A 57,671-nucleotide genomic window follows, 5' to 3' on the forward strand; every position below is an offset into this window, starting at 1 on the left:
GGTGGCGTAATCGGAGAGGAACAGGCGCAGGTCGGCGGGTTGGCCGCCTTCCAGAGGCTCGTAGCGCAGCAGTACCTCAAACTGTTCGGAAAGGGCCGCCACGGAAAAAGACGTGGCCCCGGCTGCAGTTGGGGCTTTGGCCGCGTCGCCGTGGTCTTCGCCCCCGTGGGCATAGGCCGTGCCGGTCAGCAGCAGGCTCAGCAGCAAAAAGAGTAGCTGTTTCATGTTATTCGCCCCGCAGGTAGTTGAGTTCGATGAGGGCCTGGCGGTAGTCACGGATGGTCGTCAGGTAGGTGTTCTGGATGGCAAAAGCCTGGTTCAGACTCAGGATCAGCTGCAGGTAGCTGGCTTCTCCGGCCTGAAACAGGCGCTGCGACTGGCTGATGATGGCCCGCGACTGAGGCAGGCCGGTTTGCTCGTAGTAAGCCAGAGAGGCCGAGAACTTGCGCGTGTCGGCCAGGGCCTGCTGGTACTGGCTGCTGAGCTCCAGGCGCTGGGTCTGCAGCTGGTAGCTGGCCGCCTGGGAGCGGGCCGTAGCCGCCTGTAGCTGGGCGCGGTAGGTCCAGAACCATACGGGCACCGACACCCCAAACTGAAAGCGGTAGCGGAGCGCCGAGTTTTCAAACGCCTGGTTCTGGTAGCCCAGCGTGAGGGCCGGGGTGCGCCGGGCCCGCACCAGGCTAATGCCCGACTGGCTCAGGGCCACGTTCTGGGTGGCGGCGGCCAGGGTAGGGCTGCGCACCAGGGCGGCACTGTCTTCGGTGGGCAGGCCGCCGAGCAGGGCCGTGCCGGTTTGGGCCAGCTCCGGTCCACTACGGCCCAGGTCGGTGCTGGTGGCCAGGGCCGCGGTGGGGCGGCCCAGCAGTAGCCCCAGCCGGCGCTGAGCGGCCTGTTGGTCGGCGGTGGCCTGTTGCAGCAGCACGGTTACCTGCCGGGCTTCGGCGTCGGTGCTGATGCGCTGCAGGGAGGTGACTTCGCCGGCCGTAAACAGCCGTTCCGTAGCCAGGCGTAATGCCCGAAACAGGCTGTCCTGGTAGGTGAGCTGGCGCACCTGGGCCTCGGCAAACTGCAGCGCCAGGTAAGCCAGGCGGGTATCGCGCAGTACCGTGGCCCGGCTCACGTCCTGGTTGCGCTCGGCCAGCGTTACGCCGGCCTCGGCCACCTGCCGCTGCCGCCGGTACACGTTGGGCAAATCGATGGTTTGCACCACGCCCGGGGCCCACATTTCGCCCGTAGGGGCCGAGAACAGAAAGTCCGGGTTGGCGGGGGCAAAGGAACCCCGCTTCAGGGCGCGCTGCTCCTCAATCTCCTGGGCCGACTGCCGCAGCCGGGGGTGGCGGCGCAGGGTCTGGGCCTCGGCGCTGTCCAGGCTGATAACGGTTTGGGCCCGCGCCCCAACCAGGCCCGGCCCTACCAGCAGCCCTACCACCGCCAGCCACCGGCGCAGCCCATAGGGTATTCTCAACGACTTCATACAATCAGGATAAAAACCAGCCCAGGGGCCGCCCGCCGCGGCAAGCGGCCCGGCCAGAGCAAAACCGGCTGCCCGCCAGGGCAACCTCCGCCTCCTACTTTTTCACGAGGGCCATGCCGCAGGTGGGGCAGCTGCCGGGCTTGGTGCTGGCGCTGCCGGCGCAGCCCATTGGGCAGGCGTAGCTCACGGCTTTTGCCTTGGCGGCGGTACTGGCCAGCTTATCGAAGCGGGCGTTAATAGTTTCGCTGCCCCGACGCAGGGTGATAATGGCCGTGGTGGGGGTAGCGCCGGCCGGCAGGGTACCACGCAGCTGGTCGGCGGCCGGCGTGAGAGCCACGGAGGTAGTTTTGCCGCCCTGCTGCACCATAGCCGTGCCCGTTAGGCCCGTGGTGGGCTGGGTTTTCTCCTGGCCATCGAGCAGGTACACGGTCATCTGGCCGGCTTTAACCACCAGCTCCACATGGTACTTGCCCGCCGTGCGCACAATGCCTCCGTGCGGGGCCGAGTGAGCATGGGTTTCGCCGGCGGCATTGTGGCCGTGACCGGCCGCGCCGGGCTTGTGCGTGTGCTGGGCCGAGAGGGTCAGCGGTGCGGCCAGCATTAGGGCGGCCGCAAACAGGTGCATCAGTTTCATAAAAAAGAGGTAAAAAAGGGAGATTGAACGGGAACCAGAGGCTACTTAGCCGCCGGGCTACATCTTATCGGCGTTCTGCTGGTGCCACTCCTTGAACTGCTGGATTTCCTTCTGCTGAGCGTTGATAATCATCTGCGCCATTTCCTTGAGCTTGGTGTCCTTGCCGTGGGCCAGTTCGGCCCGGGCCATATCCACGGCGCTTTGGTGGTGCAGGGTCATGAGCATATTGAAGTTCATGTCTGGGTTGGCTACGGGCTGGGGCATGTTCTGCATCATCACGTCCATGGAAGCCTTCATCTTGCTGGTGAAGGGGTCAGCAGGGTTGTTGGGCTGGTAGTTGGTGGGGGCGTTATCGAGGCGGGTGGCCGCAGCTTCCAGCGCCGTTATTTCCTGCTGCTGGTCGGCTTTAATTTTTTCGGCCATGCGGCGCATGGTAGCGTCTTTGCCGTCGCGCAGCTCCAGGTCGGCCATTACCACCGCGCCTTTGTGGTGCTCCAGCATGTGGTAGGCAAAGTCGTGGTCGGTGTTGCCCTTGGGCTTGGTGGCGTGCATCTTCTGCATCATCTCGTTCATGGCCACCAGCTGGGGGGAGCCGCCGGCCGCCGCGCTGTCGTGGCCCATGGCCGCGTGGTCCATGCCGGCCATGTCGTGGGCCTCCGCAGCGGCGCCGGTTTCAGTCGTCGTGGCCGACGACCCGGTGGTTTTATCGGGGGTGCAGCTGGTGGTCAGAAGGGTACCTGCACAAAAGGCGGCGAGGAAAAAAGCAGACTGTTTCATGGGTTGAGTGGTAAATGGCTGGTTGTTTGTGGATGGTTGCCACCTGCACGTTGTTAGTTGTTAGTCAGATTTTTAACAAGAACCCGACAACTGACAACGAGCAACTGACAACTCAGATGAAAATGAGCACTAGGCCTTCACGTTGATGGTGAAGTCGCCGGTGTGGATTTTGCCCGCGTGGTTAAACTGCAGGAACACGCGGTAGAGGCCGGGCTTCTCGAAGTTGGTATTGAAGCCGATGTTGGGGCCTTTGTCGGCCTGCTCGTTGGGGTGCACGTGCAGGTAGTTCTCGGTATCCTCGCTAATGACCACCACGTGGCCCAGGGCCCCGAGGTAATTGGCCAGGTCCGTCACGGGCTGTCCGTCTTTACTGATGTTGATTTTCATGCCCAGCAGCTGGCCCACTTTCAGCTCCTTGTCAAAGGAAAGGGTGGCCTGGTAGCCGTCCTGCTGCCACTGCATGTCGTCGTTTTTGAACTTGACCGGAGCATAAGCCGGGCCCGCCACCGTGAGCGGCTGGCGGCCCAGCTGGTGGCCCGAGCCGGTGGGCGTATAGTCCTGAAATAGCACGTAGTCGCCGCCCTTCGGGAAGGTGTACTGCACTTTGTAGTCGCCCTGGGCAGTATACTCGGGGTGCTCGTGATAGAACTGGCCCAGGTCTTTGCTGACGATGATGAGGTGAATCTTCTTCTCGTGCACTACGGCCAGGGGCACGGGGGCTGCTTCGTTACCGGTTTCCACGGGCATGAAGGCTAGGGTGACGGGCTGCCCGGCTGTTACCTGCGCGGGTGTGGGCACCAGCTTCATCTGGTAGGTTTTGCCGTTGCTCACCTGGTCATTGTGCTCCAGGTTCATGCCGCACTTGGGGCACTTCTGGCCCTCTTTGGTGCTGGTTACCTCTGGGTGCATGGGGCAGGCATAGGTGTGGCCGCCGCTGTGGTCGGCGGTGCCTTCGGCCGGGCCGTTGGTGGGAGTGGTAACGGCAGAGGTGGCACTGCTGGAAGCTGAATCGGAGGAGCAGTTGGCCGTGGTGAGCAGGCTGGCCACGGCCAGCAGAGAAAGTGGTAGGCGGTACATAACAGGAAAATGGGGGGGGGTGAATACAGAGCAGCCCGGCAAAAAGCCGTTCAAAGCTGCGCCCCGGAAACCGGGGCCTGGCTCCAGGGCCATTGCTACCCGGCCTCCGTGTCAGCACGGAGGCCGGCCGCAAAGCCGGGCCGATGCAAAGGGCGTGAGCAGCCCGGCTCAGAAGCGGAGTTCACCGGAACCGGAAATCAGGAGGAAAGCGTGGGCGCAAAACAGCGCGGCAGGACACACCATAGCAAAGGCCCGCCCCGGACATAGCACAGCTATGCCAGGACGAGCCTTGGGCGCGTCAATAACTCAGACCGTCAGGGACTGAATAAAAATCCGGATGTCGGGGATTTTGGGCGGCAGATGCTCCCGGGGCACCAATACTACCGCGTGAGTACGGTCCCAGTGGCCGGCGGCCGGCCGGAACAGGAAGTCGTGGCGGGCGGGCAGAAGAGCCGGGGCGGCGGAAAGCAGGTGTTTTTCGCCGGGTGCCGTAAGCGACTTAAGCACAGCCACCGAGCTGTCTTTGCAGCAGGAATCCTGGCCCGATGACTTAGACGTATGATGGCCGTGGGTGCCCTGGGCTTTGGCCGATTTCTGCTGGGCCGGTGCCTTTGCGTGGCCGTGGCAGCCCGGATGAGCGGGTTTCGGGGCCAGCGCCTGCGCAGTGGGCGCAGTGGGCCCTGGCTTGAGCGTAGCGCACCAGCACTGGCCCACCAACACGTTGACGAAGACGAGCAGGAAGCTCGTCGACAGCAAACGGCGTAAGGGAAACAGGCTACGGAACATAACAGGCGCTAAGCAACTGCAAAACTACGCTTCTGCTCAGAAAGTGCAGAGCATAAGTACTACTATTAATCAGCAGAAAGGGTTTCACCCTGGGGCGCACCTGTCACCGGCTCGTCGTCAGAATACTATTTACCACTTTGCCAGGGGTGATTTTCACATTTCCCCGTCTAGGCAAGCGCAGGCACACAGCCCCAAATTATGCAAGTGCGCCGCCCAAGTTTTGTAGCTGCGCGGCAGGAGGCTCCGGTACAAATTATGCAGGTTTTCGGGAAGGATTTCGTACCAACCCTGCCCGGTGGATGCCGTTCCTTTGCAAGTAGGTTGTGAGACCCGGCTGCCGGTTGCGGCTGGCCGGATGCCCCCGCCCCCTCCCGTATATGGAACCAACCACCAAAACCGAAACCCTCGATATTGAAGGCATGACTTGCGCCTCCTGCGCCGCCTTCGTTGAGAAGTCCCTGACGCGCACGCCCGGCGTACAGCGGGCCATGGTCAACTTCGCCACTGAAAAGGCCACCATCGACTACCTCCCGGCCCAGGCCAGCCCCGCCACCCTCCGGCAGGCCGTGGTGGCGGCCGGCTACGGCGTAAGTGAGCGGGCCCCCGATACCAGCGCCGCCGACCGGCAGGCTGAAATAGACGAGCAGAAAGCCCGGGCCTACCAGAAACTCAAGCACCGCTTCTGGGTAGCGGCCGGGCTGGCCGCCGTCATCATGCCCCTGAGCATGCTCATGCTGTGGCCAGCTCTGCTGCAGCGCGTGAATATGCACTGGCTTAACTATGGCCTGCTCCTGCTTACCCTGCCGGTGCTGCTGTATAGCGGGCGGGAGTTTTATACCTCGGCCTGGAACGGCTTCCGGCACCGGGCGGCCAATATGGATACGCTGATAGCCGTGGGCACTGGGGCGGCCTTTCTCTACAGCCTGGCGGCTACCGTGGTGCCGGGCTGGTTTATGCGCCGGGGCATCATGCCCGAGGTGTACTATGATACCACGGCCACCATCATTGCCCTGATTCTACTGGGCAAGGTGCTGGAGCTACGGGCCAAAACCCAAACTTCGGCCGCCATCAAAGCCCTGATGGGCCTGCAGGCCAAAACGGCCCGGGTGGTGCGTCCCGATGGTCAGGAAGTAGACGTGCCCATTGAACACGTGCAACTCCACGACCTCATTGTGGTCCGCCCTGGTGAGAAAGTCGCCACCGACGGCCTCATCGAGGAAGGCCATTCGGCCGTGGACGAAGCTATGCTCACCGGGGAAAGCCTGCCCGTCGAAAAGAAAGCCGGCGACCCGGTGTTTGGGGCCACGCTCAATAAAACGGGCTCCTTCCGCTTCCGCGTGACCAAGGTAGGGGCCGATACCCTGCTTTCCCAGATTGTGAAGCTGGTGGAAGACGCCCAGGGCAGCCGCGCCCCCATTCAGCGCCTGGCCGATAAGGTCAGCGCCATCTTCGTGCCTAACGTGGTGGTCATTGCCATTCTCACGTTCGTGCTCTGGTTTGATCTGGCTCCGGTGGAAAGCCGCTTGCCGCTGGCGTTGGTCAACTTCGTGGCCGTGCTCATCATTGCCTGCCCCTGCGCGCTGGGCCTGGCTACGCCCACGGCCATCATGGTCAGCACCGGCAAAGGGGCCGAGCACGGCGTGCTGATTCGCAACGCCGAGGCACTGGAAAAAGCCTACCAGGTAACCACCGTGCTACTCGACAAAACCGGCACCATCACCCGCGGCGAGCCTACCGTCACGGATTTTGTGCCGGCGGCCGGGCAAGAGGTGGGCTGGCTGCTGCAGCTGGTAGCGGCAGTGGAGCGGCAGAGTGAGCACCCGCTAGCCGAGGCCGTGGTGCGCTACGCCGATTCTCAGCATACTGCCCTGATTCCGGCCACGGGTTTTCAGGCCATTGAAGGCAAGGGCGCGCAGGCCGTGGTAAACAGCCAGCCCGTGCTTATCGGCAACTTCCGCCTGCTCGAAGAAGCGGGCATCGGGCTGCCCCCAGCCCTGCGCCAGCATGCCGATGAGCTACTAGTTCAGGCCAAAACGGTGCTCTACGTGGCCGTGGCCGGCCAGGCGGCCGGTGTTATCGGGGTAGCCGATACCGTGCGCGAAACGTCGGCGGCGGCCATTAAGCGGCTGCAAAGCATGGGACTGGAAGTGGTGATGATGACCGGCGACAACCCCCAAACGGCCGCCCAGGTGGCCGGGCAGGTAGGCATCAGGCGCTACTTTGCCGAGGTGCTGCCCAGTGGCAAGGCCGGCAAGGTACAAGAGCTGCAGGCCGAAGGCCGCGTGGTGGCCATGGTCGGCGACGGTATCAACGATGCACCTGCCCTGGCCCAGGCCGACATTGGTTTGGCCATGGGCGGCGGCACCGACGTGGCCATGGAGGCAGCTGGCATCACCCTCATGCGCTCCGACCTGCGGGGCGTGGTGACGGCCATCGACCTCTCGCGCCAGACCATTCGTACCATTCGGCAAAATCTGTTTTTCGCCTTCATCTACAATGTTCTGGGCATCCCCATTGCGGCGGGCCTGCTGTATCCGGTCTTCGGTATCCTGCTTTCGCCCATGCTGGCGGCCGGCGCTATGGCCCTGAGTTCCGTTTCGGTACTTACCAACTCGCTGCGCCTGCGCAGCTTCTCCCCGCTTCAAAACTAGCCCCATGGATACCACCGAAATCATCGTGACCCTGGCCGGGCTGGCCCTGGCTGGGTTTGTAGTCTGGTACTTTTTCTTTTCCGCCCGCCAAACGGTCAGCGCCGTATCGTCGTCCGGCGGCATCCAGCAGGTGGACGTCACCGTCAAAGGTGGCTACTCCCCAGACGTAATTGAGGTGGAGCGTGGCCGGCCCGTGCAGCTGAGCTTCTACCGCGACGAGGATAACTCCTGCTCCGAGGAACTCCTGCTGCCCGACTTCAGCATCCGCCGCGACCTACCGGCCTTTAAAACCACGCTGGTAGAGCTGCTGCCTCAACAGTCCGGTACGTTTCCGTTTACCTGCGGCATGGGTATGCTGCGCGGCAGTCTGGTGGTAAAGTAAACACTTCATACTGGTTATGCGCCTCCCTCATTCGCCCTGGCCCATCCTAACGGTGGGTTACCCACCTCATAAACAAAAAACCTTCTCCACATTAAAGTAGAAAATGTTTGTACCAGAGACGGGACTTGAACCCGTACTTCCTTTCGGAAACGGCATTTTAAGTGCCGCGTGTATACCAATTTCACCACTCTGGCGGGTACTATTTTGCAACTGCTTTGTTTCTCCCCCGATAGGTTGCGGTTAAAGCATGGCAATTTGGGCAAAGTAAGCGCAAATTCTCGATTCTGTTGTCATCATGTACTCCATTGATGTGGTCTAATTCTAGCGGAATCAGTTGTTGACACCATTGAGTTAGCAGGCACGATGAGCACTTGCGTTCCAATAGACCGGCATTCAGCAACCTGTTTTTGAGCTTGAATGATTGATAGACAGAGCCTTTTACCAACAAGTCCGACAGGATAACTGCGGGCCGCAGTGGTTTATACCGCTCACCCTGATTCCACGCCTTCCCAGTGAAGTGCTCAATCCCTAACCCCAGCCGTTTGATACGGTCATGCACGGTTTTGTAGTTTCCACCAGCCGGTACCAGTCCTAGCCGCCCCAACACTTGGGCTACTGACAGACACCCGGCCACAATAGTGGCAAATTCTGCATCCGTAATTTTAGCCTTCATATTCTCTTACTCCTAGCGGGCCACTATAAGTGCTCTCGACTAAATGGGTCGCATGACAACTAGACTGGTGTAAAACAAAAAAAGGATGCTTCCGAAGAAACATCCTTTTTGAGCGGGAGACGAGGTTCGAACTCGCGACCTCGACCTTGGCAAGGTCGCGCTCTACCAACTGAGCTACTCTCGCTTTCGATCTTGGCGCCGTAATGGCGTTTTGATGTGACAAAGGTAGTACAGGAATCCTTGAAGTCAAGTGCCCACCTTAAAAAAAGAAGCTCAAGGTACGCCCGAAATACTCTGTCGGCTGATTTTCAGGCAGAAAAATTTCAATAAAAATATCCCGTTTCCTGTTCGCAGGAGGCTTCTGGTCACAGCTAGCCTCTTTTGGCACTGGCGTGTTCCCATACAAGTTAGAGGTAAACCGCGGCCGATAGCATAAGTATTACGCAGGCCAAGATAAACGGAGATTTCTACTTGCTACCCGCGGCCAGCTTTAGCTCGTTTAGTTTCAGCAGGGCCTCAATAGGCGTGAGCGTATTCACATCGAGGCGGTCCAGCAGCTCCCGGATTTTCTCCAGGGCTGGGTCGGTGGGCTCAAACATGCTCAGCTGCAGGCTGGGTCGGGGGGCCGAGTGCACTGCCGCTGCAGGCTGCGCCTTCGGGCCCTTAAGGCCTGTATCGGTACGGGTAGCGGAGGCGTGCCCGTTTAGCGGCACGACTTTGCCCCCGGCCTCATCTCCCAGCCCCGCCAGCACATCGTCGAACTCGGTGGTAGCGTCAGGATCCGCGCCGGCGGAAGTGCGCTCCTGCTCCAGGTGGTGCATAATTTCGTTGGCCCGCAGCACCACCGAAGCGGGCATGCCGGCCATACGGGCCACGTGAATGCCGAAGCTGTGCTCGGAGCCCCCCTCCCGCAGCTTGCGCAGGAACAGGATGCGCCCGTCGGCCTCTTTCACGGCTACGTTGTAATTGCGCACCCGCGGGCAGTCGTCGGCCAGCTGGTTGAGCTCGTGGTAGTGGGTGGCGAAAAGGGTTTTGGCGCGGGCTTTGGGCGAGTTGTGCAGGTGCTCCACAATGGCCCAGGCAATGCTGATGCCGTCGTAGGTGCTGGTGCCGCGCCCGATTTCATCCATCAATACCAGGCTCCGGTCGGAGAGGTTGTTGAGGATGGAGGCGGTTTCGGTCATCTCAACCATGAAGGTACTCTCGCCCTTGCTTAGGTTGTCGGAGGCGCCCACCCGGGTAAAAATCTTGTCGATGACGCCCACGTGGGCCGCGTCGGCGGGCACGAAGGAGCCAATCTGGGCCAGCAGCACAATCAGGGCCGTTTGCCGCAGCAGGGCCGATTTACCGGCCATGTTGGGGCCGGTAATCACCACAATCTGCTGCTCGTCCTGGTTGAGGCAGATGTCGTTGGGGATGTACTGCTCGCCGGGGGGCAGCTGGCGCTCAATTACGGGGTGGCGGCCAGCCTTGATGTCAAGATTAGTCGAATCGTCCACCACCGGCTTCACGTAGCGGTGCTGGCGGGCGGTGGCGGCGAAGGAAGCCAGGCAGTCGGCTACGCCAATGGCGCGGGCGTTCTGCTGAATCTGGGCCACGTACTCGGCGGCAAACAGCACCAGGTCGTTGTAGATTTTCTGCTCGATGACGAACAGCCGCTCCTCGGCGTGCAGGATCTTCTCCTCGTACACCTTCAGCTCCTCCGTGATGTAGCGCTCCGCGTTTACCAGCGTCTGCTTCCGGATCCAGGTGGTGGGCACCTTGTCCTTGTGGGCGTTGGTGACTTCGAGGTAGTAGCCGAACACCTTGTTATAGGCCACTTTCAGCGACGAAATACCAGTTTCCTGGATGGCCCGCTGCTGCAGCTGAAACAGGTAGTCCTTGCCCGAGAAGGCCATCTGGCGCAGCTCGTCCAACTCCCGGTCCACGCCGTCGTTCAACACCCCGCCCTGGTTAGTGAGAATGGGCGCATCGGGGCGGATTTTGGTCTGGATTTCCTCGCGCAGGGCGGCGCAGGGGTTGAGTTGGTCGGCCAGCTTTTGCAAGGCGCGCACGCCGGAAGCGGCCAGCTGCTCCCGAATGGGCCCAATAGCCTCCAGCGCCCGGGCCAGCTGCAGCAGCTCGCGGGGGTTGATGCGGCGCACGGCCACCTTGGAAATCAGCCGCTCCAGGTCGCCAATCTGGCGCAGGTGCTGCAGCAGGTTTTCCAGCAGCTCGGGAGTTTGCAGCAGAGCTTCCACCGTATCGAGGCGGCGCTGAATCTGAGCGGGCTCCTTCAGGGGCAGCACCACCCACTTGCGCAGCAGGCGGGCTCCCATGGGCGTCACCGTCTGATCCAGAATATCAATCAGAGGCACGCCGCCGGGGTGCTGGGGCTGCACCAGCTCCAGGTTGCGCACCGTAAACCGGTCGAGCCACACGTATTTGTCCTCCTCCAGCCGCCCGATGCTGCCGATGTGGCCCACGTCGGTGTGCTTGGTTTCGGCCAGGTAGTGCAGAATGCAGCCGGCGGCCGTAATACCCTCGCGCAGCCCGTCAATCCCGAAGCCTTTGAGGGACGTGGTGTTGAAGTGGCGGGTGAGCAGGTCGTAGCCGTAATCAAAGCCGAACACCCATTCTTCCAGGGCGAAGTGGCAGTAGTCGGGCCCGAAGTTCTCCTCGAAGTCGCGGCGGCTTTTCTTGCAGAACAGCACCTCGGCCGGCTGGAAGTTCTGGAGTAGCTTGCCCAGGTACTCCAGGGTGCCCTGGGCCACCAGAAACTCGCCGGTGCTGATGTCCAGAAACGAAATGCCGGCTTCCTGCTTACCCAGGTGCACGGCGCAGAGGTAGTTATTGCTCTTGCGCTCCAGCACGTTGTCGTGCAGGCTCACGCCGGGCGTCACCAGCTCGGTTACGCCCCGCTTCACCAGGCCCTTGGCCTGCTTGGGGTCTTCGAGCTGGTCGCAGATGGCCACGCGCTGCCCGGCCCGCACCAGCTTGGGCAGGTAGTTATCGAGGGCGTGGTGGGGGAAGCCGGCCAGCGGGGTTTCAGAGGCAGTACCCGCGCCGCGCTTGGTGAGGGTAATATCCAGAATGCGGGAGGCCGTGACGGCATCCTCCCCGAAGGTTTCGTAGAAGTCGCCCACCCGGAACAGCAGCACGGCCCCGGGGTACGTCTGCTTCAGCTGGTAATACTGCTGCATCAGGGGCGTATCGGCTACGGGCGCGGGGCCCAGGGAGCCATGCGTGCGGACGGGCTTTTTGGTGGAGTCGGCGGATTTGATTTTCACGGGGAAGTGTAGCGTAAGCTTTAGCTTGCGCCGTCAGAACGAATACAACTGCGTTTTAGCTCCGTTCCGGTCCACTTCACCGCCGGCACAGGCTAAAGCTTATGCTACAGTTTCATGCGCAAACTTTCGATGGAAGAGCTGAACCGGCTGACGGTGGCAGACTTCAAAAATACGCGAAAATTCCCCCTCACCCTAGTGCTCGACAACGTGCGGAGCCTGCACAACGTGGGGGCCGCCTTCCGCACCTGCGACGCCTTTGCGGTGGAAAAAGTGTGGCTCTGCGGCATTACGGGCCGCCCGCCCCAGCGCGAAATCACCAAAACGGCCCTGGGTTCCACTGAGTCGGTGGCTTGGGAATATGCGCCTACTACCCTGGAGGCGCTGCAGCAGCTGAAAGCGGCCGGCTACCAGTTGGTGGCCGTGGAGCAGACCACCGGCAGCGTGCCCCTGCCCGAGTTCCAGGTAGCGCCCGACCAGCCCTACGCCCTGGTGATGGGCAACGAGGTGTTTGGGGTGGATGATGAGGTGCTGGCCCTGTGCGACGCGGCCGTGGAAATTCCGCAGTTTGGCACCAAGCACAGCCTGAACGTGAGCGTGGCGGCCGGGGTGGTGCTGTGGGAATTTATCAGTAAAATAACCAGCAGCAGCCAGCTACATGATTGACATAAAATGAAAAGCTGACAATCTTTTCCGGGCTGCGGCAGAAATTTCTGTAAAAAATCAGCCATATGTTGCGTAAATTTGAAACGGGCTGCCCATTGTGCAGCCCGTTTTTATAGTTGACCCCTCCGTTTCACACCTCTACCCACGGTTAATGAAATCAACCTTTACCCTCCCCTGTGCCCGGGTGCTGGGAGTAGCGGCCTTCCTGGCCCTGCCCGCACTAGCGGCGGCACAAAATGCGCCGCTGGAGCAGGCGCTGAACGCCCTCAAAGCCCGCCAGGCCAGCCTGGGTCTGCTGGCTACCGACTTAGCTGATGCGGCCGTAACCAGCCAGTACACGGATAAGCACAACGGTATTACGCACGTGTACCTGCGCCAGCGCGTGCAGGGGGTGGAAGTGTACGGGGCCGTAGCCGATGTACATTTTAACCAGGCCGGCAAAGTGGCCAGCCTGCACAGCAGCTTCCTGACCAACGCGGCTGCGCAGGCGCGCAATGCTACTCCCTCCCTGACGGCAGTACAGGCCGTAGCAGCAGCGGCGAAGGCCCTGGGGCTGCCGGCTCCCAGCAACCTGGAAGTACGGAAAGCGGGCACCCCGGCTTCGGGTATGGAATTCAACGAAGGCGGTATTTCGCTGGACAAGATTCCGGTGAAGCTGATGTACCAGCCCCTGGCCGATGGCTCGTTGCGGCTGGCCTGGGATGTTACGCTGGCCCCCCTCAACGGGGAGCACTACTGGAACGCCCGCGTAGACGCAGCTACTGGTGCGCTGCTGGATAAAACCGACTACACCATTTCCGACAGCTTCAGCCCCTCGGCCCTGACCCGGCCTATTGCCCAGGCAGTGGCGGCCAATGCCCGGGGCGCGGCTCCGGTAGCTGCCCCCACCGCGGGTAAGCCCACGGCGGCCAACACCTACAATGTGTGGCCCATCACCACCGAAAGCCCCTCGCATGGTCCTCGTCAGCTGGTAGCCAACCCGGCCGATGCCACGGCCTCACCGTTCGGCTGGCACGACATTGATGGCGTGACCGGGGCGGAGTACACTATTACGCGCGGCAACAACGTGCACGCCTACGATGACCGCTCCAACCGGAACGTGTACATCTCCAACAGCAGCGTGAGCCCCAACGGCGGTGCCAACCTGGAATTCAACTTTCCTTTTGACAACGCCCTGGCCGCTTCGGCCACCAACAACCTGAACGCAGCCGTCGTGAACCTGTTCTACTGGAACAACATGATGCACGACGTGATGGCCCGCAAAGGCTTCGACGAAGTAAGCGGTAACTTCCAGTACAAGAACTACGGTGGTCAGGCCCTGGGCTTCGACCCCGTACAGGCAGAGGCCCAGGATGGCGCAGCCGCCACACCCGCCAAGCTGAACAACGCCAACTTCTCTACCCCCGTAGATGGTGCGCGCCCCCGTATGCAGATGTACCTGTGGGATGCCAAGGAGCAGTCGTTCGCCATTACGGCCCCCGCTTCGCTGGCAGGCAGCATTACCGCCCAGGAAGGTGCCAACGGCCGTACCCTGGCTCAGGTAGGCCCTATTACCGGCAACATTGTGCTGGCAAATGACGGCTCGGCCAACCCTGCCCGGGGTTGCAACCCTTTGGTGAATGCTACTGCCATCAGCGGCAACATTGCTTTGGTGCAGCGCGGTAAGTGCAACTTCTCCTCCAAAATCAAGAATGCCCAGAATGCCGGTGCCCGCATGGTAATTGTGATGGACAGCATTCCGAACAACCCGCTGGTAACCATGGCCGGTACCGACCCGGATTCGATTGGTATCCGTATTCCGTCCATCTTCATCAGCAAGGCTGATGGAGACCGTATCCGGACGGCACTGGCGGCCGGCCAGACGGTTACCTTTGCGGCCAGCAGCAGCCTGTACTACCGCGACGGGGACTTCGATAATGGCATTGTGGCCCACGAGTACGGCCACGGCATCTCCAACCGCCTCACGGGTGGCCCCGGCAACTCCAGCTGCCTGAGCAGCGCCGAGCAGATGGGCGAAGGCTGGAGCGACTTCTTTGCCCTCTGGATGACGACCAAGCCCGGCGACGTAGGGGCTACGCCCCGCGGTGTTGGAACTTATGCTGTATTTGAAGCTCCCACCGGCGACGGTATTCGCCGTAAGCCCTATACCACGAACTTCGCCCTCAACAACCACACTTACGCCTTCATTGGTACGGGCTCGGGCCAGTACAGCGAAGTGCACGATATTGGCGAAATATGGGCCGCAGTGCTCTGGGACCTGAACTGGGCTCTGATTGATAAGTACGGCTACAACGCCGACCTGAAAGCGGCTACCGGCGGCAACAACGTGGCCCTGCAGCTGGTACTGGATGGCTGCAAGCTGCAGAAGTGCAACCCTGGTTTCATTGATGGCCGCAACGCCATTCTGCAGGCTGATTCCATTAACAACCGCGCTGCCAACTCGGCCGTTATCTGGCGCGTGTTTGCCCGCCGGGGCATGGGCTTCAGTGCCCGCCAAGGCAGCGCCAACAGCCTCACCGACCAAATAGCAGCCTATGACCTGCCAGCCGTGCTGAGCAGCACCAAGCAGCTCAGCGAAAAGCTGCTGGAAGTGTACCCGAACCCGGCCAACGGCCAGGTGCTGGTTCGCACGCAGGTAGGTAGCTCGGCCCCGGTACAGGTGGAACTGGTGTCGTTGCTGGGTCAGCGGGTGAGCACCCAACAGGTGCCGGCTGCCCGCCTACAGCAGGAAGGCGTAGTGCTGAACACCAGCAAGGTGGCCGGGGGCGTGTACCTCGTGCGCCTGACTACCTCGGAAGGCATTATCACCAAAAAAGTGGTTGTGCAGCACTAAGCGGCTGTTAGCCCAAGCACCAACAGAAACCCCCGCCCGGCATTACGCCGGACGGGGGTTTCTGTTGGTGCTTGGGCCAGCGGTTGGCGGGGCGCAAGGATATCGGCTGGAGGCGGGCTGAATTAGATATTTCACGCAACCGGCCAGGCACCGTCCGGCGGCGCGGGCCCGTACTCGTATACAACCTCCGACTACTTACCTGTTTCCTCATGGATGTTACCCGCTCCGATGCAGCCTTACTGGCCCTGCGGCCTGCCCTACCCGTTTCCGTAACCGCTGACGATACGCCGGTTGCCCGTTTCCTGCACATCACCCTACGCCCGCTCCTGAAGCTGCAAAACCAGCTGCTGCTTGCGGTGGTAGCCGATTTTGTGCGTGACCATCATGTGCCGCTAGGTGCTGCGGGCAGTACCGAGCGGCAGCGGCTGCTGGCGGAACTGCTGAGCCGCAACACCAAGCTGCGCTACCTGGTGGTAGGGCTGGTGCTGGGCCAGTTTACGGAACCCGAGCTACACCTCTACCAGCAACACCGCCCCGAGCTGAACCGCCGCATACTGGAGCTGGCCAGCCGCCGCGTGCAGGACCAGGCCGCCACGGTAGCCGAGCTGAGTGGTACGCCTTAAGCCCCACCCCAGTGCCCACCCGGCACCTCCGGCTGGCGCCACGTTGGGGTCAGGAGGCAATAAGCAGCAAGGCCCGCAACGATGGTTGCGGGCCTTGCTGCTTATTGGCGGCTGGAGTTGCCGCGGCTTAGTCGTACTGGGAGTCGCGTAGGTGTACGGGCGCGGTCTTCTTGCGCAGGCGCATATTCAGCACTTCCACAATCAAGGAGAAGAACATGGCGAAGTAGATGTAACCCTTCTCGATTTCCTTGTGGAAAGCCTCCATCACCAGCATTACCCCAATCATAATCAGGAAGGACAGGGCCAGCATCTTGATGGTGGGGTTCTTGTTGACGAAATCGGCTACTACACCGGAGAAAACCAGCATCACGCCCATCGACAGCACCACGGCCAGAATCATAATCAGCACGTTATCCACCAGGCCCACGGCCGTCAGGATGGAGTCGAAGCTGAACACAATGTCGATAAGGATAATCTGGAAGATGATGCTACCCATGGAGGCGCCGCCTTTACCACCAGCCTCGTGCTCCTCTTCACCTTGCAGCTTGGTATGAATTTCGGTAGTGCTTTTGCCAATCAGGAACAGGCCGCCCGCCAGCAGAATCAGGTCCCGGCCGGTTACGCCGAAGTCATGGTCGGCCCAGGGAATATCCAGGTGAAACAGCGGCGCCTTCAACCCCACAATCCAGCTAATGCTGAGCAGCAGCCCGATGCGGCACAACAGCGCCAGCACTAAGCCTATGCTGCGCCCCCGCTTCTGCAGCTGCGGCGGCAGCCGGTTTACAATAATGGAAATGAAGATGATATTGTCGATGCCCAACACGATTTCCATGAACGTGAGCGTCAGCAGGCTCACCCAGGTTTGCGGGTTGGAAAAAACGGAAAGGTCGAACACGGCGGTTGGAATGTGGTGAAGGTGTCAGAATGCGGACAATGCAGAAAAGGAAAGGATAAGCCAGGCCCCGGCCATTTGCATCTTTTCCTGCATTTTCCACATTTATGATTTCATGTTCACGAACTGCAGGGGCTGGCCGATGCTGGCCTGGCGCACGGCCGCAATGGCCGCCTGCAGGTCGTCAATCTTCTTGGCCGTTACCCGAATCTGGTCGTCCTGCATCTGGGCCTCCACCTTCACTTTCGCGTCCTTAATGGCCTTGATAACTTTGCGGCCGACTTCCTTATCCACGCCGGCCCGCACTTTCACTACCTTCTTTACCAGGGCTCCGCTGGGCTGCTCCTCGGCCGAAAAATCCAGGGCCGTACCGTCAATGCCCTGCTTCACGATGCGGCCCAGCAGGATGTTTTCCAGGGCCTGCACCCGCATGGAGTTTTCGGAAGTGAGCAGGATGGTGTTGGCTTTTTTGTCCAGCTCAATGCCGCCTTTGGTGTCGCGCAGGTCGTAGCGGGTCTGTAGTTCTTTTTTGGCCGTATTTACCGCATTTTCCAGGGTTTGCGGATCTACTTTGCTCACAATGTCGAAAGATGCCATGGGAAAGAGAGAAAAATCAGGGGTCGAAATCAGGCTGTTTGGGGCGCCAAAGATAAGGAGGGGAAGATACGGGGAGCCGCCCGCGCCGGAATTGTACGTTACTTACCGGTTTTCCGCCGTACTACCTCTTACCTCCTGCTTCCATGCCCATCGGTAGCCCCCAAACACCCCCCGAGTGGGACGCCTACTACCACCTGCGCTACACCGTGCTACGCCAGCCCTGGCAGCAGCCGCCCGGCTCGGAGCGCGCCCCCGACGATGCGGCCCCCACCACCACGCACGCCCTGTTGCTGGCTCCCGAGGGCTATGCTTTGGGCGTGGGCCGGCTGCATCCTTCCGGGCCGGGCCAGGGGCAGCTGCGGTTTATGGCGGTACATCCGGCGTGGCAGGGCCGGGGCGTGGGCCGGCAGGTACTGGAATACCTGGAGGCGGCGGCCTGGCAGCAGGGTCTTACCGAGCTGCTGCTCCACGCCCGCCAAGCGGCCGTACCGTTCTATGCGCGGCTGGGCTACACGGTGGTGGCACCTTCGCACACGCTGTTTGGCAGCATTCCGCATTTTCTGATGCGCAAGGAGCTTACGTGAGGCGCTGGCTGCCGGTACCGCGCCCACCCACACCCAATGGGCCCGTACCAGGCACCGGTTTTTTGCTGAAAGTAGCTACTTTTCCGGCCCGTCTGCCGCCTTGTCTCTTCCCCCCTCGTTCATGGAACAACTACCCGATGCCGCTACCCTGGTGGCTATTTATAACACCATCAACCATTACGGCCGGGCCAACGGCATGGAGCTGCTGCTCACCCGGCCCGGCGACGTGCGCTACACCATGACCATCCGCGACGAGCACCTCTCCTCCCCCGGCACCTGCCACGGTGGGGTGCTGGCCGGCCTCATGGATTCCACCCTGGGCGCGGCGGCACTGTCCCTGGCGTTTACGGCAGGGGAACTGGTATCTACCGTGGAGTTCAAGATTAACTACCTGCATCCGGTACGCCTGCACGACCACCTGGTGGCACACGGCGTAGTGGAGCACAGCGGCAAAACCCTGGTAGTAAGCAGCGCAGTCATTACCTGCCCCACCCGCGACAATCTGGTAGTGGCCCGGGGCATGGGGACTTTTAACCGCTACCCCGCTACCAAACGGGACTTTCACGACCTGCTGTTCCCTGGGGAGGAGAGTAGCGAGTAAGGGGTAACGGTTACCCGCTACTCCCCCATAAAAAAGCCGCCGGGTGGCCCGCAGTAGCGGGCTCCCGGCGGCTTTGCAACTACCGAACCTGGGGTATGAAAGGGTTACAGTCGTTCGGGCGAGTCAGCCGATTCGTGCTCGTGCTGGTCGTACTCGTCGTTCTCGTCCATTTCGGGCGCTTCTACCTTGCGCACGTTGCGGGCACAGTCTTCGTCGCGGTGGTTGCGGCCCACGGTGAATTCCACCCAGTCGCCTTCCCGCAGCTCATTGAAGTCTCCTTCCGCCATATCGGCGTAGCTGAAGAACAGGTTGTTGGGGGGCATCACCACAAAGCCAAAGCCATTTTTCAGGTTCTTGATGGTGCTGATGCCTACCGTGCCCACCGGACCGGCAGCCGTAGGGCCGGTGGGGCGTACGGGCTTCACGGTGGGATAGGCAGCAGGCTCGGGCGTATTCACGAACATGGTTTCAATCAGCTCGTCGCCGCTGCTCAGGCCCTGATCAATGATGTCGTGCATCTGTACCGGGTAGGTGGCCTGATCCAGAAGCTGCTGCGAGGCACGGGTAACGCGGTTCTCGCCTTTGAAGTCCGTGTATTTGAAGTCCCAGTTCAGCAGCATCACGCGGGTGCCTACCGTATTGAGTTTCTTGATGAGGGGGGCATAATCAGAGTCGCCGGCAATGAGCACCACCACATCAAAGCTTTTGTGGATGGCCAGTTCCAGGGCTTCCAGGGACAGCCACACATCAATGCCTTTTTCCTGCAAACGACCATCACGGGTTTTCAGGGGCATGTAGTGGGTCTGGATACCCATATTCATCAGAATATCGTCGAGCAGCCGGTCGTGAAACAGACGGTCCTTGTCGCGGGCTTCCGTAGCGGAGAGGCGGCCCCGGAAGAAGTGCGCATCGATAATCTGGCTCAGACGTACGTCTACGTCTTCTTCTTCAGCTACCTGATGGCGGATAAATTCATGGAGGCCTTCCAGGCTTATACGGGCCTTACGATCATGCTGGAAGTAGTAGTAATCACTGATTTTCAGGAAATAATTGCCGTCGTAGAAGACGCCGATCCTGATCAGGGGGCTATTCATCTGGTTCATACAAGAAACGGTTTGAGCGCAAAAAGGTGTGTGTGAGTAAGAGCGGGTATGTTGGTTCGGTATGGCCCAATAGGTAGCTGGGGCCGGTCAAAGATACTAGTTGTTAAACTTACGGTATTGTTATAATCCATTGAACCGATTAATTTATCACATGATCATGTGATACCTCGACCAACGACACTACCGAAAGCAGGTTTCTGGGGCGCAAAAAGCACGTACTGCATGAGTAGTACGTGAAGCCCGAAGCCTTACCACTCAAAATGAGCGCACTGCCTGTCTTTTCTCCTGTTTTTATAAAGTAATTCTTCATCACAATATTAAATGATATCTATCTTTTATACGAATTTACAGAGTGCAAACTGCATGGGATTAGTATAAAAAATATTGAAAAGGAGAACAGAAGCCGATTCGGGTTTTAACTGTCGAGCTTCCCCATTAAGTCCAAAAACTGGAACGCTACTCCACGTAGGTAGCTCATCAAATGTATCAGAAAACCGCTCTGCCAAATGGGATATTCGGCCGACCTGAGGTTTTATTGGCTTAAATCCTTCCAACCACAGACCAACAGACGCTTTTCTTTACCGAAGACTGCATAGCAAATATACGAATTGCTGTCTTTTTAGAATTAGTCTAAAACTTCATTCTGCCAAGTAAGGCTCCCAGTATCAGCAGGGCATACCCAATACAGATGCCCACTTCGAGCAGGTTACCGCTGCGGGAGCCGGTCCGGATCAATGGAATTTTCAGACATGCGTCGCTAAGGGGGCGAAACCATTTTACGCCGGCTTTGGTGAGCGTATCGGCTAACAGGTGGGAGAGGTAGCCTCCCCCGGCAAATAGCGCTACCCCATGCCAGCCCAGGCTCTGGTTGGCCAGATGACCGATATAGGTCCAGAGGCCGGCGGCCCAGAGTGTATGCGTCCAGGAGCGGTGGGCGGTAAAAGGGGCCACGGCCACAAAGCAGCCCAGCATACTCAGCCACACATACCCCGTGTACAGGCCCGCCACTACCGTGCAAAGCCCCGTGAACAATAAGGCCAGCTTGCGGGTAGAATCGCCCTGCATGGCCGCCCCGATTAGCCCAAATGCCAGGGCTGCCGTGAAACCCATGCGCCGGTCGGGGCCGGGGGGGAGTTGAAAGTGGGTGTAGAGGGCCAGAACAGCGGCCACCACGATAAATGCCCAGCGCACGTAATTCTGGGCAAAGCCCAGGCGCTTGCTGAGGCGAGAGCCTGGGTGGTCCAGGTCGGGGGCCAGGGCGGAAAAACCCGCCAGGGCAATACCAGCCGGGGAAAACGGGACGCCCGGCACCAGGCCGGCCACGGCTACGCCGGTAATCAGGCCAATGGCCAAATGAGAAGAACCGCGCACTGACGACAGAGGTAAAAGCAGAAACAGCGAAGATACCAACGGCGGCAGCAATACCGGGCAGGTGGCCGGGAAATTCCCGGCTGCGGCAGAAAGCCCGGACAGCAAGGTACCCAGCCGTTGGTGTAACACAGCCGGACCGGTAGAACCCGGAGCAGAAGGTTACTGCCTTACGGGGTAGTCACCTGGCTTACCACTTACCGGAACTGCCTTTCAGGTTGCCCCGGATGTCGCGCACCTGGTTTTCAAGCAGGGCCAGGCCGCGGTGGAAAGCATCCATTGCCTCGGCCTTTTCGTGGTCGGGCAGGGGGCCATGCTGCTGCACCTGCTCCCGTACGTGGCGCAGGTGGTTGAGCAGGTCGTCCCACTCATCGGGGGCAGAATTCGTCGCGGAAGTAGTCATTGAGGGGGGCAAAGCCGGAAAAGACAGGAACTAGCGCGGGTGGGGAATGGGAAGATACGGCAGTAATGCCGAAAAGTGTCGGAAACTTTAACGGTGCGGGAGCGGTATTGAAAACCGAGAGGCGGCAGCTACACCCGCAGATACCGCAGATTTGTTCTGAACACAGCTGATGACAGAGAGTAGGCAGGGCCGCTTGGTCCTGTTAGCTACCCATCCCGCTGTTTTATTTCAGCCTTTTCCGCGTTTATCAGCACGAATCCGTGGCATCCGCGGCTTCATCTGCTGCCTCTCGGTTTCAGCCTCGCCCGACCGGATATTCATTCGGCCGGGCTTCTACCTTTGCCTCCTCCTCTAGCTGCTATTTGTTTTGAAGGTTTCTGATTTACTGAAGCTCTACGCCCTCGACCCCACCGGCATGACGCTGGGTGCCCGCCTGAATCCGGCTACCCGCCACTCGCTGAAGCCCGCCGACAAAACCGAAGCGCCCGTGCGCCTGCACCTGAAGGGACTGGTGGGCTCCCAGGACGCCGTGCTGGCCGCCGCCGTACACCAGGAGTACCCCGACCAGCACCACCTGTTCGTCTTGCACGACCGGGACGAGGCCGCCTACTTCCTGGCCGACCTGCAGCACCTACTGCCCGAAGAGGAGCCGCTGCTGTTCCCGACCTCCTACAAGCGCCCCTACAGCTTCGATGAGACGGAAAACGCCAATGTGCTGATGCGGGCCGAGGTGTTGAACAAGCTGAACTCGCACCGTGGCCCCAAAACCACCGCCGAGCAGGCTGCCGACGACGCAGCCGACTCCACCGGAACCAAGGACAAAAAGCGCGGCAAGGCCAGCGCCAAGGAAACGGCCGGCGTGCTCATCGTCACCTACCCCGAGGCCCTGTTCGAGAAGGTAATCAACAAGAAAAGCCTGGTGGCCAACACGTTTCTGGTGAAAGTGGGCGACAGGCTGGACGTGAACTTCGTGAGCGACATGCTGGCGGAGTACGACTTCGAGCGGAGCGACTTTGTGTACGAGGCCGGGCAGTTTGCCGTGCGCGGGGGCATTGTGGATATTTTCAGCTACGCCAACGAGCTGCCCTACCGCATCGAGCTGTTCGGGGATGAGGTGGAGACGATTCGCACGTTTGACCCCGAAAGCCAGCTTTCCGTGGAGAAGCGGCAGCAGGTGAGCATCATTCCGAACGTGCAGACCAAGCTGCTGCAGGAGACGCGGGAGGCGTTTCTGGAGTTTATTCCTAAGAATACCGCCATCTGGGCCAAGGACGTGCGCCAGACCCTGGACGTAGTGGACGAGTACTTCGACAAGGCCGAGGCAGGCTTCCAGGAGCTGCTGGCCGTGGCGGGCGGCACCCAGGTGGTGAGCAAGCCGGCCGAGTTGTTTGAGTCGGCCAAGACGCTGCGCAAGCTGCTGGAGGGCTTTGCCGTGGTGGAGTTCGGCAAACGGTTCCACTTCAAGACCGGCGCGGAGGAGTTCCAGTTCAGCGCCAAGCCCCAGCCCAGCTTCGGCAAGGACTTCAACCGCATTGTGAAGAACCTGCACGACAACCAGAGCAAGGGCTACACCAACATCATTGCCGCCGAGCAGGTCCGCCAGGCCGACCGCCTGCGCACCATCTTCGACGAGCTGGACAACAACGTGCAGTTTCAGCACCTGCTGCTGGGGCTGCGCGAGGGGTTCATCGACGAAACGCTGCGGCTGGTCGTCTACACCGACCACCAGCTGTTTGAGCGGTTCTACCGGGCCCAGGAGACGCGCAAGTTCTCCAAGAAAAAGGCCCTTACGCTAAAGGAATTGAGGACGCTTGTTCCGGGCGACTACGTGGTGCACCAGGACTACGGCATTGCTCGCTTCGCCGGCCTCACGCAGGTGGAAATCAACGACCGGCTGCAGGAGGCCATCCGGCTGGTGTACCGCGACGACGACGTGCTGACCGTCAGCATCCACGCCCTGCACAAGATTGCCAAGTACAGCGGCGCCGAAGGCACGCCGCCCACCATGAGCAAGCTGGGCTCGCCGGAGTGGGAAAACAAGAAGAAATCGGTTAAGAAGAAGGTGAAGGACATTGCGGCCGAGCTGATCCGGCTGTATGCCAAGCGCAAAACCGCGCCCGGCCACGCCTTCGCCCACGACTCCTTTATGCAGGCCGAGCTGGAATCGAGCTTTATCTACGAGGACACCCCCGACCAGGCCAAGGCCACCGAGGACGTGAAGCGCGACATGGAAGTGCCCCACCCCATGGACCGCCTCGTGTGCGGCGACGTGGGCTTCGGCAAGACCGAGGTGGCCATCCGGGCCGCCTTCAAGGCCGTGGCCGATGGCAAGCAGGTGGCCGTGCTGGTGCCCACCACCATTCTGGCCATGCAGCACTACAAAACCTTCCGGGAGCGGCTCGGCAACCTGCCCGTGACGGTGGAGTACGTGAACCGCTTCAAAACCACCAAGCAGATCAAGGAAACCCTGGGCCGGGTGGCCGACGGCAAAACCGACATCCTCATCGGCACTCACCGCCTCACCAACAAGGACGTGCAGTTCAAGGACCTGGGCCTGCTGGTGATTGACGAGGAGCAGAAGTTCGGGGTGAAAACCAAGGACAAGCTCAAGGAAATCAAGGTGAACGTGGACACGCTCACGCTCTCGGCCACGCCCATTCCGCGCACCCTGCACTTCTCGCTGATGGGCGCCCGCGACCTGAGCGTGATTGCCACGCCCCCGCCCAACCGCCAGCCGGTGCAGACGGAGCTGCACGTGTTCGATGAGCTGCTGATCCGCGACGCCGTGTCGCGGGAGCTGAAGCGGGGCGGGCAGGTGTTTTTCGTGCACAACCGCGTGAAGGACATTGAGGAGCAGGCCAGCATGATTCTGCGCCTCGTGCCCGATGCCCGCGTGACCTACGTGCACGGGCAGATGGACGGCGACCTGCTGGAAAAGCGCATGATGAAGTTCGTGGACGGCGACTACGACGTGCTGGTGGCCACCACCCTCATCGAGTCGGGCCTCGATATTGCCAACGCCAACACCATCATCATCAACCGCGCCCACATGCACGGCCTCTCCGACCTGCACCAGATGCGGGGCCGGGTGGGCCGCTCCAACAAAAAGGCCTACTGCTACCTGCTCACGCCCCCGGTGGCCGGCCTGCCCTCCGACGCCCGCAAGCGCCTAAGCACCCTGGAGGAATTCTCGGACCTGGGCGCGGGCTTCAACGTGGCCATGCGCGACCTGGACATCCGGGGCGCGGGCAACCTGCTGGGCGGCGAGCAGTCGGGCTTCATCAACGACCTGGGCTTCGAAACCTACCACCAGATTCTCGACGAGGCCGTGCAGGAGCTCAAGGAAACCGAGTTCCGCGACCTGTTCCTCGGCGACCCCACCCAGCGCCTGCAGCAGGCCGCCGGCACCGGCCGCCCCAAGGAGTGCAACATCGAAACCGATTTGCAGGTGCTCATTCCGGACCGCTACGTGAGCAGCGTCTCAGAGCGCCTGCAGCTCTACAGCAAGCTCGATCGGGCCGCAACCGCCGAGGAGCTGCGCAAGCTGCTCACCGGCATCGTGGACCGCTTCGGGCCGCTGCCTGCGGAGGTGGAGCAGCTCGCCGACATCGTGCGCCTGCGCTGGCTGGCCTGCCAGGCGGGCTTCGAGAAGCTCACGCTCAAGAAGAACCTGCTCAAAGGCTTCATCCCGGCCACCAACAACGAGCCCTACTTCCAAGGCGCTACCTTCGGCAACATCCTCAGCTACGTGCAGACTCACCCGCGCTCCGCCTCCATGAAGGAGCGCAAAGAACAGCTCATCATCTCCTTCGAAGACGTGAAAAGCGTCCAAGCCGCCAAACGGATTCTGAGTGAGCTGGTGAGTGAGGAGACGGTGGGGGTGTAGCGCGGGGACACGGGCGGACATGAAACGGACACGGACGGACATGATGTCCGCCCGTGTCCGTTTCATGTCCCTTCCTCTAATTGGTCCTAGACTACATGTAACTCACACTTTTTACCTATGCCATTTTAAGCATAATACGATTACGTATGTCATCAATCATAACACTCCTATAGACCCTAAAGCATATTTCAAGTAAATTCCACTTAGAGTACTTAATTGAACGATCAGACCCAGATAAATGCCTTAAAATGAGAGCAAACAAGGTCTTCCCTCTTATCATAGTGTCATATGAACTCAATATATGATTGACCGTTCCAGCGTTTGGGTTTATGTATCCTACTTTTGTTAAAAAACCAACTTCTAAAGCGTGGTTATCATCTAATATTTGATTAGGATGATATCTAAAACAGCATTCGTTTTCATTTATACAATTTTCAAATTCAAATCCATAATACTTAATAAAATTATTTATAGAAGTACAGAATGCTATTCTCTCATTAGCATTGAGCATTGATTCTATACCTCTTCCATAATATAAATCATTCTCTATGCTATATCCATTTGTCCATACTATATCAGAATACTCAATAGGCACCCCAGTGTATAAATATGCATCTAAATCAGCAACAAATGCCGTCTTAATATGACTAAATTCGCTTCGTCTATCATATAATTTTAGAACCATATCCCTTCCACCACACGAAAGAAAATTTAATCTACCCACACCTTCCTCCTCTTCCATCCATCTATATATTACAGCATCATCCTTCCCTTCAATAATAACAGTAGGCAGAGCAGAGCGCACAAGAGTTTGAACCAATTCTTCTTCTGTCAAAGACTTCATTACACAGTTATTTATAACGTAACAAAATCTTCAATCAATTCTTCATCACCTTTGTCATCATCAACAATAATTTCTTTGTCAGGAAATCTAGCATAGATAAATGGACTATGCGTTGCCATAAAGAATTGATTGCTGCTTTCTTGTTTCATCAAAACAGGAACAAGAATTCGCTGCCAATCTGGATGCAAACTCAGTTCAGGCTCATCGATGAATATAGCATGATTTATATTGAATGTGTTGTAACATAAAAAACTTAGCATCTGCTTTTCACCAGCAGAGAGTTTCTCGGATGAAATAGCATTGCTAATATCCCCAATACCTATTTTTAAATTCTTTATTTTTATTCCCTTATTTCCAAAAACCTTAGCAATTATACTAGACATTGCGGTAAATGATTTGTAATAGTCCATTCTATTAACTTCCATTTGCTCAATATCCCTTTTAATTGATTCTAAAATCTTGGTATCTTCTGTTACATCACCATATTTTCGTTTCCTGATTCTATCAATAATTGAATCAGAATGTCTTTTTTGAAGCGAATTAACTATTTCAGTTATTTCAGCATATTTTTTTGTTATTAAAATAGTCAAATCTTCAGTTGATAATGAAGCAATAAATTTATGATTATTGTTTGACAATCTTTCTGATATATTAGATAGAGATTCTTTTAGATTATATCTACCACCATAAACATCATCGTGTCTATTTCTTTCAATAGCAAATCCCCCCTCAATTCTCCTGAACGTTGGAAAGAAAAGCGAAGACTGGGTTTCACGTAAAATATCTGATAAAAATCCATTATCTCTTCCATATCTAATCATCTCAGACAAAGGCTCTTTGCCAAAATCATATTTTGCATCATTAACAACAACCGTATAATCGAATTCATTTTTAATATTTTTTTCATTATTAGAGTTTTTATATATCCTAACATAATTTGAATCAGTATTAAACTCAATTTTTTCAAATGTTATTTCTGTAAATATTTGAGAAAAATATCCAGCATTTAAATACCATATTAATTTAAGTATAGTTGTTTTTCCAGTACCATTTTTACCTGTTAATATATTTAAATCATGATTAAATCTTAAATCAAGATTTAATTTGCCATTCAAACTTTCTACTTTCAGACTTTTTATCATTGCTTCAAAAAAAATTGAATTATTTGCAATTTCTCTTTACTCCTCACTAGCAAATGCATAGCTAGGCACTGGTCAAAGCTACATACTTGCAACACCATCTCCAACGAATCTATTATGACTGTAAGCAGGATCTAAATTAGACTTCACCTCAGCCTCGCCGCTGCTCCAGCCTCTGCGGCGGCGGGCTGAGGGCGTTGCGCCTCCGTCACCAGCGGATGCCACCCGGTTAGCACGGCTTGTCAGCCCACCACCGGGCGTTGTCATCTGGTCAGCGGCCCTTGTCACGGGGGCAGCAGGCGGTGCCACCGGGTAAGGGGGCGTTACAGTTGCGTCAGACCCTGGCAGAAATACTGAAAGCTTGGCGACTTATTGGCCGGTATATCCAGGTGTGGCGCAATGGATTCCGCCCATTTCACTTTGCCTTTGGTAGCCCGGGCATCTGCTTTCTGTAGTACCCGAAGCAGGGTTTCCCATGCATCGGGAATGGTATCAGGGTCAGCGGGCAATCCGCTAAAGTGATGAGCGTGTACCCGCGGGTAAGCCGTCTGAATAGCCTGCCGGTCGCCCAGGAACCAGGCTTCCAGCTCCTGCACCGCCAAGGCATTCAGCACATAAAACACCTGCCCGGCGGGTGCCTGAGCGTAGCTCAATAGCCCCGCCGTAGCCGCCGAGGCTTCCATTTCAGCCAGTCGGCGGGCGGCAATACCATCCGCGTCCAGTAATACCACAATGCGCAGATCCTGCTGGCCGGGCTGACTGATCCGACGGCGGTAGCCTCTCAGCAGGTCCGTGAGTTGATGCAGCAAATCGGCGCAGCCCTCAAACACCCGGAACCGGGCAACGTACTGCGCCGGCAGGAGCTTCGGCACCAGGATTTTCAACGCTGCTGCCGCCGACTCTTCTTCCAACAGAAATTCGACCCGCATCTTACTCCTGGGTTGGCGTAGCAGAAGGAGAAGCCAGCGGGTCGCCTACCTCAAAGAAGTTTCGCGACCAGAGGTAGCCCAGCGGCGAGCCTTCTTCTACCATGGCCACGATATCGGGCATATCGGCCACCCTCGACGCCTGGGTGTAGCCATCGGCTCCCCGGTGCAGAATCCAGACCTGCTCCGGCTCCATACTGTTCAGCAAGGCCGGCGAGTGAGTAGCCACCAATAGCTGCCGCGTTTCGGTGGCTTGAATAAGCTCCTCGGCCAGGCGCGGCAGCAGGCGCGGGTGCAGCTCGTTTTCCGGCTCCTCAATGCCCAGCAGCCCGGTGGCGTTGGGCTCGTACAGCAGCGTCAGCAGGGCCGCCAGCCGCATCGTGCCATCCGACATATACTGGGCCGGCAGCGGCTTCTCGAACGGCGCATCCCGGAAGCGCAGCAGCAGCCGCTCATCGGAGGTACTTTCCATCACCACCTCCGCCAGCCCCGGCACCCAGCGCCGCAGCTGCTCGCTGATGCGGGCCAGCGCCTCCGGGTGCTTGGTGTGCAGGTAGTACAGCACGTTGGGCAGGTTGTCGCCATTGGCCGACAGCTTCTCCCGCGGCCCCGCATCGGAGTAGCCCTTCAGGTGGTCGTCGGTGAGGTGGATGTAGCGGTAGGAGGTGAGTAATCTGGCAACTTGGAATTCTACTTGAGTTAGGCCTGAATCAAAGTCCATTATCCCCTCACTATAGGCACTGTGGAATAACCAAGGATGTTTAGAAGAGGCGCGTGCAAACCCCTCTACACCACCATAAGATATATCATAGTTATTGGGTGGGGTACCCTGTATCATGCGCAGCCTCTCGTCTTCAATCCTTACTAAACCACGATGTGTAAGTTTAAAAACTTGTTGTGTTATCCCCTTGTCTCGCTGTTCCATCACTTCATCCACAACCCAACAGCTTCCATTGTACTCATCAACAGCAAGAAGATAAATCAACGCTACCTCAGGCTCAACTTTAATTCTCACCTCAAACTCAATCGGCCCCTCCTGCCCGCGCGTGCGCATCCCCGCAAACCGGTTGCGCTTTTCCCAGGCTTGCTGCAGGTTGCCGCTCACGGCTTCGGCTAGAAACGCCAGCGCGTCGAGCACCGTGGATTTGCCGCTGCCGTTGGGGCCGATGAGTACCGTCAGCGGCGTCAGGTCGCGCAGCTCCACGTCGCGCAGGGCGCGGTAGTTTTTGATGCGCAGGTAGGTGAGGCGGGGGAAACCGGTAGTGGTGGGAACGTCGGGCATGGGGCAAGGCGGTAGTAGGTGCAAAGTACGGGGTTTCTGTACGTGACGTCCATACGCCCTTTGTCGGCTTTTATGGTGCCTGGGCAACGCCGGCTATGGTTTGCTGCTGAACATCGTTTACTTTCAAGTCCTATTTTCAGTACGCGCTATTTTTACCCTACAAATACTTGATTTTTCCAAGCCCGACGCGCCGCTTACCCCTGAACAAAAGCGGCGGCGTAACCTCCGTTTCAATCTTACGCTCTTGGCGGTGTTATGGGGAATCATCCTTGCCTTGCACTGGAACGAGTGGTGGGCGTTGTTACAGTTGCGGTCCACAACCACGGGGTTGCCCTGGCCCATTATTGTAAGCTGGTGGGGGCTTATGGCTCCCGTGGCATATTTTGGTTTCATTTTGCTACACGAAGGGGGCCACACGTTGATGGGCTGGCTGGCCGGGTTTCGGCTGCTGTCATTCAGTGCCGGACCACTGCATCTGACCCAGCAGGCCGACGGCTGGCAATGGAAACTTCAGCCACAGCGTGATAAGCTAAGCGGCTTTGTCGCAACCTATCCCGTACATCCGCACCACCTGCGCGGGCGCTATGCCTTACTGATTGCCGGTGGTCCGCTGGCTAACCTGCTTACGGGCGGACTGGCCCTGTATGCGCATTATCGTTGGCTGGTTCCCTATGGCTACACGCTGTCGGGGCCACTGTATCTGTTGGATGCAGCCAACTGTGTATTCGGATGGCTATCAATACTGGTAGGCGCCCTGAATTTGCTGCCCCTCACTTTATCTACTGGCCATATTATAGACGGTAAACGGCTTTGGGATTTGGCCAGGGGCGGATCGGCCATGCACCAGCACGTGGGGCTGCTGTATTTTCAGTATCTCCACCACCAGGGAACACGCCCCCGCGACTGGGACTTAGCTGCTGTAACGGCGTTTGCAGAATACCATAGCCACAGCGTGCTCGATTTGTATGCCCACTACCTAGCTTACTGCTACTATCACGACTGCCGCGACTTGGAAAAGCTGCGCCTGCACCTCAACGAAGCCCTGGACCGCCGCAAGCTCGGCCCCAAGTCCATGCAGCAGCATATACTGGCCGAGGCCGCTTACGTGGCAGCCCTGCACACTCACAACCACGAGCAGGCCCGCTACTGGCTGGATAAAGCGCAGCAGATAAAACCCTTCACGGACGAAGAAGCCTTGTTTGCACGGGCAGCTGTGGCTCACATAGAGGGTAATAACAAGGAAGCCAACCGGTTGCTGCAAGCCGCTCGCCTTCAAACACAGCAAGCTCCCCACATCAGCAACCGCGCCCCAGCCCAGGAGTGTTTCGACGACTTACAGGCGCGAATTGATCAAGCGGCATCTCAGCCCCGGCCGGTACAGCTGGAAACTAACTGTAATGTATGTTGAGAGTTGAGGCCCGCAGGTTGGTTTCATTCCGAGAGAAAGAGCCACCCAGCTACCTCACGACTGGCGCGTTTGCCAGTAGTCGCTTCATCTGGCAATGCGCAGATGCCGCTCCCGGTCGGCGGCGTAGAGCAGGCAGGCCTGAACCTGGGCCTGGGTCAACTCCGGGAAGTCCTTCAGAATCTCGGGTATAGTTTGGCCGCTGCCCAGCGAGCCCAGCACATCGGCCACGCTAATGCGCGTGCCCGCAATGCACAGCCGCCCGAAGCGTACTTCGGGGTTGATGGGCATCTATGCGTGGTAGTCCATAAGTACGGGGCTTTCTTAAATGTGCGGAATAGTGAGAGAATAGTTCTCACTATTCCTACCAGGTACACTCGTGCCAATTTCGCTACCGTCACGGCCAACGGCGCGGCGACGACGAGGGCAGGGGCATATGATTAACCTCTAGCTCATTGACTGCGTACCAGTAAGCTCCACCACTCTCCGTTCCCATGCAAAAGTCTCTCGTTGTTGCCAGCGCCTTGGCCCTGAGCCTGGCCGCCTGCAGCCAGGAAAAACCCGCCGAAACCACCACTGCCCCGGCCGCTACCGAAACGCCGACGGCCCCGGCCGCCCCAGCCGATGCTTCGGCCGGCGTGGAGCGCGCCGAAACGGCCGCTCCGGCGGCCCCCGCCACGCCGGCCCTGGGCACCCAGCCCGGCCCCAGAGGCACCCAGGTGGCTCTCACAAAGGCCCGCGTAGTAGGAGATATTCTGACGGTGGAGCTGCAGGCTTCCCTGCCCCCTACTGCCGATTCCAACTCGGAAACCGTACGCGCCGAAATCGACCAGATATCCTACATCGACGACGCTACCTCCCGCAAGTACAACGTGCTCAAAGACCAGTCGGGCATGTACATGGCGCTGCCCCTGGACTACAGCAAGAAAAGTGTGGCAGCCGATGCCCGCAAGTCCGGCCCCGGCATCATGAGCTTTAAGTTTCCGGCCCCGCCGGCTACCAGCACCACCATTTCGCTGAGCCTGCCGGGCATGGGCTCCTTCGACGGCATCACCATTCAACGATGAGCTGCGTCCTGCGCTGCAACCTGCGCCCGGCCGGGCTGCTGCTGGCGGCCCTGTTACTGGCGGGCTGCTCCGACAACCGCCCCTCCACCGATGCCGCCCCGCCCGAAGCCGGCCAGCCCCTGACGGGCACTGCCAACGCCCCCGTGGGCTCAGCAGCACCCACCCCGGCCGCTGAGGCAACTCCCGCCAGTGCCCCCCGCCCCGACCAGGGCCAGAAACTCACCGGCGCAGTCAGTGAGCTGTCGGGCGCGGCCAGCGACCTGGGCGGTAAAATGACGGACATGGGCCTGGTTATCAACTTTGATACCGACGTGCTGTTCGATTTCGATAAAGCCGACATCAAACCCGGGGCCACGCCTACCTTGGAGAAGCTGGCCGACGTAGTGAAGCAATACACCAAGAGCCGCGTCGTTATCAACGGCTATACCGATTCCAAGGGCGATGATGCCTACAACCGCACCCTCTCCCAGCGCCGCGCGCAGGCTATTGCCGACTGGCTGACCCGGCACCAGGCCGGCGCGGCCGGGCAGCTGCAGGTACAGGGCCTGGGTGAAGCCAACCCCGTAGCCCCTAACACCAAACCCGACGGTACCGACAACCCCGACGGCCGCCAGCAAAACCGCCGCGTGGAGGTTATTATCTCCTAGCTTTTGGTAGCTCAGCTGCTTCACCCTCAAAGCTGAGCTGGCCACCTGCTGGCCAGTTGGTAGCCGAAATACCGCCCGGCCGGGCAGCAGCACTTGGTTGTTGCTGCCCGGCCGGGCGGTTTGCGTAGCAGGCTCGCATGAGCCCCGGGCTCCCTAGCCTTCCGGCTGAATGGCCAATACCTGGGCCACTTCGTGCAGGCGGCGGGCAATGGGCGTCAGCAGCTCATCAGGTACGGGTACCTGGCCAGCGCTACGGGCTTTGAGGTAGCGCACCACCGCCATCTGGTTGTGCAGGGTTTCTTCGGCTTCCTGCCGCAGCTGCTCCCAGCCCTGGGTACTGCGGGCCAACAGGTGCTGGCGGCGGGCTTCCAGGGCCTGCATCACCAAGTCGGCCAGCTGCATCAGCAGCTGCTGCTCGGCCTCGGTCAGCTCGCGGGTCTCGTAGCCAGCCAGGCACACGGTACCCAGACAATAGCCCTGCGCCGTCCGCACGGGCGCTCCGGCGTAAAACCGGACCTGGCGCTCCTGGGAAGCAGAAGTACCCAGGCCCGGCACGGCGGCCAAATCGGTATAGACCAACACAGGTTCCTCGGCCTGGATGGCGCGGGTACAGAGGGTTTGCTCGGGAGCCAGCACTTCCTGCGCCGGCATTCCTACGCTGGCCTTGTGCCATACCTCCAGCTGGTGCACAAAGGCGATGCGCGCAACCGGCACGCTGAAGATATACGCAGCCAGCTCTACCAGGTCATCAAACAGCTTTTCCCGGGCCGAGTACAGGATATCGTACGAATCAAGCACCGCCAACCGGTTGGGTTCAGGAGGAGTCATATAGCCGGAAAGGAACGGTGGGCAGATGGCCAGGGGCCGGCCACAAACATACGAGGGCCGACTACACTTCCGAATTGTTCAGCTGCCTAAATCCGAAGGAAAAATCAATTACCTCCTGTTCTTTTGAGTAGTAGGGCTATGGTAGTGCGGTGGCATGGGTCAACGGTTGGCCTTATCCCCCGGCCCCTCTCGGAAAACGGAGAGAAGGAACCTGAAAAGCAGAACTCCTGTGCTTGTGCCGCACCACTTGCCTCGCCTACACGCACAACGCCCCCGGCCAGCCGACCGGGGGCGTTGGAAGTACCGGGCCGTTGCAGCGGCCTGGTACGCTGCCGTCACTCACGCGGCAGTACAGCGGGGCTACACCAGCTGCGGCACCTGGTTAGGGGTTTTCCGGGGGAACTTTGGGCGGGGCCGGGTGCCGCAGCGCTCAAACTCATCCAGCATGGTACGGCTGGCAACTGCCGCCACCCGGCTGGCCAGGTGCAGCAGCTCCAGGCTGAAGCTGGCTTCGCTGGTTAAGGCCGCCACCTGCGTGAGCTGGTAGGCCAGCTGCACTTGCTCGGCGGCTCCAATGGACTTCCAGGGCTGCGGCTGCGGCTTTAGCACCTGCTCCAGCTGCTCCAGCCACTCCAGCCCGTGCGGATGCGGGAAGGGCCAGCGCCAGGGCGGGCACAACTCGTCGCCGGGCTCCCAGCTGGCTGCCAGGCCCGATGCCGCCGAGCGGGCCATTTGCTGAGATACCCCAAAGGTCTGCTCGCGCAGGCTGGGGTCGGTGAGCTGGCTGCTGATCTGGCGTACCAGGTCGGCGGCGAGCAGGTTTACGTGGGCATCGGTGAAAACGAAATGCGAATGAGGAATCAAGGCATCCCAGGCGGCCGGATTGATGGCGCCGACGAGTTGGATTTTGGAATGCAGGGCAACGGCTTTGGCGTTCATGTTCATAGCAGGAAAATGCCTTCTGCTGAGCACGGCAGAAAGCAGAGGTGAAACACACTAGGCAAGGAAGATTTCTTACCTGCTTATCCTGGGCACGGCGCCATGCCAGGCAAGCAAAAAGAACACGTCCAAGTTCAGTATTTGGGGGAGCCGACGCAACCGCATATACATGTGGATCAGCGAGGTTTGGAGGCGGCAGTCCGGCACCGGACTATCTTGGTCCGGCTCTGGCAGGCGCTCAGGGTCATGCTTTCCGGCTTGGCGCAGCTACCAGCAGGGCCCGATGAAGCGGAAAAAACGCACTGAGCTGGTACTTCGGAGCCAGCCCAGGCACCGGATGGCAGCGGGTTGATTTCCGGGTTTCTGGGCGGTGCTGTTCCCGCCGTTCCTGTTGGGCTGCAAGCTAGGTTTTGGTGCAAAAACCGCCCGCCGGCAAGCTCAAGCGTAGGGTTGCAGAATTTTGGCTTTCCTCGCGGAGCAGCATCTCCCCCGGTAGACAGGCGTATACGGAGCATCTATTTCATCCTTTTTGCACAAAACGCCATGAAAATTTTCTTTGCTTCCGCAGTTGCCCTCTTGCTTGGTATCTCCGCTGCTTCGGCCCAAACTACCCAGAGTACTCCTACCGTAAACGGCAGCGTAAGTCCCCAGTCGTCGCCACCGGCGCAGCCCCAAGGCTCGCTGGGCACCCTGCCCGCCAGCAATACCCAGCCCGCCAGCGACCGGGCTACCATGACCCCCAACACTGCACCCACCATGACGCGGGAGCAGCGGAAAAACAAAGCCATGGAGAAGCGGGATAAGAAAAAAGCCAAAGCCTCGAACGGCTCCACCTACTAAGCTGCGCGAGCAGTCTGCCAGACTGCGGCCCACTTTCCTGCACCCAAAAGCGGCTCACTACACGGTGGGCCGCTTTTGTGCGTAGGAAAGCAGCGGAAGCATGATAATGCAGATCAACAGACCGCTCGTGCCGATGCGCTGCCGGGGCGGCAACGCATCGGCATACGGACGCCCAACCAGGCAAAGCCGTATTTCCAGCTGCCATACCCCCTCCAACCACCCGGAGCTTAGCATTGATTCAACCTGCTATTTGCGCCGATTTGGGGCAGTTTCTGCAGCGTCCGAGGGTATTTTGCGACTTTGCCTCGCTTTTCACTTTTTCCTTTCTCTGATGCTGCGCATGAAACGTGCCTGCTGGGTGGCCCTGCTGCTGGCAGCCAGTCCTGGTATTTCCGCTCTGGCCCAAACCATTTATTCACCCGGCCGCAAGCTTGCGCTACAGTTTCAGCTTAGCCCCGCCGGTGAGCCTACCTATCAGCTTCGCTTCGGGAGCAAACCGGTACTACAACCCAGCAAAATGGGGCTGCTACTGCAAAACCAGCCCGGCCTGCACCAGGGGTTTCAGATTATCCGTGTTGATTCCCTGACCCACGACGATACCTGGCAGCCGGTGTGGGGGGAGCAGAAAAACATCCGCAACCATTACCGCCAGCTCACGGTGCACCTGCGCCAGCCAGTCGCTCCCGGCCGCCTGCTGGATGTGGTGTTCCGGCTGTTTGATGACGGCCTGGGATTCCGCTACGAGGTGCCGCAGCAGCCCGGCCTCACCTATTTTGTGGTGCAGCAGGAAGCTACCGAGTTCAACCTGCCGGCCAACCACAAGGCCTTCTGGATTCCGGGCGACTACGACTCCAACGAGTACACCTACAGCACCACGCGCCTGAGCGAGGTGAATACTACTCCCATCGAACCCATTCAGCTGAAAGCCGACCCTACCCGCGTGCAAACTCCCCTGATGCTGAAAGCTGATGACGGGCTGTACGTGAACATCCATGAGGCCGCGCTGGTGAACTACCCCGCCCTGATGCTGGACGTGGATACCAGGAGCTTTGGGCTGCGCAGCCACCTGGTACCCGGCGCAACTGGCGCCGCTGCCTACCTGCAGGCCCCGGAGCACACGCCCTGGCGCACTATTGTGGTGAGCGACAAAGCGCCCGAGGTATTGGCCAGCCGACTTATTCTGAACCTGAACGAGCCTACCCAGCTCACCTCCACCGACTGGATAAAGCCCCAGAAATTTGTGGGCGTGTGGTGGGAAATGCACGTAAACCGGGCCAGCTGGAACTACGCCGATACCAGTAACATCAAGCTGGCCGGTACCAATTGGAGCAAGCTGCGCCCCAACGGACGCCATGGAGCCAACACCGCCAACGTGAAGCGCTATATCGATTTTGCCGCCCGCAACGGCCTGCAAAGCGTGCTGGTGGAAGGCTGGAACGTGGGCTGGGAGGACTGGGCCAACAACTGGAAGGAGGAGGTGTTCGACTTCGTGACACCCTACCCCGACTTCGACGTGCAGGAGCTGCAGCGCTACGCCGCCAGCAAAGGCGTGAAACTAATGATGCACCACGAAACCAGCTCCTCCGTAACCAACTACGAGCGACGCCAGGAAGCGGCTTACCGTTTCATGAAGGAGCACAACTATGATGCCGTGAAAACCGGCTACGTAGGCCGCATTATTCCGCGCGGGGAGCACCACGACGGGCAGTGGATGGTGAACCATTACAACCGCACCGCCGCCCTTACCGGCCAGCACCAGCTGCTGGTGGATATGCACGAATCGGTACGACCCACGGGGCTGCACCGCACCTACCCCAACTGGCTGGCCTCGGAGGCGGCGCGCGGCAACGAGTTTAATGCTTGGAGCAGCGGCAACCCACCCGAGCACGAAACCATTCTGCCCTTCACCCGCCTGATGGGCGGCCCCATGGACTATACGCCCGGCATCTTCCAGATCAAGCTGGAAAGCTGGAACCCAGCCCAAAACAAGGGCCGGCAGGTGCATACCACCCTGGCCAAGCAGCTGGCGCTGTACGTGACCATGTACAGCCCGGTGCAAATGGCCGCCGACCTGCCCGAAGCCTACGAGCAGCACGCCGATGCGTTTCAGTTTATCCGGGATGTGGCCGTAGACTGGGACGATACGCGCATTTTGGCCGCCGAGCCCGGCGACTACATCACCATTGCCCGCCAGGCCAAGGGTACGCAGGACTGGTACGTGGGCGCCGTTACCGATGAGCAGGCCCGGGCCCAAACCCTGCGGCTGGACTTTCTGCCGGCCGGCCGGCAGTACGAGGCAACCATTTACGCCGATGGCAAGGGGGCTTCCTGGGATAAGAACCCCATGGCCTACCAGATCCGCCGGCAGAAAGTCAGCAGCAAATCGGTGCTGCAGCTGCGGCTGGCGGCCGGCGGCGGGGCCGCCATCAGCCTCAAACCCCTGGCCCGGTAGGGCAGCAGGCCGGCTTACCATCCGGCCCCGCAGTTAGTAGCTGCAGCTCAGCAAACGAGGCCGCTGCGCCCAGTGCGCGGCGGCCTCGTTTGCTGAGCTGCAGCTACTAAAACCTTATTCCTAAATGGTTTACCTGGGAGTGACCACGCGCAGCTCCGCCCGGCCGCTACCCACTTCTCCTGCTCCCGAGATGCCCTGCACCGTGATGGTGTACACGCCCGCTGCCGGTGCCACGTCCACCAGCACACGCGCCCGGCCGGTTTCATCGGTTTGTACGGTGGGGTTCCAGTACAGCACATCCGGGCTGAGGGCGGGAGCTGGCCGAAACGCCTGGGGCCGGGAGTAGCGGGGTGGCGCATACAGAGGCGGCAGCACCGGGGCCGGACGGGTAGGGTCATAGTTGGGGTTGCCCCGGCGGGTAAGAAAGGCAATAGCCCCCGCCCCGGCTCTATCCCCGAAAATAGCTGCCGCGGCCGGTTTCAGCACTTCAATTGTCTCGATATCGTTGACGGGCACCGAGTTAATCATATTAATATCCGTGGATACCCCGTCCAGCAGCAACAGGGGGCTTTTGCCGGTTTGGCTGCCCGTAGGCGTTTCGGCAGAAGGTGGCAGGGGCACCCGGGCACCACGGGCCGTGGCGGCGGGGGCCAGCCGGAACCGCTCCATGGAGGAAGAGCTGTTGCCGCGCATAACCACCTGCAGAAAGCCCTGGTTGGATACCACCGTTACGCCCGGCACCCGGCCCTGTAGCACCTGTATTACGTCGCGGTAGGCGCTGATGCCCACTATGTTCTGCACCTGAATAACGGCATCGGCACGGCTATAGATGCGGCGGTTGTCGGGTTTAAGTGCCGGCCGGCCGTTGGCTTCTACTACCACATTGCGGAGCTCAATGCCCCGCCGGCCGGCCGCAGTGCCGGAGCCCGCAGCGGAGGTGCCCACTGCCTCTGAAGCAGCACCCAACGGCATCTGGGCTTCGGCTTCTGTGAGGGGAGCCACCGAGGCCACCTCGGCATCCAGCAGAATGCGCGGACGCTTCACTCCTTTTATGGGCAGGGCCTCAAGGCGGACGGGCAAGGTATCCTGGGCCGAGAAGCTGGCAAATGCAAAATGCCCCTGCGCATCCGTCAGCGTCTGCTCGGTTTTTTGGGTAACAGGGCGCGTGAGCACTACGGGCACGTTGGCCACGGGCTCCTGCCGGTCGTTGGTTACTTTGCCACCCAGCGTCAGGCCCTGCTCCGGGGCATAAGCCGCAGCCCCGGGCTCGGAGCCGCCGCGCCAGCGTTGGGTGAGCAGCCAGTCATCGGGCAGCCGTCCGGAGAGTGCCTCGGGAGCCTGGTACGCATCTGAGGGTACAACCGGACCACCCACGGCGGAGGTCAGGGTCAGGTAGGAATAGATATCGGGGGTGGCGGCCGCAACGGCAGGCCGGGCCTTGTTTATGGCCACCGAAAAGCGTCCGGCCACCGGCTGGCCCGCCGCATTCAGCACCTGTAGCTGCAGCGTGGCCCGCTCGGCGGGGGCATACTGGCTTTTGTCAGGCTGAATCCGGACGGTTAAACCAGGCGCAGCCTCCCCGTTGGCAACCAGCCGCTCACAATAGAGCGTTTGCTGCGCATCCAGCACCACCAGCCGCACCACACCGGCGGGCAGTTGCTTGCGGGGCAAACGAAATGTGGTTACCTCCTGCAGCCGGGCCTGCTGCGACACCACCACTCTGCCCTGAACCTGCGCCGCCAGAATCAGCGACTCGGGGGCGGCCGGGGGCTGGGGGCTGCGGCGGCGCACTGTCACGAGGTAGTCGGGGCCGGCTTCCTGCACCTGCATACTCACCCCGGTTGCCTGGGCCACCGGCAGTGCGTACACGCGGGCCGCTAACTCACCGCTCCGCCGCAGGTGGGCTTCGTAGCGGCGGCCCGGCAATGGCACCAGCTCGAAGCGGCCCAGCCCGGTTGGTCCGGCCACCAGTCGGGCTACTTCCTTGCCCTGGTCGTCCTGCACTGTGCCGCTCACGGCCTGACCCCGGCCGGCCGCATCGGTAGCCGTAAAGGCCACTACGCTGCTCAGGCCGCTTACCCAGCTGCCCCCTTCCGGAAAAAACTGCACCGCAAGGGCCGTTTCGTCCGCGGCCGTTTTCTGCGGAGCCGCCTGCACCAGGAAAGTGCGCGTGAACAAGCTGGCCGGCACATTACGCATCTGGGTGGTATAGGCCCGGATGAGGTAGCGCCCCGGAGCCAGGCTGGCAGGCAGGGTTACGTCGCCGGGGGCACTACCCGCCCGCACGGCCAGGGTGCGGTGAGCCAGCAGCTGCCCGTCGGGGGCCACCACATCTACGTACACCACCTGGCTGGGGCTGGCGGCCGGCAATACGTAGGCCGTAAACCACAGGGTTTCGCCGGCTGCATACGCCTCCTGGTTCAGGTGCAGATAGGCCTTCTCAGTGGCTGGGGCGGGAGTGGCGGCCTGGGCCCATAGGGGAACAGAAGCGGCCGGCACCAGGGCCAGCGCAACGGTTAGGGATACAGCCGTTGTAAAGCAGCGGAATAGCATGGCTCAGAATACGTACAGAATAGATAAGGCCCGTAAGTATAGCGGGTTTTGCAGTAGTGCCAGCCCTGCTACGCGCTGCCTCCGGTAGCTGCTCAGGCGGTTAGCACGCGCCCCCATCAAGGCCGCAGGAGGCTCCCTCGGGGCCGGCCAGCTGCACCGGTTGCGGGCGGGCTTCGGCCCACACCTTCTGGAGCACCTCCAGAAACAGCTCCGTGGGCTGGGCTCCGGAAACGGCATACTTGTCGTCGAATACAAAGTAGGGTACGCCCCGGACGCCAATCTGCTGGGCCTGGTATTCGTCGTAGCGCACTTCCTGCTCAAAGTCATTGGAAACCCAGAGCTGCGCCACTTCGGCGGCCGGCAGCTGCAGCTCAGCGGCCAGCTGCGTAAGGGTAGGCACGTCGTTGATGTCGAGTCCCTGCTCCAGGTAGGCCTGAAACAGACGTTCCTTGGCGGCATCCTGGCGGCCATGGCGGGCGGCCAGGTGCACCAGCCGGTGAGCCCGCAGGGAGTTGGCCGGCACTACCGTATCAAAGTTGAAAGCCAGGCCTTCCCCGGCCGCCATCTGCTCCATATTGGCGCTCATCTGCCGGGCCCAGGCCTCGTTCTGCCCGTACTTGTGGGCCAGGCGGGCGTACTGACTTTCGCCGGGCGTGGGGTTGGCTTGTGGGTCCAGCTCGAAGCTGCGCCACTGAACGGCTACCTCCCCGGCATGGTCGAAGGCTGCCAGGGCTTTTTCCAGGCGGCGCTTGCCGATGTAGCAAAACGGACACAGAATATCCGACCAGATTTCTATTTTCATGACGCAAATACGTTGGTGCAAGCTTGAACTGCCATAAGCCCATCCGGCCGTAAAAAGTTTTGTAGCTCCTTCTCCTGCCTGCATGTATACGCACACCTTCGAGGCCACGCTGGAAGCGGGCGGCCCCAGCTTTATGCCTACCCAGGTGGTAATAGTGCCTCCGCTGGTGCTGGAGGCGCTGGGTGGCAATGCTACCCGGCGGGTAACGGGCACGCTCAACGGCCACCCCGTACGCCTGGGCCTGCTGCCGCTTACCGGTGGGGGCCGCTACCTGCTCATCAACAAAGACCTGTGCCAGGCCAGTGGAGTGCAGCTGGGCCAGCGGGTTACTCTGGCCCTGGCCCCCGATCCGGAGCCCAACCGCGTAGACCTGCCCGAGGAGCTGGCGGAAGCCCTGGAAGCCTGGCCCGAGGCCGGTGTCCGGTTCGAACTGCTGGCCGGCAGCATGCGGCGGGCCGTGGCGCAGCACATTGGCAGCGGCAAACAGCCGGAAACCCGGGCCCGCCGGGCTGTGGAAATTACGGAGCGCCTGGCCCGGGGCGGGCACCCGCTCCGGAAAGGCTAAGTGGCCCTAGCGCGTCAGCACAATGCTTACTACCCGGGCGGGGCCGCCCACGGTAAACTTGCACTCATCAAAAGCGGGCGGGGCAAAGCGGGGGCGCACGTTGTTGGAAAAGGCAAAGGGCTCGGTGGGAATGCCCATCATGTTCTTGTCCAGCTTGTCGTTGTTGTTTACATCCTGGGTAATGGCCACGGCCCAGTCGCCGGGGGGCAGCTGCACGGGTAGCGTCACCTGCCGCTGGCCGCCGGGCTTCACCACCTTCATGAATGCATAGCCGCCCTTGGTCAGAAACCGGTCCCGCACGTTATAGAAATAGAGTTTCACGGCCGAAGTGGTGGAAGCCAGCGCCGACACCACCACGGTAACTGAGGCAGCATCGTCCGCTACGGCAGTGGTAGGCAGCAGGAGCCCCAGGGCACCGGCCATAGTAAGGCAGCGGGAACGAAGAAGCGGCATAGCAGAGGGGTAGACAGTGGCACAATGCATCGGCAACACCCAACCCCGCAAAAACATTCAGCCCCAGGCTTCGGGCTCCGGGCTCAGCGGGTGGCCAGGACCTGCTGCCAGGCCGCATCCAGCGACGAAACGTAGGTAGCCCGCAAGCCCAGGGCCGCTGCTTCCAGATTGTGCGCGTACTGCTGCAAAGCAATCTGGCCGAAAATGGTATCCGGGGAAACAAAAATCAGGTGCCGGATGCCGGCCGCATACGCGCGGGGGTTCCAGCTGTGCAGGGCCCACTGCTGGTCGGCGGGGGGCATGGCCCCGAACCGCCGGGTGTCGGCCACCCACCCCAGGCGGGGGTAGCGGGGCGCGTGGGCCTGATACAGCTCCAGGCCTTTATCAAGCAGAAACCGCAGGTTGTGGCTGTTGGCGAAGCCATGCCACCGGATCAGCAGGCAGGGAACATGGGGTAGCAGGAGCAGCTCACCGTACGATTCGGTATGGAGCCGTAGTTCAGACATGATACTGGGCGCCCGAGGGGGCTTAACCGGCCGGCAACTGGCTGCCAGCCTGCGGGGGTGTACGCGGCACCGGCCGGGGAGGAAAACCGGCTTCGGTCAACGCGGTAACCCGGCCGGCCAACTCTGGCTCCGGCTCGGCTAAGCACCTGAGGGCATCTGCAGCAGCCACTCGGCCGCCAGCTCGTACTCCTCAAATGTGAGAACGAGCGGCCACCCGGCCGCGGCCACCGAGTTATCGGCGTAGGAGCGGCCCTGGGCAACGGGGGCGTACACCCAGGCCAGGTAGTGCAGCCCCGCCTCAAACAGCAGGTGCATGATCTGGTAGCCCTGCTGCTCTTCTTCGGTCAGATCGAGCAGGGTTACCCGGGTGTTGTCGTTGAGCAGGCGCTGGTACCGGTGGGTCTGCACCAGCTCCAGCACCTTTTCTGAGCCCTCGCGCACAACCTCCAGCGTAAGATGCCCGCGCCACTGGGCATGCAGCCAACAGTTAACGGCGTCGTAGGTGAGCAGCAGGAAGGGCTTATCAAATAGAATACACTGCACCGGTGTCGGCTTTGGATGACGGAAGCTGGCCGCCCGCCGGGGCCGGAACCCCAGGCAGACGCAGCCTACATACTTGCGGCAAGAAACCAACCAGTCGTCGTTCTGGCCGAGTTGGGCCCACTGGCGTATTACGAGTTCAATATACTATTCATCAATCGATTATCCCCCGGTTTCACCCGTAAAAATCCGGCAGCCAGGGTGGCCCAGGCTGGCAGGTGGCCCCGCCCGCCGAGCCGGGCACCGGTCCGCCCGGCCACCACGCTACGACACGGCGCCCAGGCCGAATTTTCCGGTAGAGTTTGCGCCGGCGAAACCGATACTGGCACAGGGGTTGCAACTATTCCCGCCCGTACGGCCTCCTTGGCGTATCAGCCCATCTTTTTCGTTCCGTTACGCTGTACCTCACGATGCCGCTCCGTTACGCTTCGTTTTTAGCTGCTGTGGCCCTGCTCGGCGGCTGCACCAAACACGATGAGCCGGTGCCGGCCCCCGTGTACCTGCTCGACCAACGCTGGATCTTAACGGAGCTGGAGGGCCAGAAGCCCCAGCTGCAGGCCGGCAGTACCGCCACCGACCTCACCCTGAGCTCGGTGGAGGGTAGTAGCCGGGGCCGCGCCTTTTGTAACCAGTACGGGGGCCGGTACACCCTTGCAAGCGGCACTGCGGCGCTTACGTTCAGCGCGCAGGGCAGCACTTATGCCACCTGCGGCAACCAACAACAGGAAACCCGTTACCTGCAGCTGCTGCCCGGCATCACCCGCTACACCATCCGCAACCGGCAGCTTTACCTCTACGACGCCACCCACCCCGAGCCGCAGCTGGTGTTTGAGGCCGCGGAGTAAGGCCTGTAGCCGGCCCGCCGGCTTCGCCCCAGCAGCCACGGGCGAGCCGGGTCAGAACCCCACGTTCAGGACCAGGGGCTGCAGTTGCCAGCGCTGGTAGTAGGAGTCGTACACCGTGCGCAGGCCTACCTCCAGGGGAGTGCGCAGCCGCAGTGGGTTAAACACGGCCGACACATCGAAACCGGTGGAATAATAGCTGCGGCGCAGGCCCGGGGATGCCACCCGCACCCCATCGAGAAAAGCATTGCCCTTGAGGCGCTGGATGTAGAGCACCCGGCCCAGCTCCCAATGCACATCGGCCAGGGGCAGACGGTATTCGGCGCTGAGGGAAGTGAGCTGGTTGGCGCTCAGATACGGCAGGTTGCGCGGATAGAAGATGGCCGCCCCAAACCGGTACTCATTCTGCTGCTGGTACTGGTAGCCGGCCCGCAGCCGCAGGGCATGGTGCCAGCCTACCCCGGGCAGAAAAAAACTTGCCTGCCCTGCTACCTGCCGGGCCTGCAGCCCGTGGCCAAAGGGCGTATCCCGCACCGTCAGGGACAGGCTCTGCCCCCAGCGTGGGGCCACGTCGCGGGTGCTCTGGCGCAGGGTACGGGCAACGCTTATAGTGCCCAGCAGCACCTGTAGGGGCCGGGTGCCCACCTCGGTAAGGTAGCGCGTGGCAAAAGGATAGTTATTGGTCTGCTCCAGCTGATAATAGGCCCCTACCGAAAGCGACGTGAGCATACGGGAACTGGTGAGTACCAGGGGCAGGCGGCTACCCACCTGCAGACGGGTGTATTGCCAGCTCCTTTCGCCCAGCCCACCGGCAGCCACGCTCCCAATGGCCCGGCGGCCTCCTTGCTCAACGCCTGCATCCAGCACCGGCCCCAGCCCTTGGTAGCTTACATCGGCAAACACCCGGCCGGTGCGCTCCACTCCATCGTAGCCCACGCCGGCTACGGCCTGGGTGGTACTGAGCACATCCTGGGCCCGGATGCCCAGGTTGAGGCCCGTACCGGAGGGGCTTTGTACCAGGCCCCAGCCGTAGAGGTTGGGGGCGTGGGGTAGGCGACGGTAGCGCCGGGCGGCCAAGGCTGGCCCGCTCACCGAATCCTGCGGGAGCACCGGCCCCACGGTACGGGCGCCGGGCTCCCGGGCCGTCAGCTCGTCGGCGTAGCGGTTGGGGGCGGGGGCAGCAGGCGGCAGCCAGCCGGTGGGGTTCAGGGGCATTTCCAGCACCCGGCTACCCTGGGCCCTGATTTCGTGGAAAGCCAGCCGCTGCCCGTCGGGGCTAAGGGCGGGGTGGTAGCTGCCCACGGGGCGGCTGGTTACCTGCCGCACCTCCCCGGTGCCGATGCGCACGGCGTACACTTCCTCCTGCCCCGAGCGGGGCGAGGTAAACAGCACGTACTCCTGCCAGGGCTGGGGCTGGGCCAGGTTGTCGTTGGCGGCGGGTAGCAGGGTGCGAACCTGGCCGGTTTCGGTATCCAGCAGCTCCAGGCGCTTACCGGCCGTTTCCAGCCGCACCACGGCGGCGGTGCGCCCATCGGCCCCGAAGCGGGGGTGCAGGTAGGGCTGGTTCAGGGGGTTGGAGAAGGTGCGCAGCTCGCGGCCGGTTTCGGCATCGAGCAGGTGCAGGCGGTGCTGGTAGCTGGAGTCGGTACTCACGGCCAGCAGGCGCTTACCATCGGGGCTGAGCACGGCGGTGGTGTAGCGGGTGCGGCGGCCAGGGCGGATCAGGCGGCTCCGGCTCGTAGTCATGTCCAGCACCCGCAGCTCGGAGTATACCTGCTGCTGCCAGCGCGGGTGGTAGCGGAATTCCAGCCAGGCCACCTTGCCCCCACCCGCCGACAGCTGCTCGGGGTTATGGTGCAGGCCCATTACCCACAGCTCCCGCTCGGGCTGGCCGGGGCGCAGCGCCACCAGCCGGGGCGTGTGGCCCAGGCCGCTTTTCAGGGCCACTACCGTGTGGTCGTTGAGGTACTGCGGGTATTGATAATCGGTGAAGATTTTTTCCGACGCGGCCACGGGCAGTTCCGTGGCGGGCGTTACGGGCCGGTTGGTCGCTTCCCGGCGCCAGAGGCTGTCCAGCTCCCGCACGGTTTGCTGGTACAGGTCGTCGGGGCGCAGGCCGGTGGTACGGCGCAGCTTATCGGAGAAGGACAGCGGATACACCGGGAAGCGGTAGTAGCGGTTGAGTACCGCGCCCCATACCCCGGGCTCGGGGGCAGTGCGCTTGAGCCGGGTAGTCAGGAAATAGCCCAGCACGTAGTGGTTGGGCACATTATCCCGGTACGAGCCGGCCACGGCCTTGGCGTAGGAATACCGGCGGCCGGCCAGCAGGTTGGCCCGGAAGTAGGCGTCGAAGTTGGGGATGCGGCCCCGGCCGCTGCGGGTCAGGGCGGTTTCGGTACCCACGGCGTCGCCCTCGGCAAACCAGTCGGGCACGCCCAGCGTGGTGAGGCCCAGCCCTCCGTAGCCACCCAGCAGGTAGCCCAGCTGCCCGAGGCCCTGGTGGGCTTTATCAAACTGCACCACGTGGCGGTACTCGTGCACCGTTAGCTGGTCGAGCCAGTCGAGGGTGCCGGGCAGAAACGGATCCTGGGGAAAGGTGGTGTAAAACTCGGAGTGGCGGGGCAGCAGCGTTACGAAGCCGTTGCCAATGGTATTGCGGGTTTGCAGCACCACCGTAACCGGCCGCCCGGCCAGACCCAGCGAAGCACCTGCCGGCTCGTGCACCTGCTCCAGCCGCCGGGCCGTGCGGCGGGCCTGCTCCTCAAACCCCTGCGGATACACCACTCGGAAATGAGGCGTGCGCACCTCGTACCAGCGCACCGCCGCGGGCAGCTGCTGCTCCACGGGCAGCAGGGTTTGGGCCGGGGCCGTAGCGGGCAAAACCGCCAGCCCCAGGGCCGGCCACAGAGTACGCAGGGGGAAGTTCACGAGCGGATACACACGGTTGGGATGCCCGAAGAAACTACCTGTACCGCCCGAAACCAAACCGGCGGTACCGGCCCGGGGCGTCCGGTTGGCGGGTAGCTGCGTATGTAGATTTTTCCAATTTGATTCACCCCGACTTGCCCGCTCATGAACCTGCTCAAAAACGGCCTCGCGGCCCTGCTTATCCTGTTACTGGCCTCCTGCTCGGAACGTAGGCCCACCGAGGCCCAAGCCAAAACCGGCCCCCTTACCCGCTCCACGGCTGGCCCCGCCCCCACCAACCAGCCGGGCCTGGCTACGGCTACCTTTGCGGGGGGCTGTTTCTGGTGCACCGAGGAAATTTTTGAGGAGCTGAAAGGGGTGCAGGCCGTGGTATCGGGCTACAGCGGGGGCAAGGAGGCCAACCCCACCTACGAGGAAGTAGGCAGCGGCCAGACCGGCCACGCCGAATCGGTGGAAATCTATTACGACCCCAAGCAAATCAGCTTTGCCACGCTGGTAGACGTGTTTTTCCGGGCAGCTCACGACCCCACCACCCTCAACCGCCAGGGCCCCGATGCCGGCCGGCAGTACCGCTCCATTGCCTTCTACCGGACTCCGGCTGAGAAAAAGGTTATCGAAGAGGCCATAGCCCGCGTGAACGCCAGCAAGCAGTACGGCAGCCCCATCGTGACGCAGGTGCTGCCCTTCCAGAAGTTCTGGCCGGCCGAGGGCTACCACCAAGGCTACTTCCGCCTCCACCCCGGCGAAGGATACGTGCAAAGCGTTTCCACGCCCAAGGTGGAGAAGTTCCGCCACAAGTTTCCGCAGCTGCTGAAAAACCCGCTGTAACCCCCGAATCGGAAATGTTAGAACGTGGCTTCAGGTACACCAGCATGTCATTCCTAGCAAAGCCGAGGAATCTCGCGTGCTGACTGTCCACACAGCCTAATCTCACGAGAAAACCGCTCCCTAGCCCAGCGTTTAAACCCTGGGCTGCGGAGCGGTTTTTCGTCAGGATAACCTTCTGCTCGGAACGACAACTTGCTTAGCTGCCCATCCCGCACAATTTTTTCTCGGCTTTGGAACTTTTCCTTAAAAACTGGCATCGGGTTTGCAAATACCCGTTCATCCTCCTTCTGGCCAGAAGCTGATACTGCCCCCGCCACCCCCTATGCTGCGCGGACCGGGCTACTCATATCCTTTGTATCTCAGCTTCTGTTTGCCATGAAAAAGCTTCTTCCCTTCCTGCTGCTCCTGTGCCTGGCCGCCTGTGCGCCCCGGGTGTACACCGCCCGCGACTTCCGCCAGCAGGTGCAGCCCCAACACCGTACGGTAGCCATCCTGCCCTTCAACGTGCACATCCGGCCCGCGCCGCAGCTGCTGGGCCGGGGGCCGCGCCCGACGCAGCGCGAGCTGGCCGAGCAGGAGTACCAGACCGGCCTGGCCGTGCAGAACAACGTGTTCAGCTGGCTGCTGCACCGCGCCGATAAAAAAGGCGGCTACACCGTGGAGTTTCAGGATGTGGCCCGCACCAATGCGTTGCTCCAGCAGGCCGGCCTCAGCTACGAGGACATGCAGCTGAAACCCCGCGAAGAGCTGGCCAAGCTGCTGGGCGTGGATGCCGTGGTAACCGGCCAGCTGATGCTCAACAAACCCCTGCCCCTGGCCGCGGCCGTAGCCATCAACGTTTTCACGCCCTTCTACGCCATTTCCGATGAGGTAACGGCCTCCCTGAGCCTGCACGACCAGCAGGCCGGCCGCCTGCTCTGGAAATACGATTGCCAGCTGCAAGGCGGCGGGGGCCTCACCGACAACGCCCAGAACCTCACCAACGCCCTCATGCGCAACGCCGCCAAGCGGTTCCCCTACCAGCGCAAGGGGTAAGCTACCCAACTCCATTTGTTCCGGCCGCCGCCGTTTGCTTCCGGCAAACAGTGGCGGCCGTTTTTGCAGGGAGCGTAAAGAAATCCTCTTTTTACTTGCCCCATATCCTTCTTACTAGCAATCTTGCCATAGAAGCTGTTTAGAAAGTCAAAAGACCGTCATGCTGAGCTTGTCGAAGCATCTCTACCGCTTTATTGAACGGCCCACGCGAAGCAGTAGAGATGCTTCGACAAGCTCAGCATGACGGCCTCTCTAAGCTCTGTCTACTTCCTAAACAGGTTCATACAGAAGTAAAACTTTACGCTCTACTTCTTGCCCTATTGCACTATTTTTTACTTCCTGGAAGTAAAGTCTTGTTCTATTCTTTCATATATCATTCGTTCTCATGCTTACGAACGTAAAGCCTTATGTACTAGGCTTGCTTTGCTGCCTTATCAGCGGCTGCTCCTTATTTGAGGAGAGTGGTCAGACGACGGTGGAGGGCACCGTAATTGATTCTGCGACTGGCCAGGCAGTAGGCCCGGCCCAGGTGGCGGTGTTTGCGAGCCGACAGAGTAGCTTTTATTCCAACTTTACGCAGGTCGGCGACTGGCGGGATACCGACGGGCAAGGCCATTTTTCCTTTTCCTTCGACGCTCAATCCAACCGGGATTATATTGTCCGCGCCTCCTCCAATCGAGGGGAAACGGACTACGTATCGGCGCCGAAGCTGAAAGGTGGGCGCAAGAATAAAAACGTGCGGGTGCCCGTGGTGGCCCCAGCCTGGGTGGCCGTGCAATTGCAGGATGCTCCTCCCCGTTCGGATGCCGTGAATATCTATGTATGGGGGTTTGCTCAAACAGTAACAATACGCCCCCCGCTGGACACGGTTCTTTACCGGCCAGTGCCAGCCGGCGACCTGAACGTAGTGGTTTGGCAGTTAAACGGCAGCCGTACGGTACCGAATACAGAAACCCGTATTCCCTATAACGTGGCCGGTATGGACACATTCCGGATTGCTATTCGCTACTAATCAATTTTTGCCTCCACGCACGCAGCCATTTAATTGCTTATTAGGTGCAAAATTCTCGTGCTCTTTTCTGTCGTTTCCTCTATTTCCGTATGCGCAGGTAGCTGAAGTGCAAAGCATCTGTAATCCGCTAAAGCCTGCGCTACATTGTTCTCGAAACCGCTAAAGCGTAACTGAGAGGTGCTGAGTATATTTCAGCACCTCTCTTTGCTATTGTTGTATGCCCCAGCCTGCTCTACTTTCTAAGTTGCCCGATGTGGGCACCAGCATCTTTTCGGTGATGACCCAGCTGGCCCAGGAAACCGGCGCCATCAATCTGGCCCAGGGCTTTCCGGACTACGACCCGCCCCGGGAGCTGCTGGAAGCCCTGGCCCGGCAGGTGCTCACGCCCGGCCATCAGCAGTACGCGCCCATGCCCGGCCTGCCCCGCCTGCGCGAGGCCATTGCCGCCAAAACCGCCCGCCTCTACGGCTACCTCCCCGACCCCGCCACCGACATTACCGTGACCAGCGGCGCCACCGAAGCCCTGTACGCCGTGCTGGCCGCCGTGGTGCGCCCCCAGGAGGAAGTGCTGATTCTGGAACCGGCCTACGATTTGTACGGCCCGGCCGTGCGCTTGCAGGGCGGCGTGCCGGTGTACGTGCCCCTGTCGCCGCCCACCTTCCGGCCCGACTGGGACCGGGTGGCCGCCGCCCTCACGCCCCGCACCCGGCTGCTGATGATTAACTCGCCCCACAACCCCACCGGGGCCATCCTCACGCCCGCCGACCTCGACACCCTGGCCGCCCTGCTGCGCAACACCGATACCCTGCTGCTCAGCGACGAGGTGTACGAGCACATGGTATTCGACGGGGCCCGGCACGCCAGTGTGCTCAGCCACCCCGAGCTGCGGGAGCGGGCGTTTGTGCTGTCGTCGTTTGGCAAAACCTACCACGCTACTGGCTGGAAGGTGGGCTACTGCGTGGCTCCGCCCGCCCTGAGCGCCGAGCTGCGGCGGGTGCACCAGTTCCTGACGTTCAGCGTGAGCACGCCCACCCAGCACGCCCTGGCCGACGTGCTACCCCTGGCCGGACTGTACGAAACGCTGCCCGCCTTCTACCAGCAGAAGCGCGACCTGTTTCGGGAGCTGCTGGCGCCCACGGCCTTCCGGCTGCTGCCGGTGCAGGGCGGCTACTTTCAGGTGGCCGATTTCAGCGCCCTGGCCCCCGGCGTATCCGACGAGGATTTTGCCCGCCAACTCACCCGCGAAACCGGCGTGGCCGTGGTGCCCCTGTCGGCATTCTACCACAACCGCCACGACCACCACCTGGTGCGGTTCTGCTTCGCCAAGCAGGAAGCCACCCTCCGGGCCGCCGCCGAGCGGCTGGCCGGTCTGGGGTGAAGCGGAACCGGAACAGCTGTGTTTCCAAAAGAAAACGCATAAGAACGTCGTTTTTGTCCTGCTCATCTGGCGGCCGCATGTTGACGCATCTCTACCGCTTCGTGGAACGAGCCGACGGAACGATAGAGGTGCTTCGACATGCGGCCACCGGATGAGCAGGACCATTCACAAACACGCTCTAATAATCTTGTTTGCCTAGCGCACTATCATATAAATATTTCCTTGTCGGATAGCATCTTTTTTTGTAAACTTCACAGCTTATCTGTCCGCTAAACACCTGCTGCCGTGTCTGATTTAACTGTTTCTTTCGTGCAGGCTTCCCTGCACTGGCACGATCCTGCTGCCAACCGTCAGGAAATGAGTCGCCATATCGACGAAATTTCCATTGCTACAGACCTGATTGTGCTGCCGGAAATGTTTACTACTGGCTTCAGCATGGAAGCTGCCGCCCTGGCCGAACCCATGGAAGGCCCCACGCTGGAATGGATGCGCCTGGTGGCCGAGTCGCGCGACGCGGTGGTAACGGGCAGCCTTATTATTGAGGAGGAAGGCCGCTACTACAACCGCCTGCTCTGGGTGCGCCCCGATGGCTCGGTAAGCTATTATAACAAGCGTCACCTCTTCACGCTGGCCGGCGAGCAAAATGTGTACACGGCCGGCACGGAGCGCCTGATCGAGGAATGGCGCGGCTGGCGTATCTGTCCGCTTATCTGTTACGACCTGCGCTTCCCGGTGTGGAGCCGCAACCCTATGGACCAGCCCTACGATCTGCTGCTGTACGTGGCCAACTGGCCTTCGGCCCGGCGCACAGCTTGGATAACGCTGCTACGGGCCCGCGCCATCGAAAACCTGGCCTATACCATGGGCGTGAACTGCGTGGGCATCGACGGCAACAGCCTCCCCTACACCGGCGACTCGGCCCTGCTGGACATGCGCGGCGAGTATTTGGTGGAGGTAGGCAACCAGGAAACCAGTATTACCCGCGCCCTGCGCCGCGCCGAGCTAACCGCCTTCCGGGAACGGTTCACGGCCCTGGAAGACGGCGACGCCTTCGAGCTGCGGAGTAAAGTGGAGTGTTGAGTATTGATTGGTGATTGGTGATTGTTGATTAGGCAAAAAGCCCGTCATGCTTCATCTGGCGTCCGCGCAGCCGGAGGCGGAGTCGAAGCATCTCTACTGCTTCGTTGTAATGGCATTAATTAGCCAGAGGTAGAGATGCTTCGACTCCGCCTCCGGCTGCGCGGACGCCAGATGAAGCATGACGGGCTTTTTGTCCTCCTGGTACTCAACACTCAATTATTTCACTTCCAGCCGCCGCACGCTGATTTCGCCGGTGAGGGCCTGGCAGCGGACCAGGTAAATGCCGGCGGGCAGGCCCGCTACTGAGAGCTGATGGGTGCGGGCCGCTGCCGTGGCGGGACGCACCACCCGGCCGGCCAAATCGAGCAGCGTAACGCGCACGGGCTGGGCGGCTTCCAGCGTGGCCGTGAAGGTGGCGGGATTGGGATACAAGTGCAGAGGCAGCGCCGCCCGGGCCGAGTGACTGGCCGTTACCACCCGGTTGCGGGTCTGGAAGCTGCTGATGCCCCCGCCTTCCAGCCCCAGAAACAGCTCCGGCGCCCCGTCACCATTCACATCGGCGGCGGCGGGGGCGTAGCGGAACTTGTTGGCCCAGCCCCACTGGCCGGTCTGGAACTGGGCGGTGAGGGCGTTGTAGAAAATATCGGTGCGGGCCAGAAAGGAGCCCGTTTGGCTACGGATATCCGAAAAAAACCGGATGTCGCCGGCGGCATCGGCCGTAAGCAGGTCGGGGCGGCCGTCCCCGTCGAAATCAGCCACCACGGGGCTCAGGGAGCTGGGGCGGCTGCCGCTGCTGGTCCGGATGCGGCCAAAGTCGTTGTCCTGCACCACGAAGGTCTGGCTCAAATCGGCGGCGCCGGTGTTGCGGTAGTAGCGCAGGGCCTGGCCCGGGTAGTCGATGGAGTTGGAGTTGGAGCCCAGCAGCATGTCCACGCGCCCGTCGCCATCAATATCCGCGAAGCAGGGCATATCGAACACCCGCTGGGGCACGTTGGCGAAGTAGCGGACCGCACCCAGGTTGAAGGCTACCGGCTGGCCGGCCGCTGCCGTATTCAGCACGAAGGCAATGGGGTTGTCGCTGGTACCCTTCACATAGGCCGAATACACTAAGTCCAGCGCTCCGTCCCGATTCAAATCCACCAGCACCGGCTTGATAAAGGCCAGCTTCCGGCTCATCAGGCCCAGGTAATCGGCGGTAACGAGCTTAAACACCGGCGCGGTGCGGGTGCCCACGTTGCGGTAGTAGCTCAGGCCGGCGCGGTAGAGGCGGGCCGCGTTGTTGCGGCTCACGCCGCCCACCAGCATATCCACCAGCCCGTCGCCGTCCACATCCCCGAAGGTGGGAGCCGCCAGCTCGCTCACTTCCACCATGTCGCGCTGCAGGAAATCAGACTGCTCGCGCACCAGGTTGGGGGCCGCGCCGGTGCCGGTGTTGCGGTACACCACCACCGACTGCCGCAGGTCCACGGTATCGGTGTTGTCGTACAGGGCCGGGGCCAGTACCACGTCGGGGCGCCCATCAAACGTGACATCCACGGGAAACGCGGCCGGGAAGTTGGGCACCAGCGTTGAGGAGGTAAACGGGGCCACGCTATTAACACTGGCCGTGCTGAAGCTGGCCGTCTGGGCCGTGCCGTTGTTGCGGATGCTCGTCAGCTCCGGGCAATTGTCGCGGCCCGTGAGCAGGTCCTTGTCCCCGTCTCCGTCCAGATCAAACAGGCCCACGTTGTAGCCGCCGGTGTGATTGGGCTTGAGGGTACGGAAGGGCGGGCACAAAGCGGGGGCGAAGGCAAACTGATTGCAGCCCACCAGGCAGGCGGTAAGGCCTCCCCAGTAGCTGGAGGCCTCCCGAAATTCCAGCCCGCCGCAGCCGGTGGCTGTAGTATTGCGGTAGTAGTAGATGGAGGGCGAGCTGGTTGAAAAATCATAGGTCAGCACGTCCAGGCGGCCGTCGCCGTCCACGTCCTCCACGGCCGGCATGTTGTAGCCCCCGGTGGCAATGTTGATGTTGCCCCCAAACGGGCCGGGGTCGAAGTAAGTGAGCTGAGCCGTGACGAGCTGAAACCCGGGCCGGCCCTGGGCATCGGGTACCTGCCGGAACACGCGGATGTTGCTGCCCGAAGCATCGGCCGTGAACAGGTCGGGGCGGCCGTCGCAGGTGTAGTCGCGCAGCAGTACCCAACCGGTGAGGTCCTGCGGGAACAGGGCGGCGTAGTCGGGGGCAAACTGCCAGGCCCGGCCCGTGGGCGTTGCCACGCTCAGGAACGGCAGCACCCGGTTGGTGGCCCTATCGAACACCACCAGGTCGGGCTGCTGGTCGGCGTTCAGGTCGAGGTTGGAAAACTGGGGCGCGTTGAGGCCCCCGGCCCAGGCGTTGCGCAGGGTATCGGTACCTTGCACTACTTTTGCCACGGCCTTAAACTCAAAGCCGAAGGGCGCGCCATTTTGCGCGTGGGCCGCGCACAAGCCGCCACCTGCCAACGCAGTCAGTATTGCTCGTAGTAGTAGTTGACGCATCACTCAGGCGACGTTAATTGCACTCTTTCAGTTCCTCTCGCTTCCAAGTTACACACAAAACCCTATGGCAGATATTGCGGCGCTTTATGCCCGGTTCCGGGAATGCTCGGCCGTCAGCACCGACTCGCGCCAGCCCCAGGACGGCACCCTGTTTTTTGCCCTGAACGGCCCCAGCTTCCGGGGCCGCGACTTTGCCCCCCAGGCCCTGGCCCAGGGAGCCCGCTACGCCGTGGTGGACGACGAAGCCCTGGCCGCCACCGACCCCGCCCGCTACACCTACGCCCCCGACCCGCTGCTGGCCCTGCAGGAGCTGGCCCACCACCACCGCCGCCAGCTGATTCTGCCGGTACTGGCCATTACGGGCTCCAACGGTAAAACCACCACCAAGGAGCTGGTGCACGCGGTGCTGAGCCGCCGCTACCGGGTGCAGTACACCCGCGGCAACCTCAACAACCACATTGGCGTGCCGCTTACCCTGCTCAGCATCCGGCCCGGCGAGCATGAGCTGGCTATTATAGAAATGGGTGCCAACCACCAGGGCGAAATTGCGCTGCTGTGCCGCTTGGCCGAGCCCACGCACGGCCTCATCACCAACATCGGCAAGGCCCACCTGGAGGGGTTTGGCGGCGTGGAAGGCATCGTGAAAGGCAAGGGCGAGCTGTTTGACTTCCTGCGCCGCGTGGACGGCACGGCCTTCGTGAACACCCTGGACGCCCGCCTGCCCGGCATGGCCGCCGGTCTGGCTTACCAGGCCACCTACCCCGGCCCCACCGATACCTATCCGGCCGAGCTGGTTAGCACTACCCCGCAGGTGGTGCTGCGCCTGTTCAACGGCGCTACCGTGGAAGCCCAGATTACCGGCGGCTACAACTTCCCCAACCTGGCCGCTGCCGCCGCGGTGGGGGCCTATTTTGAAGTACCCGCCGAGGCTATTGGCGAGGCCCTGGCCGGCTACGCGCCCACCAACAACCGCTCCCAGCTGGTGCGCACCGCCCACAACGAGGTGCTGCTGGATGCCTACAATGCCAACCCCAGCAGCATGGCGGTGGCCCTTCACAGCTTTGCCACCCGCCCCGGCAGCCCCGAGCATAAGGTGGTAATCCTGGGCGACATGTTTGAGCTGGGTCCGGACAGCCCCGCCGAACACCGCAGCCTGGGTCAGCTGGCCGCCAGCCTGCCGCTGGGCACAGTGGTGCTGGTGGGGGCCGATATGCAGCACGCAGCCGCGGCCAGCTCTTCATTCCTGTACTTTCCCACCAAGCCCGAGGCGGCTGCCTGGCTCCGGACTAACCCGCTGCGCGGCCGTCAGGTGCTCATCAAAGGCTCCCGGGGCATGGGCCTGGAAACGTTGCTGGAGCTGGTGTAGCGAGTAGCTGAGTAGGGGGGTAACTGAGTAAGCCGTTCGGATAGATGCTACCAGAACGGCTTACTCAGTTACCCCCCTACTCAGCTACTCGTTAAAAAGGGCTATCCAGCTCGGCCAGCGTGGGCAGGATCTGGTCTTTGGCGGAAATGGTGGGGTTTTCCACACCCCACTGGATGTTCAGCACCGGGTCGTTCCAGAGCAGGCCGCCTTCCGACTGCGGGGCGTAGTAATTGGTGCACTTATAGAGGAAGAGGGTGCCATCTTCCAGGGCCGTGAAGCCGTGGGCGAAGCCTACCGGCACGTACAGCATGTTGTAGCGCTCCGCATCCAGCACCACCGCCAGATGCCGGCCGTAGGTGGGCGAGTCGCGGCGAATATCCACAATGACATCCAGAGCCCGGCCGGCGGCTACCCGCACCAGTTTGGCCTGGGCGTAGGGCGGTTTCTGGAAGTGCAGCCCCCGCACCACGCCCCGGTCGGAGCGCGACTGGTTGTCCTGCACCCAGTCGCCCACAATACCGGCCTCTTCCATCTTCTGGGCGCTGAACGACTCGAAAAAGGCCCCGCGGGCATCCCCAAACACCCGGGGCTGGATTTCTACCACGCCCGGAATATCAAAATAGGTAAACTCCATGTAGCAGCAAATGGGAGGCTGAGCGGCAACCGCGCCGCAAGGTAGGCAGATTTAGCGGCGGCCGGAAAGCGGGGCGGTTACTTCCTGCACAATGTGCAGATACTTGTCCAGCACCAGCCGCTCATCGAACCTGGTTTCGGCCAGCCGGCGGCCGGCGCGGCCCATCTGCTCCAGCTCGGGGGCCGGCAGGCGCAGCACTTGCAGCATTTTGGCCGCCAGATCGGGGGCGTTGCGCACTTCGCAGAGCAGGCCGTTCTGGCCGTCCACCACGGTTTCGCGGCAGCCGGGCACGTCGGTGGTTACAATGGGCTTGCCCATGGCGGCGGCTTCGAGCAGAGTTTTGGGGGTGCCTTCCCGGTAGGAGGGCAGCACCACGCAGTCGGCCTGCCGGATCTGGGCGGCCACGTCGTCGGAGGTGCCCAGGTACTCGATGTGGCCGGCTTGCAGCCACTGCTCGAACACGGCACGCTTCACGCCCACGCCTCCGCTTTCATCTACCCCACCCAGCAGCTGCACGCGGGTGCCGGGCACGGCCTCGCGCACCAGGCGGGCCGCCTCAAAGTACTCCTCCACGCCCTTTTCGTAGAGCACCCGCGCAATCATCAGAAACACGAAGGGCTCCTGGCGCTGGAAAGTAGCGGCCGGGCGGAACCGGTGCGTATCAACGCCGGAGCCGGGCAGCAGGTCAGTAATGCGGGGGTCAACCAAGCCATTTTCCAGGAACAGCTGCCGGTCGTCGGCGTTCTGGAAAAACACCCGCCGCGGAAACCGGAAGGCGAAGCGGTACAGCCCCAGGGCCACCTTGCTCACCAGGTTTTTCACGATGAACACCGTGCCCAGCCCGGATACGTTGTTGATGCTGGGAATGCCAGCCAGCCGGGCGGCAATGGTGCCGTAGATGTTGGGCTTGATGGTGTAGTGCAGCACCACATCGGGTTTTTCGCGGCGGTAAAGCTGGTAGAAGCGGCGGGTGAGGGCGGCATCCTT

Annotated in this window: 49 protein-coding genes and 2 tRNA genes (2 of these 51 only partly in view); 21 read left to right on the forward strand and 30 right to left on the reverse strand. The window is 60.8% G+C overall.

Features of this window, described 5'->3' with window-relative positions; translation table 11 throughout:
* The 6 genes from EI290_RS00620 to EI290_RS00645 all read right to left on the reverse strand — a co-directional run.
* Positions 1–225, reverse strand: the 5' end (the start) of a protein-coding gene (locus EI290_RS00620) for a hypothetical protein (RefSeq protein WP_125425606.1). Its footprint begins 387 nt before the window's first position; the window shows 225 of its 612 coding nt (coding positions 1–225); it begins with the start codon at positions 223–225; its stop codon lies beyond the left edge, outside the window.
* A 1-nt stretch (position 226) separates the two neighbouring features.
* On the reverse strand, positions 227–1,474 hold the full coding sequence (locus EI290_RS00625; RefSeq protein ID WP_125425608.1) for a TolC family protein: 1,248 nt from the start codon (positions 1,472–1,474) through the stop codon (positions 227–229).
* A gap of 94 nt (positions 1,475–1,568) precedes the next feature.
* Positions 1,569–2,108 carry a heavy metal-binding domain-containing protein gene (locus tag EI290_RS22260; RefSeq protein WP_185816777.1) on the reverse strand — a complete coding sequence of 180 codons (540 nt, stop codon included), beginning with the start codon at positions 2,106–2,108 and terminating at the stop codon, positions 1,569–1,571.
* Positions 2,109–2,165: 57 nt separating this feature from the next.
* Positions 2,166–2,885 (reverse strand): DUF305 domain-containing protein, encoded by a 720-nt coding sequence (locus tag EI290_RS00635; RefSeq protein ID WP_125425610.1) that lies wholly within the window; start codon positions 2,883–2,885, stop codon positions 2,166–2,168.
* 129 nt (positions 2,886–3,014) lie between these two features.
* Positions 3,015–3,962 (reverse strand): heavy metal-binding domain-containing protein, encoded by a 948-nt coding sequence (locus EI290_RS00640; protein ID WP_125425612.1) that lies wholly within the window; start codon positions 3,960–3,962, stop codon positions 3,015–3,017.
* A gap of 306 nt (positions 3,963–4,268) precedes the next feature.
* Positions 4,269–4,748 (reverse strand): hypothetical protein, encoded by a 480-nt coding sequence (locus EI290_RS00645; RefSeq protein WP_125425614.1) that lies wholly within the window; start codon positions 4,746–4,748, stop codon positions 4,269–4,271.
* Between the two features lie 377 nt (positions 4,749–5,125).
* Between EI290_RS00645 and EI290_RS00650 the strand changes: the two genes are divergently transcribed.
* On the forward strand, positions 5,126–7,399 hold the full coding sequence (locus EI290_RS00650) for a heavy metal translocating P-type ATPase (RefSeq protein ID WP_125425616.1): 2,274 nt from the start codon (positions 5,126–5,128) through the stop codon (positions 7,397–7,399).
* A gap of 4 nt (positions 7,400–7,403) precedes the next feature.
* Positions 7,404–7,781 carry a cupredoxin domain-containing protein gene (locus EI290_RS00655; protein WP_125425618.1) on the forward strand — a complete coding sequence of 126 codons (378 nt, stop codon included), beginning with the start codon at positions 7,404–7,406 and terminating at the stop codon, positions 7,779–7,781.
* Positions 7,782–7,891: 110 nt separating this feature from the next.
* Here the strand turns inward: EI290_RS00655 and EI290_RS00660 are convergent.
* The 3 genes from EI290_RS00660 to mutS form a co-directional block, all read right to left on the reverse strand.
* A tRNA-Leu gene (locus EI290_RS00660) sits at positions 7,892–7,975 on the reverse strand.
* Positions 7,976–8,565: 590 nt separating this feature from the next.
* Positions 8,566–8,638: transfer RNA gene (locus EI290_RS00670), tRNA-Gly, on the reverse strand.
* A gap of 283 nt (positions 8,639–8,921) precedes the next feature.
* On the reverse strand, positions 8,922–11,636 hold the full coding sequence (mutS, locus tag EI290_RS00675) for a DNA mismatch repair protein MutS (protein ID WP_246008837.1): 2,715 nt from the start codon (positions 11,634–11,636) through the stop codon (positions 8,922–8,924).
* A 201-nt stretch (positions 11,637–11,837) separates the two neighbouring features.
* Between mutS and EI290_RS00680 the strand changes: the two genes are divergently transcribed.
* The 3 genes from EI290_RS00680 to EI290_RS00690 all read left to right on the forward strand — a co-directional run bounded on the left by EI290_RS00680 (position 11,838) and on the right by EI290_RS00690 (position 15,842).
* Positions 11,838–12,386: an RNA methyltransferase gene (locus EI290_RS00680; protein ID WP_125425623.1), complete on the forward strand. Its 549-nt coding sequence runs from the start codon at positions 11,838–11,840 to the stop codon at positions 12,384–12,386.
* A 151-nt stretch (positions 12,387–12,537) separates the two neighbouring features.
* Complete coding sequence (locus tag EI290_RS00685; protein WP_125425625.1) at positions 12,538–15,219, forward strand: T9SS-dependent M36 family metallopeptidase; 2,682 nt, start codon at positions 12,538–12,540, stop codon at positions 15,217–15,219.
* A gap of 209 nt (positions 15,220–15,428) precedes the next feature.
* On the forward strand, positions 15,429–15,842 hold the full coding sequence (locus EI290_RS00690) for a hypothetical protein (RefSeq protein WP_125425627.1): 414 nt from the start codon (positions 15,429–15,431) through the stop codon (positions 15,840–15,842).
* 127 nt (positions 15,843–15,969) lie between these two features.
* On the opposite strand, the gene EI290_RS00695 is transcribed toward EI290_RS00690, so the two are convergent.
* Complete coding sequence (locus tag EI290_RS00695; RefSeq protein WP_246008808.1) at positions 15,970–16,737, reverse strand: TerC family protein; 768 nt, start codon at positions 16,735–16,737, stop codon at positions 15,970–15,972.
* Positions 16,738–16,839: 102 nt separating this feature from the next.
* Positions 16,840–17,331, reverse strand: a complete 492-nt coding sequence (locus EI290_RS00700) for a YajQ family cyclic di-GMP-binding protein (RefSeq protein ID WP_125425629.1) — start codon at positions 17,329–17,331, stop codon at positions 16,840–16,842.
* 143 nt (positions 17,332–17,474) lie between these two features.
* Between EI290_RS00700 and EI290_RS00705 the strand changes: the two genes are divergently transcribed.
* Together EI290_RS00705 and EI290_RS00710 are read left to right on the forward strand one after the other, a co-directional pair.
* Entirely contained in the window at positions 17,475–17,915 is a 441-nt protein-coding gene (locus EI290_RS00705) for a GNAT family N-acetyltransferase (protein ID WP_125425631.1), read from the forward strand.
* A 121-nt stretch (positions 17,916–18,036) separates the two neighbouring features.
* The gene (locus EI290_RS00710) at positions 18,037–18,516 is read left to right on the forward strand and encodes a PaaI family thioesterase (protein WP_125425633.1); all 480 of its coding nucleotides are present in this window, start codon (positions 18,037–18,039) and stop codon (positions 18,514–18,516) included.
* A gap of 104 nt (positions 18,517–18,620) precedes the next feature.
* On the opposite strand, the gene EI290_RS00715 is transcribed toward EI290_RS00710, so the two are convergent.
* The 3 genes from EI290_RS00715 to EI290_RS00725 form a co-directional block, all read right to left on the reverse strand.
* The gene (locus EI290_RS00715; RefSeq protein WP_317127446.1) at positions 18,621–19,610 is read right to left on the reverse strand and encodes an NYN domain-containing protein; all 990 of its coding nucleotides are present in this window, start codon (positions 19,608–19,610) and stop codon (positions 18,621–18,623) included.
* Positions 19,611–20,249: 639 nt separating this feature from the next.
* Positions 20,250–20,990 carry a metal-dependent hydrolase gene (locus EI290_RS00720; protein WP_185816778.1) on the reverse strand — a complete coding sequence of 247 codons (741 nt, stop codon included), beginning with the start codon at positions 20,988–20,990 and terminating at the stop codon, positions 20,250–20,252.
* A gap of 187 nt (positions 20,991–21,177) precedes the next feature.
* Positions 21,178–21,390 carry a hypothetical protein gene (locus tag EI290_RS00725; RefSeq protein WP_125425639.1) on the reverse strand — a complete coding sequence of 71 codons (213 nt, stop codon included), beginning with the start codon at positions 21,388–21,390 and terminating at the stop codon, positions 21,178–21,180.
* 367 nt (positions 21,391–21,757) lie between these two features.
* Between EI290_RS00725 and mfd the strand changes: the two genes are divergently transcribed.
* Entirely contained in the window at positions 21,758–25,276 is a 3,519-nt protein-coding gene (gene mfd, locus EI290_RS00730) for a transcription-repair coupling factor (protein WP_394343519.1), read from the forward strand.
* Between the two features lie 115 nt (positions 25,277–25,391).
* On the opposite strand, the gene EI290_RS00735 is transcribed toward mfd, so the two are convergent.
* From EI290_RS00735 to EI290_RS00750, 4 genes are all read right to left on the reverse strand, one after another.
* Positions 25,392–26,120, reverse strand: coding sequence for a DUF4435 domain-containing protein (locus tag EI290_RS00735; protein ID WP_125425641.1), 729 nt, complete (start codon positions 26,118–26,120; stop codon positions 25,392–25,394).
* Positions 26,121–26,131: 11 nt separating this feature from the next.
* Complete coding sequence (locus tag EI290_RS00740) at positions 26,132–27,262, reverse strand: AAA family ATPase (RefSeq protein ID WP_125425643.1); 1,131 nt, start codon at positions 27,260–27,262, stop codon at positions 26,132–26,134.
* Between the two features lie 320 nt (positions 27,263–27,582).
* Positions 27,583–28,188: a DUF4276 family protein gene (locus EI290_RS00745; RefSeq protein WP_125425645.1), complete on the reverse strand. Its 606-nt coding sequence runs from the start codon at positions 28,186–28,188 to the stop codon at positions 27,583–27,585.
* A 1-nt stretch (position 28,189) separates the two neighbouring features.
* Positions 28,190–29,467, reverse strand: coding sequence for an AAA family ATPase (locus EI290_RS00750; RefSeq protein WP_125425647.1), 1,278 nt, complete (start codon positions 29,465–29,467; stop codon positions 28,190–28,192).
* A 100-nt stretch (positions 29,468–29,567) separates the two neighbouring features.
* Here EI290_RS00750 and EI290_RS00755 point away from each other — a divergent pair, with 100 nt between their 5' ends.
* Positions 29,568–30,875, forward strand: a complete 1,308-nt coding sequence (locus EI290_RS00755) for a zinc metalloprotease (RefSeq protein WP_125425649.1) — start codon at positions 29,568–29,570, stop codon at positions 30,873–30,875.
* Positions 30,876–30,959: 84 nt separating this feature from the next.
* Here the strand turns inward: EI290_RS00755 and EI290_RS00760 are convergent, their stop codons facing one another.
* A complete protein-coding gene (locus tag EI290_RS00760) occupies positions 30,960–31,163 on the reverse strand; it encodes a DUF433 domain-containing protein (RefSeq protein ID WP_185816779.1) in 204 nt (67 codons plus the stop codon).
* A gap of 203 nt (positions 31,164–31,366) precedes the next feature.
* Here EI290_RS00760 and EI290_RS22265 point away from each other — a divergent pair, with 203 nt between their 5' ends.
* Both EI290_RS22265 and EI290_RS00770 read left to right on the forward strand, forming a co-directional pair.
* Positions 31,367–31,939: a hypothetical protein gene (locus EI290_RS22265; RefSeq protein ID WP_185816780.1), complete on the forward strand. Its 573-nt coding sequence runs from the start codon at positions 31,367–31,369 to the stop codon at positions 31,937–31,939.
* Entirely contained in the window at positions 31,936–32,586 is a 651-nt protein-coding gene (locus EI290_RS00770) for an OmpA family protein (protein ID WP_125425651.1), read from the forward strand. Before EI290_RS22265 ends, EI290_RS00770 begins: the two co-directional genes overlap by 4 nt.
* Positions 32,587–32,739: 153 nt before the next feature.
* Here the strand turns inward: EI290_RS00770 and EI290_RS00775 are convergent, their stop codons facing one another.
* Together EI290_RS00775 and EI290_RS00780 are read right to left on the reverse strand one after the other, a co-directional pair.
* Positions 32,740–33,414 (reverse strand): GAF domain-containing protein, encoded by a 675-nt coding sequence (locus EI290_RS00775; protein ID WP_125425653.1) that lies wholly within the window; start codon positions 33,412–33,414, stop codon positions 32,740–32,742.
* A gap of 360 nt (positions 33,415–33,774) precedes the next feature.
* Positions 33,775–34,353, reverse strand: coding sequence for a hypothetical protein (locus EI290_RS00780; protein WP_125425655.1), 579 nt, complete (start codon positions 34,351–34,353; stop codon positions 33,775–33,777).
* A 543-nt stretch (positions 34,354–34,896) separates the two neighbouring features.
* On the opposite strand from EI290_RS00780, the gene EI290_RS00785 reads away from it, so the two are divergent.
* A complete protein-coding gene (locus EI290_RS00785; protein ID WP_125425657.1) occupies positions 34,897–35,193 on the forward strand; it encodes a hypothetical protein in 297 nt (98 codons plus the stop codon).
* Between the two features lie 340 nt (positions 35,194–35,533).
* Positions 35,534–37,645, forward strand: a complete 2,112-nt coding sequence (locus tag EI290_RS00790; RefSeq protein WP_125425659.1) for a glycoside hydrolase family 97 protein — start codon at positions 35,534–35,536, stop codon at positions 37,643–37,645.
* A gap of 129 nt (positions 37,646–37,774) precedes the next feature.
* On the opposite strand, the gene EI290_RS00795 is transcribed toward EI290_RS00790, so the two are convergent.
* Positions 37,775–40,198 (reverse strand): carboxypeptidase-like regulatory domain-containing protein, encoded by a 2,424-nt coding sequence (locus EI290_RS00795; protein WP_125425661.1) that lies wholly within the window; start codon positions 40,196–40,198, stop codon positions 37,775–37,777.
* Between the two features lie 100 nt (positions 40,199–40,298).
* The gene (locus EI290_RS00800) at positions 40,299–41,000 is read right to left on the reverse strand and encodes a DsbA family oxidoreductase (protein WP_125425663.1); all 702 of its coding nucleotides are present in this window, start codon (positions 40,998–41,000) and stop codon (positions 40,299–40,301) included.
* Positions 41,001–41,082: 82 nt separating this feature from the next.
* Here EI290_RS00800 and EI290_RS00805 point away from each other — a divergent pair, with 82 nt between their 5' ends.
* Positions 41,083–41,565: a YdeI/OmpD-associated family protein gene (locus EI290_RS00805; RefSeq protein ID WP_125425665.1), complete on the forward strand. Its 483-nt coding sequence runs from the start codon at positions 41,083–41,085 to the stop codon at positions 41,563–41,565.
* 6 nt (positions 41,566–41,571) lie between these two features.
* On the opposite strand, the gene EI290_RS00810 is transcribed toward EI290_RS00805, so the two are convergent.
* From EI290_RS00810 to EI290_RS00820, 3 genes are all read right to left on the reverse strand, one after another.
* Positions 41,572–42,018 (reverse strand): DUF2141 domain-containing protein, encoded by a 447-nt coding sequence (locus EI290_RS00810; RefSeq protein WP_185816781.1) that lies wholly within the window; start codon positions 42,016–42,018, stop codon positions 41,572–41,574.
* Positions 42,019–42,101: 83 nt separating this feature from the next.
* The gene (locus EI290_RS00815) at positions 42,102–42,524 is read right to left on the reverse strand and encodes a hypothetical protein (RefSeq protein WP_125425669.1); all 423 of its coding nucleotides are present in this window, start codon (positions 42,522–42,524) and stop codon (positions 42,102–42,104) included.
* Positions 42,525–42,662: 138 nt separating this feature from the next.
* Complete coding sequence (locus EI290_RS00820; protein ID WP_125425671.1) at positions 42,663–43,067, reverse strand: hypothetical protein; 405 nt, start codon at positions 43,065–43,067, stop codon at positions 42,663–42,665.
* A 407-nt stretch (positions 43,068–43,474) separates the two neighbouring features.
* Between EI290_RS00820 and EI290_RS00825 the strand changes: the two genes are divergently transcribed.
* Positions 43,475–43,909: an META domain-containing protein gene (locus EI290_RS00825; protein WP_125425673.1), complete on the forward strand. Its 435-nt coding sequence runs from the start codon at positions 43,475–43,477 to the stop codon at positions 43,907–43,909.
* Between the two features lie 51 nt (positions 43,910–43,960).
* On the opposite strand, the gene EI290_RS00830 is transcribed toward EI290_RS00825, so the two are convergent.
* A complete protein-coding gene (locus EI290_RS00830) occupies positions 43,961–46,834 on the reverse strand; it encodes a BamA/TamA family outer membrane protein (RefSeq protein WP_246008809.1) in 2,874 nt (957 codons plus the stop codon).
* Positions 46,835–46,978: 144 nt separating this feature from the next.
* On the opposite strand from EI290_RS00830, the gene msrA reads away from it, so the two are divergent.
* The 5 genes from msrA (at position 46,979) to EI290_RS00855 (ending at position 52,167) form a co-directional block, all read left to right on the forward strand.
* On the forward strand, positions 46,979–47,662 hold the full coding sequence (gene msrA, locus EI290_RS00835) for a peptide-methionine (S)-S-oxide reductase MsrA (RefSeq protein WP_125425675.1): 684 nt from the start codon (positions 46,979–46,981) through the stop codon (positions 47,660–47,662).
* 375 nt (positions 47,663–48,037) lie between these two features.
* Positions 48,038–48,697, forward strand: a complete 660-nt coding sequence (locus tag EI290_RS00840; RefSeq protein ID WP_125425677.1) for a hypothetical protein — start codon at positions 48,038–48,040, stop codon at positions 48,695–48,697.
* Between the two features lie 385 nt (positions 48,698–49,082).
* Positions 49,083–49,709, forward strand: a complete 627-nt coding sequence (locus tag EI290_RS00845; protein ID WP_125425679.1) for a hypothetical protein — start codon at positions 49,083–49,085, stop codon at positions 49,707–49,709.
* 217 nt (positions 49,710–49,926) lie between these two features.
* Positions 49,927–51,087, forward strand: coding sequence for a methionine aminotransferase (locus tag EI290_RS00850; protein ID WP_125425681.1), 1,161 nt, complete (start codon positions 49,927–49,929; stop codon positions 51,085–51,087).
* Positions 51,088–51,372: 285 nt separating this feature from the next.
* The gene (locus tag EI290_RS00855) at positions 51,373–52,167 is read left to right on the forward strand and encodes an amidohydrolase (RefSeq protein WP_125425683.1); all 795 of its coding nucleotides are present in this window, start codon (positions 51,373–51,375) and stop codon (positions 52,165–52,167) included.
* 216 nt (positions 52,168–52,383) lie between these two features.
* Here the strand turns inward: EI290_RS00855 and EI290_RS00860 are convergent, their stop codons facing one another.
* Positions 52,384–54,684 (reverse strand): T9SS type A sorting domain-containing protein, encoded by a 2,301-nt coding sequence (locus EI290_RS00860; RefSeq protein WP_125425685.1) that lies wholly within the window; start codon positions 54,682–54,684, stop codon positions 52,384–52,386.
* A 64-nt stretch (positions 54,685–54,748) separates the two neighbouring features.
* On the opposite strand from EI290_RS00860, the gene EI290_RS00865 reads away from it, so the two are divergent.
* Entirely contained in the window at positions 54,749–56,050 is a 1,302-nt protein-coding gene (locus tag EI290_RS00865) for a UDP-N-acetylmuramoyl-tripeptide--D-alanyl-D-alanine ligase (RefSeq protein WP_125425687.1), read from the forward strand.
* 91 nt (positions 56,051–56,141) lie between these two features.
* Here the strand turns inward: EI290_RS00865 and rfbC are convergent, their stop codons facing one another.
* Both rfbC and EI290_RS00875 read right to left on the reverse strand, forming a co-directional pair.
* A complete protein-coding gene (rfbC, locus tag EI290_RS00870) occupies positions 56,142–56,684 on the reverse strand; it encodes a dTDP-4-dehydrorhamnose 3,5-epimerase (RefSeq protein WP_125425689.1) in 543 nt (180 codons plus the stop codon).
* A 51-nt stretch (positions 56,685–56,735) separates the two neighbouring features.
* Positions 56,736–57,671, reverse strand: the 3' portion of a protein-coding gene (locus tag EI290_RS00875) for a glycosyltransferase family 4 protein (protein ID WP_246008810.1). 225 nt of this gene lie beyond the right edge of the window; the window shows 936 of its 1,161 coding nt (coding positions 226–1,161); the start codon falls outside the window, past its right edge; its stop codon occupies positions 56,736–56,738.

The organism is Hymenobacter metallilatus (genome assembly GCF_003944705.1).
Lineage (GTDB): Bacteria > Bacteroidota > Bacteroidia > Cytophagales > Hymenobacteraceae > Hymenobacter > Hymenobacter metallilatus.

Bases quoted from the DNA above. Each gene is read 5' to 3' on its own strand.
- EI290_RS00625 (WP_125425608.1), bottom strand. From the start codon at position 1,474: ATGAAGTCGTTGAGAATACCCTATGGGCTGCGCCGGTGGCTGGCGGTG.
- EI290_RS22260 (WP_185816777.1), bottom strand. From the start codon at position 2,108: ATGAAACTGATGCACCTGTTTGCGGCCGCCCTAATGCTGGCCGCACCG.
- EI290_RS00635 (WP_125425610.1), bottom strand. From the start codon at position 2,885: ATGAAACAGTCTGCTTTTTTCCTCGCCGCCTTTTGTGCAGGTACCCTT.
- EI290_RS00640 (WP_125425612.1), bottom strand. From the start codon at position 3,962: ATGTACCGCCTACCACTTTCTCTGCTGGCCGTGGCCAGCCTGCTCACC.
- EI290_RS00645 (WP_125425614.1), bottom strand. From the start codon at position 4,748: ATGTTCCGTAGCCTGTTTCCCTTACGCCGTTTGCTGTCGACGAGCTTC.
- EI290_RS00650 (WP_125425616.1), top strand. From the start codon at position 5,126: ATGGAACCAACCACCAAAACCGAAACCCTCGATATTGAAGGCATGACT.
- EI290_RS00655 (WP_125425618.1), top strand. From the start codon at position 7,404: ATGGATACCACCGAAATCATCGTGACCCTGGCCGGGCTGGCCCTGGCT.
- mutS (WP_246008837.1), bottom strand. From the start codon at position 11,636: ATGCAGCAGTATTACCAGCTGAAGCAGACGTACCCCGGGGCCGTGCTG.
- EI290_RS00680 (WP_125425623.1), top strand. From the start codon at position 11,838: ATGCGCAAACTTTCGATGGAAGAGCTGAACCGGCTGACGGTGGCAGAC.
- EI290_RS00685 (WP_125425625.1), top strand. From the start codon at position 12,538: ATGAAATCAACCTTTACCCTCCCCTGTGCCCGGGTGCTGGGAGTAGCG.
- EI290_RS00690 (WP_125425627.1), top strand. From the start codon at position 15,429: ATGGATGTTACCCGCTCCGATGCAGCCTTACTGGCCCTGCGGCCTGCC.
- EI290_RS00700 (WP_125425629.1), bottom strand. From the start codon at position 17,331: ATGGCATCTTTCGACATTGTGAGCAAAGTAGATCCGCAAACCCTGGAA.
- EI290_RS00705 (WP_125425631.1), top strand. From the start codon at position 17,475: ATGCCCATCGGTAGCCCCCAAACACCCCCCGAGTGGGACGCCTACTAC.
- EI290_RS00710 (WP_125425633.1), top strand. From the start codon at position 18,037: ATGGAACAACTACCCGATGCCGCTACCCTGGTGGCTATTTATAACACC.
- EI290_RS00715 (WP_317127446.1), bottom strand. From the start codon at position 19,610: ATGAATAGCCCCCTGATCAGGATCGGCGTCTTCTACGACGGCAATTAT.
- EI290_RS00725 (WP_125425639.1), bottom strand. From the start codon at position 21,390: ATGACTACTTCCGCGACGAATTCTGCCCCCGATGAGTGGGACGACCTG.
- EI290_RS00735 (WP_125425641.1), bottom strand. From the start codon at position 26,120: ATGAAGTCTTTGACAGAAGAAGAATTGGTTCAAACTCTTGTGCGCTCT.
- EI290_RS00740 (WP_125425643.1), bottom strand. From the start codon at position 27,262: ATGATAAAAAGTCTGAAAGTAGAAAGTTTGAATGGCAAATTAAATCTT.
- EI290_RS00745 (WP_125425645.1), bottom strand. From the start codon at position 28,188: ATGCGGGTCGAATTTCTGTTGGAAGAAGAGTCGGCGGCAGCAGCGTTG.
- EI290_RS00750 (WP_125425647.1), bottom strand. From the start codon at position 29,467: ATGCCCGACGTTCCCACCACTACCGGTTTCCCCCGCCTCACCTACCTG.
- EI290_RS00760 (WP_185816779.1), bottom strand. From the start codon at position 31,163: ATGCCCATCAACCCCGAAGTACGCTTCGGGCGGCTGTGCATTGCGGGC.
- EI290_RS22265 (WP_185816780.1), top strand. From the start codon at position 31,367: ATGCAAAAGTCTCTCGTTGTTGCCAGCGCCTTGGCCCTGAGCCTGGCC.
- EI290_RS00770 (WP_125425651.1), top strand. From the start codon at position 31,936: ATGAGCTGCGTCCTGCGCTGCAACCTGCGCCCGGCCGGGCTGCTGCTG.
- EI290_RS00775 (WP_125425653.1), bottom strand. From the start codon at position 33,414: ATGACTCCTCCTGAACCCAACCGGTTGGCGGTGCTTGATTCGTACGAT.
- EI290_RS00780 (WP_125425655.1), bottom strand. From the start codon at position 34,353: ATGAACGCCAAAGCCGTTGCCCTGCATTCCAAAATCCAACTCGTCGGC.
- EI290_RS00785 (WP_125425657.1), top strand. From the start codon at position 34,897: ATGAAAATTTTCTTTGCTTCCGCAGTTGCCCTCTTGCTTGGTATCTCC.
- EI290_RS00790 (WP_125425659.1), top strand. From the start codon at position 35,534: ATGAAACGTGCCTGCTGGGTGGCCCTGCTGCTGGCAGCCAGTCCTGGT.
- EI290_RS00795 (WP_125425661.1), bottom strand. From the start codon at position 40,198: ATGCTATTCCGCTGCTTTACAACGGCTGTATCCCTAACCGTTGCGCTG.
- EI290_RS00800 (WP_125425663.1), bottom strand. From the start codon at position 41,000: ATGAAAATAGAAATCTGGTCGGATATTCTGTGTCCGTTTTGCTACATC.
- EI290_RS00805 (WP_125425665.1), top strand. From the start codon at position 41,083: ATGTATACGCACACCTTCGAGGCCACGCTGGAAGCGGGCGGCCCCAGC.
- EI290_RS00810 (WP_185816781.1), bottom strand. From the start codon at position 42,018: ATGCCGCTTCTTCGTTCCCGCTGCCTTACTATGGCCGGTGCCCTGGGG.
- EI290_RS00815 (WP_125425669.1), bottom strand. From the start codon at position 42,524: ATGTCTGAACTACGGCTCCATACCGAATCGTACGGTGAGCTGCTCCTG.
- EI290_RS00825 (WP_125425673.1), top strand. From the start codon at position 43,475: ATGCCGCTCCGTTACGCTTCGTTTTTAGCTGCTGTGGCCCTGCTCGGC.
- msrA (WP_125425675.1), top strand. From the start codon at position 46,979: ATGAACCTGCTCAAAAACGGCCTCGCGGCCCTGCTTATCCTGTTACTG.
- EI290_RS00840 (WP_125425677.1), top strand. From the start codon at position 48,038: ATGAAAAAGCTTCTTCCCTTCCTGCTGCTCCTGTGCCTGGCCGCCTGT.
- EI290_RS00845 (WP_125425679.1), top strand. From the start codon at position 49,083: ATGCTTACGAACGTAAAGCCTTATGTACTAGGCTTGCTTTGCTGCCTT.
- EI290_RS00850 (WP_125425681.1), top strand. From the start codon at position 49,927: ATGCCCCAGCCTGCTCTACTTTCTAAGTTGCCCGATGTGGGCACCAGC.
- EI290_RS00860 (WP_125425685.1), bottom strand. From the start codon at position 54,684: ATGCGTCAACTACTACTACGAGCAATACTGACTGCGTTGGCAGGTGGC.
- EI290_RS00865 (WP_125425687.1), top strand. From the start codon at position 54,749: ATGGCAGATATTGCGGCGCTTTATGCCCGGTTCCGGGAATGCTCGGCC.
- rfbC (WP_125425689.1), bottom strand. From the start codon at position 56,684: ATGGAGTTTACCTATTTTGATATTCCGGGCGTGGTAGAAATCCAGCCC.